Origin of the sequence: Labilibaculum sp., assembly GCF_041595635.1 — a bacterium.
GTDB lineage: Bacteria > Bacteroidota > Bacteroidia > Bacteroidales > Marinifilaceae > Labilibaculum.
On the sequence record NZ_JBFHJW010000014.1, the window covers coordinates 1 to 57,671 of the forward strand.

Annotated in this window: 51 protein-coding genes and 1 pseudogene (1 of these 52 running past the window's edge); 22 read left to right on the forward strand and 30 right to left on the reverse strand. The window is 35.7% G+C overall.

What is annotated here, in order from left to right; all coding sequences use genetic code 11:
• Window positions 1-129, forward strand: a pseudogene (locus ABYT26_RS06035) (hypothetical protein); the annotation flags it as partial.
• A gap of 97 nt (window positions 130-226) precedes the next feature.
• Here the strand turns inward: ABYT26_RS06035 and ABYT26_RS06040 are convergent.
• The 3 genes from ABYT26_RS06040 to ABYT26_RS06050 form a co-directional block, all read right to left on the reverse strand.
• Entirely contained in the window at window positions 227-631 is a 405-nt protein-coding gene (locus ABYT26_RS06040; protein WP_372751994.1) for a hypothetical protein, read from the reverse strand.
• Window positions 632-692: 61 nt separating this feature from the next.
• Entirely contained in the window at window positions 693-983 is a 291-nt protein-coding gene (locus ABYT26_RS06045) for a YciI family protein (protein WP_372751995.1), read from the reverse strand.
• A gap of 12 nt (window positions 984-995) precedes the next feature.
• The gene (locus tag ABYT26_RS06050) at window positions 996-1,649 is read right to left on the reverse strand and encodes a hypothetical protein (RefSeq protein WP_372751996.1); all 654 of its coding nucleotides are present in this window, start codon (window positions 1,647-1,649) and stop codon (window positions 996-998) included.
• 218 nt (window positions 1,650-1,867) lie between these two features.
• Between ABYT26_RS06050 and mfd the strand changes: the two genes are divergently transcribed.
• Window positions 1,868-5,218: a transcription-repair coupling factor gene (mfd, locus tag ABYT26_RS06055; RefSeq protein WP_372751997.1), complete on the forward strand. Its 3,351-nt coding sequence runs from the start codon at window positions 1,868-1,870 to the stop codon at window positions 5,216-5,218.
• A gap of 36 nt (window positions 5,219-5,254) precedes the next feature.
• Here the strand turns inward: mfd and ABYT26_RS06060 are convergent, their stop codons facing one another.
• Complete coding sequence (locus ABYT26_RS06060) at window positions 5,255-6,361, reverse strand: PAS domain S-box protein (RefSeq protein WP_372751998.1); 1,107 nt, start codon at window positions 6,359-6,361, stop codon at window positions 5,255-5,257.
• A 196-nt stretch (window positions 6,362-6,557) separates the two neighbouring features.
• On the opposite strand from ABYT26_RS06060, the gene ABYT26_RS06065 reads away from it, so the two are divergent.
• The 6 genes from ABYT26_RS06065 to ABYT26_RS06090 all read left to right on the forward strand — a co-directional run bounded on the left by ABYT26_RS06065 (window position 6,558) and on the right by ABYT26_RS06090 (window position 13,332).
• A complete protein-coding gene (locus ABYT26_RS06065; protein ID WP_372751999.1) occupies window positions 6,558-7,295 on the forward strand; it encodes a type III pantothenate kinase in 738 nt (245 codons plus the stop codon).
• 248 nt (window positions 7,296-7,543) lie between these two features.
• Window positions 7,544-8,881, forward strand: coding sequence for a tetratricopeptide repeat protein (locus tag ABYT26_RS06070; RefSeq protein WP_372752000.1), 1,338 nt, complete (start codon window positions 7,544-7,546; stop codon window positions 8,879-8,881).
• Between the two features lie 4 nt (window positions 8,882-8,885).
• Entirely contained in the window at window positions 8,886-9,455 is a 570-nt protein-coding gene (gene lptC / locus ABYT26_RS06075; protein WP_372752001.1) for an LPS export ABC transporter periplasmic protein LptC, read from the forward strand.
• 41 nt (window positions 9,456-9,496) lie between these two features.
• Window positions 9,497-9,700: a hypothetical protein gene (locus ABYT26_RS06080; RefSeq protein WP_372752002.1), complete on the forward strand. Its 204-nt coding sequence runs from the start codon at window positions 9,497-9,499 to the stop codon at window positions 9,698-9,700.
• A complete protein-coding gene (locus ABYT26_RS06085) occupies window positions 9,701-10,957 on the forward strand; it encodes a hemolysin family protein (protein ID WP_372752003.1) in 1,257 nt (418 codons plus the stop codon).
• A 251-nt stretch (window positions 10,958-11,208) separates the two neighbouring features.
• Window positions 11,209-13,332 (forward strand): SurA N-terminal domain-containing protein, encoded by a 2,124-nt coding sequence (locus ABYT26_RS06090; RefSeq protein WP_372752004.1) that lies wholly within the window; start codon window positions 11,209-11,211, stop codon window positions 13,330-13,332.
• 151 nt (window positions 13,333-13,483) lie between these two features.
• On the opposite strand, the gene ABYT26_RS06095 is transcribed toward ABYT26_RS06090, so the two are convergent.
• From ABYT26_RS06095 to ABYT26_RS06165, 15 genes are read right to left on the reverse strand one after another with little or no spacing between them, the layout of a single operon-like run.
• Window positions 13,484-13,930, reverse strand: coding sequence for a GatB/YqeY domain-containing protein (locus ABYT26_RS06095; protein ID WP_372752005.1), 447 nt, complete (start codon window positions 13,928-13,930; stop codon window positions 13,484-13,486).
• Between the two features lie 43 nt (window positions 13,931-13,973).
• Window positions 13,974-15,209, reverse strand: a complete 1,236-nt coding sequence (ftsZ, locus tag ABYT26_RS06100) for a cell division protein FtsZ (protein ID WP_372752006.1) — start codon at window positions 15,207-15,209, stop codon at window positions 13,974-13,976.
• A 41-nt stretch (window positions 15,210-15,250) separates the two neighbouring features.
• Entirely contained in the window at window positions 15,251-16,564 is a 1,314-nt protein-coding gene (gene ftsZ, locus ABYT26_RS06105) for a cell division protein FtsZ (protein WP_372752007.1), read from the reverse strand.
• A gap of 44 nt (window positions 16,565-16,608) precedes the next feature.
• Window positions 16,609-17,862 (reverse strand): cell division protein FtsA, encoded by a 1,254-nt coding sequence (ftsA, locus tag ABYT26_RS06110; protein ID WP_372752008.1) that lies wholly within the window; start codon window positions 17,860-17,862, stop codon window positions 16,609-16,611.
• 1 nt (window position 17,863) lies between these two features.
• Window positions 17,864-18,595 (reverse strand): cell division protein FtsQ/DivIB, encoded by a 732-nt coding sequence (locus ABYT26_RS06115; protein WP_372752009.1) that lies wholly within the window; start codon window positions 18,593-18,595, stop codon window positions 17,864-17,866.
• A complete protein-coding gene (murC, locus tag ABYT26_RS06120; protein ID WP_372752010.1) occupies window positions 18,589-19,962 on the reverse strand; it encodes a UDP-N-acetylmuramate--L-alanine ligase in 1,374 nt (457 codons plus the stop codon). Before murC ends, ABYT26_RS06115 begins: the two co-directional genes overlap by 7 nt.
• Window positions 19,963-19,965: 3 nt before the next feature.
• Window positions 19,966-21,063 carry an undecaprenyldiphospho-muramoylpentapeptide beta-N-acetylglucosaminyltransferase gene (gene murG / locus ABYT26_RS06125; protein ID WP_372752011.1) on the reverse strand — a complete coding sequence of 366 codons (1,098 nt, stop codon included), beginning with the start codon at window positions 21,061-21,063 and terminating at the stop codon, window positions 19,966-19,968.
• Entirely contained in the window at window positions 21,047-22,234 is a 1,188-nt protein-coding gene (locus ABYT26_RS06130) for an FtsW/RodA/SpoVE family cell cycle protein (RefSeq protein WP_372752012.1), read from the reverse strand. Before ABYT26_RS06130 ends, murG begins: the two co-directional genes overlap by 17 nt.
• Before the next feature lie 9 nt (window positions 22,235-22,243).
• Entirely contained in the window at window positions 22,244-23,581 is a 1,338-nt protein-coding gene (murD, locus tag ABYT26_RS06135; RefSeq protein WP_372752013.1) for a UDP-N-acetylmuramoyl-L-alanine--D-glutamate ligase, read from the reverse strand.
• Window positions 23,582-23,587: 6 nt separating this feature from the next.
• Window positions 23,588-24,841 (reverse strand): phospho-N-acetylmuramoyl-pentapeptide-transferase, encoded by a 1,254-nt coding sequence (gene mraY, locus ABYT26_RS06140; RefSeq protein ID WP_372752014.1) that lies wholly within the window; start codon window positions 24,839-24,841, stop codon window positions 23,588-23,590.
• A 2-nt stretch (window positions 24,842-24,843) separates the two neighbouring features.
• Window positions 24,844-26,301: a UDP-N-acetylmuramoyl-L-alanyl-D-glutamate--2,6-diaminopimelate ligase gene (locus tag ABYT26_RS06145; protein WP_372752015.1), complete on the reverse strand. Its 1,458-nt coding sequence runs from the start codon at window positions 26,299-26,301 to the stop codon at window positions 24,844-24,846.
• A 10-nt stretch (window positions 26,302-26,311) separates the two neighbouring features.
• Window positions 26,312-28,429, reverse strand: coding sequence for a penicillin-binding protein (locus tag ABYT26_RS06150; protein WP_372752016.1), 2,118 nt, complete (start codon window positions 28,427-28,429; stop codon window positions 26,312-26,314).
• On the reverse strand, window positions 28,429-28,809 hold the full coding sequence (locus ABYT26_RS06155; RefSeq protein ID WP_372752017.1) for an FtsL-like putative cell division protein: 381 nt from the start codon (window positions 28,807-28,809) through the stop codon (window positions 28,429-28,431). Before ABYT26_RS06155 ends, ABYT26_RS06150 begins: the two co-directional genes overlap by 1 nt.
• Before the next feature lie 3 nt (window positions 28,810-28,812).
• Complete coding sequence (gene rsmH / locus ABYT26_RS06160) at window positions 28,813-29,718, reverse strand: 16S rRNA (cytosine(1402)-N(4))-methyltransferase RsmH (protein WP_372752018.1); 906 nt, start codon at window positions 29,716-29,718, stop codon at window positions 28,813-28,815.
• A 57-nt stretch (window positions 29,719-29,775) separates the two neighbouring features.
• Window positions 29,776-30,237 (reverse strand): division/cell wall cluster transcriptional repressor MraZ, encoded by a 462-nt coding sequence (locus tag ABYT26_RS06165; protein ID WP_372752019.1) that lies wholly within the window; start codon window positions 30,235-30,237, stop codon window positions 29,776-29,778.
• Between the two features lie 208 nt (window positions 30,238-30,445).
• Between ABYT26_RS06165 and ABYT26_RS06170 the strand changes: the two genes are divergently transcribed.
• Together ABYT26_RS06170 and ABYT26_RS06175 are read left to right on the forward strand one after the other, a co-directional pair.
• The gene (locus ABYT26_RS06170; protein ID WP_372752020.1) at window positions 30,446-31,282 is read left to right on the forward strand and encodes a 1-acyl-sn-glycerol-3-phosphate acyltransferase; all 837 of its coding nucleotides are present in this window, start codon (window positions 30,446-30,448) and stop codon (window positions 31,280-31,282) included.
• A gap of 147 nt (window positions 31,283-31,429) precedes the next feature.
• The gene (locus tag ABYT26_RS06175) at window positions 31,430-32,410 is read left to right on the forward strand and encodes a GNAT family N-acetyltransferase (protein ID WP_372752021.1); all 981 of its coding nucleotides are present in this window, start codon (window positions 31,430-31,432) and stop codon (window positions 32,408-32,410) included.
• A 90-nt stretch (window positions 32,411-32,500) separates the two neighbouring features.
• Here the strand turns inward: ABYT26_RS06175 and ABYT26_RS06180 are convergent, their stop codons facing one another.
• From ABYT26_RS06180 to ABYT26_RS06190, 3 genes are all read right to left on the reverse strand, one after another.
• The gene (locus ABYT26_RS06180) at window positions 32,501-34,402 is read right to left on the reverse strand and encodes an amidophosphoribosyltransferase (RefSeq protein ID WP_372752022.1); all 1,902 of its coding nucleotides are present in this window, start codon (window positions 34,400-34,402) and stop codon (window positions 32,501-32,503) included.
• A 38-nt stretch (window positions 34,403-34,440) separates the two neighbouring features.
• Entirely contained in the window at window positions 34,441-34,938 is a 498-nt protein-coding gene (locus ABYT26_RS06185) for a hypothetical protein (protein ID WP_372752023.1), read from the reverse strand.
• 74 nt (window positions 34,939-35,012) lie between these two features.
• Window positions 35,013-35,846 carry a universal stress protein gene (locus ABYT26_RS06190; RefSeq protein WP_372752024.1) on the reverse strand — a complete coding sequence of 278 codons (834 nt, stop codon included), beginning with the start codon at window positions 35,844-35,846 and terminating at the stop codon, window positions 35,013-35,015.
• A gap of 429 nt (window positions 35,847-36,275) precedes the next feature.
• Here ABYT26_RS06190 and miaB point away from each other — a divergent pair, with 429 nt between their 5' ends.
• The 5 genes from miaB (at window position 36,276) to ABYT26_RS06215 (ending at window position 44,386) form a co-directional block, all read left to right on the forward strand.
• Window positions 36,276-37,607 (forward strand): tRNA (N6-isopentenyl adenosine(37)-C2)-methylthiotransferase MiaB, encoded by a 1,332-nt coding sequence (gene miaB, locus ABYT26_RS06195; RefSeq protein WP_372752025.1) that lies wholly within the window; start codon window positions 36,276-36,278, stop codon window positions 37,605-37,607.
• A 121-nt stretch (window positions 37,608-37,728) separates the two neighbouring features.
• Window positions 37,729-38,247 carry a GNAT family N-acetyltransferase gene (locus ABYT26_RS06200; RefSeq protein WP_372752026.1) on the forward strand — a complete coding sequence of 173 codons (519 nt, stop codon included), beginning with the start codon at window positions 37,729-37,731 and terminating at the stop codon, window positions 38,245-38,247.
• 201 nt (window positions 38,248-38,448) lie between these two features.
• Complete coding sequence (locus ABYT26_RS06205; protein WP_372752027.1) at window positions 38,449-41,691, forward strand: S41 family peptidase; 3,243 nt, start codon at window positions 38,449-38,451, stop codon at window positions 41,689-41,691.
• Between the two features lie 275 nt (window positions 41,692-41,966).
• A complete protein-coding gene (locus ABYT26_RS06210; RefSeq protein WP_372752028.1) occupies window positions 41,967-42,977 on the forward strand; it encodes a hypothetical protein in 1,011 nt (336 codons plus the stop codon).
• 95 nt (window positions 42,978-43,072) lie between these two features.
• Window positions 43,073-44,386 carry an alpha/beta hydrolase family protein gene (locus ABYT26_RS06215; protein ID WP_372752029.1) on the forward strand — a complete coding sequence of 438 codons (1,314 nt, stop codon included), beginning with the start codon at window positions 43,073-43,075 and terminating at the stop codon, window positions 44,384-44,386.
• A gap of 539 nt (window positions 44,387-44,925) precedes the next feature.
• Here the strand turns inward: ABYT26_RS06215 and ABYT26_RS06220 are convergent.
• Window positions 44,926-45,357 (reverse strand): hypothetical protein, encoded by a 432-nt coding sequence (locus tag ABYT26_RS06220; RefSeq protein ID WP_372752030.1) that lies wholly within the window; start codon window positions 45,355-45,357, stop codon window positions 44,926-44,928.
• 141 nt (window positions 45,358-45,498) lie between these two features.
• On the opposite strand from ABYT26_RS06220, the gene ABYT26_RS06225 reads away from it, so the two are divergent.
• The gene (locus tag ABYT26_RS06225; protein WP_372752031.1) at window positions 45,499-47,103 is read left to right on the forward strand and encodes an ArnT family glycosyltransferase; all 1,605 of its coding nucleotides are present in this window, start codon (window positions 45,499-45,501) and stop codon (window positions 47,101-47,103) included.
• A gap of 10 nt (window positions 47,104-47,113) precedes the next feature.
• The gene (locus ABYT26_RS06230) at window positions 47,114-47,836 is read left to right on the forward strand and encodes a glycosyltransferase family 2 protein (RefSeq protein ID WP_372752032.1); all 723 of its coding nucleotides are present in this window, start codon (window positions 47,114-47,116) and stop codon (window positions 47,834-47,836) included.
• 77 nt (window positions 47,837-47,913) lie between these two features.
• On the opposite strand, the gene ABYT26_RS06235 is transcribed toward ABYT26_RS06230, so the two are convergent.
• Window positions 47,914-48,594, reverse strand: coding sequence for a zinc metallopeptidase (locus tag ABYT26_RS06235; RefSeq protein ID WP_372752033.1), 681 nt, complete (start codon window positions 48,592-48,594; stop codon window positions 47,914-47,916).
• Window positions 48,595-48,891: 297 nt separating this feature from the next.
• Between ABYT26_RS06235 and ABYT26_RS06240 the strand changes: the two genes are divergently transcribed.
• The 4 genes from ABYT26_RS06240 (at window position 48,892) to ABYT26_RS06255 (ending at window position 51,132) form a co-directional block, all read left to right on the forward strand.
• Window positions 48,892-50,055, forward strand: a complete 1,164-nt coding sequence (locus ABYT26_RS06240) for a 1-acyl-sn-glycerol-3-phosphate acyltransferase (RefSeq protein WP_372752034.1) — start codon at window positions 48,892-48,894, stop codon at window positions 50,053-50,055.
• Window positions 50,056-50,134: 79 nt separating this feature from the next.
• The gene (locus ABYT26_RS06245; protein ID WP_372752035.1) at window positions 50,135-50,350 is read left to right on the forward strand and encodes a hypothetical protein; all 216 of its coding nucleotides are present in this window, start codon (window positions 50,135-50,137) and stop codon (window positions 50,348-50,350) included.
• Window positions 50,351-50,520: 170 nt separating this feature from the next.
• Complete coding sequence (locus ABYT26_RS06250; protein WP_372752036.1) at window positions 50,521-50,715, forward strand: hypothetical protein; 195 nt, start codon at window positions 50,521-50,523, stop codon at window positions 50,713-50,715.
• 123 nt (window positions 50,716-50,838) lie between these two features.
• Complete coding sequence (locus tag ABYT26_RS06255; RefSeq protein WP_372752037.1) at window positions 50,839-51,132, forward strand: hypothetical protein; 294 nt, start codon at window positions 50,839-50,841, stop codon at window positions 51,130-51,132.
• Between the two features lie 77 nt (window positions 51,133-51,209).
• On the opposite strand, the gene ABYT26_RS06260 is transcribed toward ABYT26_RS06255, so the two are convergent.
• From ABYT26_RS06260 to ABYT26_RS06280, 5 genes are all read right to left on the reverse strand, one after another.
• Entirely contained in the window at window positions 51,210-51,896 is a 687-nt protein-coding gene (locus ABYT26_RS06260) for a response regulator transcription factor (RefSeq protein ID WP_372752038.1), read from the reverse strand.
• A 6-nt stretch (window positions 51,897-51,902) separates the two neighbouring features.
• The gene (locus ABYT26_RS06265) at window positions 51,903-53,399 is read right to left on the reverse strand and encodes a sensor histidine kinase (RefSeq protein WP_372752039.1); all 1,497 of its coding nucleotides are present in this window, start codon (window positions 53,397-53,399) and stop codon (window positions 51,903-51,905) included.
• A gap of 413 nt (window positions 53,400-53,812) precedes the next feature.
• Window positions 53,813-54,553, reverse strand: coding sequence for a ribonuclease III (gene rnc / locus ABYT26_RS06270; protein ID WP_372752040.1), 741 nt, complete (start codon window positions 54,551-54,553; stop codon window positions 53,813-53,815).
• A gap of 3 nt (window positions 54,554-54,556) precedes the next feature.
• Window positions 54,557-55,810 (reverse strand): beta-ketoacyl-ACP synthase II, encoded by a 1,254-nt coding sequence (gene fabF, locus ABYT26_RS06275; RefSeq protein ID WP_372752041.1) that lies wholly within the window; start codon window positions 55,808-55,810, stop codon window positions 54,557-54,559.
• A gap of 21 nt (window positions 55,811-55,831) precedes the next feature.
• Window positions 55,832-56,068 (reverse strand): acyl carrier protein, encoded by a 237-nt coding sequence (locus ABYT26_RS06280; protein ID WP_096429419.1) that lies wholly within the window; start codon window positions 56,066-56,068, stop codon window positions 55,832-55,834.
• Between the two features lie 201 nt (window positions 56,069-56,269).
• Between ABYT26_RS06280 and ABYT26_RS06285 the strand changes: the two genes are divergently transcribed.
• Entirely contained in the window at window positions 56,270-56,830 is a 561-nt protein-coding gene (locus ABYT26_RS06285) for a phosphoribosylglycinamide formyltransferase (RefSeq protein WP_372752042.1), read from the forward strand.
• Here ABYT26_RS06285 and ABYT26_RS06290 read toward each other — a convergent pair.
• Window positions 56,822-57,671, reverse strand: partial view of a peptidoglycan DD-metalloendopeptidase family protein gene (locus ABYT26_RS06290; protein ID WP_372752043.1) — the 3' portion only. The gene runs 422 nt beyond the window's last position; the window shows 850 of its 1,272 coding nt (coding positions 423-1,272); its start codon lies off the right edge, out of view — the gene reads right to left on this strand; it ends in the stop codon at window positions 56,822-56,824. The genes ABYT26_RS06285 and ABYT26_RS06290 overlap by 9 nt on opposite strands.

Below are 57,671 nucleotides of genomic sequence, written 5' to 3' on the forward strand. Positions count from 1 at the left end.
ACCGATGGCAATGTCCGAATCCTAGAAATCAAACCAGACTCGCTACACCAGCGTGTTCCTTTCTATACAGGATCGACCAATATGGTGAAGAAAACCGAGGAGTTTTTACACTTCTTCAACAACATCTGATATCGGATTAAAAAAGAAAAAAGATCTAACACACTACTAAAACAAAAGCCACTTCAATCGTGAAGTGGCTTTATTTTCTATATCAGGTCAACTCGTGTCAGGCAAAAATACTTTTCCCCGGCTCTAAATCGAGCTGACTAAGAATCCTATTCAATTCGAGCAAGGAGGATTCATCAATTAAACCCACCTCTATTTTCATTTCCCGTCCCTCTGTCTTTAGAATGTAATTTCCGGCAACAGAACTTATCGACTCTATTTTAGATAAATCCATTGCTTTGGAAAACAAAGATTTCTTGTAAATTTTTTCCGCTTCGATCACCAAATACTGATTTCTCGATTCATAAATATAACGCCCCACATAAAGCAAGCTAATAAGCAAATATCCATAATCAATCCATCGCAATTCATCAGTACTAAGTAAACTCAAAAAGCCTAAAAAAGCCCAGGCTAAACCAAAATACAGCTCGTATCTCAATCTTTTCTTTTTGTATTGTATCTTCATTTGTTCTTAATTAAATTCTGTTGGTCATGACTTCCCTTTTTTTCAATTTAGATCCTCGCAATCACAGCTCCAGCAAACAGCTTAATTCTTTACTCGTCATGCTGGGAATAAATTCGGTAATGCTGTAATCGGCCAACTCATTTTTGTGAAAGGGATCTTGAGCCAATATTTTCTCTAGTTGTTTTTTATCCTTTAGTTGAGAGAGGATCACTCCGCCTGTACGTGGCACTTTTCGTCCCGAAGCCTGAAAATTTCCAAGAGCATATTGTTCCTTCAAATATTCAACATGATTGTTCAATTCTACTTCTACCCGTTCCATGGGCACTTTGTAAGTTAATGATATAATAAACATTCTTTTTCTGTATTAATTTTTCTCTAAGTCTCCTTGCTGTTCAACATCAATATCATGAAGAGTAAGAAGATAAATTGCAGCCCACAGCCGATTCTTCACAATTCCAGAATTAAATCCTTCATGAACAAAAATAAAAGCACCTAAACCGATCGCGCCACCTGAACTTAGAATAAAATCATGCAAATCTTTATACCGACTATCCTTTTCTCCCAACTGACTTAAATAATCCATATACAAACCGGAAATATTCAGTTGAGAATCTTTTATCTGATCTATCTCAGTTAACTTTTCATCACAAATGCCTTCTCCATTTTTAATCCAACACCAAATACTATTGTAAACATCCTGATCAACAGTTTTCAAAAATTGATACTTTTCCACATCAGTAAACGGAGCATGCCATACTATATTTTTCTTCAAGCTATTGTTTAATGAATCAAAATACTCATGATAAGCTTCCTCAATGTTCTCAGAATTAGTTTTCGATACAAGCCTATCATCTACATAAGCAACAATTGATTGTAAGGATTCAATCTGCTTTGCATTAAAAGTGGCTATTAGTAAAGGATCATTGTTCAGTTTAATCCTCTCATTCGAATTATCCTGACAGGCTATCAACATCAGTAACAATGGCAACATAAAAACCCAAATGAACTTTCTCATCATTTATAAAATTTATATTCCGAATAAACAAGGCAATAATCATAACTCAATTATTAAATATAAACATTATTTCCGATCTCATAATTAACTATAAACAACAAAACATAAATCTGCGTTCCAATGCTCAAAATAATTTTGATCAATCCTTATCCACAGCTCTTTTAATTTGTTCCAAGAATATTTTCCCTAAATTTGCGGATCAATAATAAAAGCACAAGGATTTGGAACTAAAGGAACTTATACAACTATTCTCTGAGCATCCTGCTCGATACAGCATCGAAAAATACCTGGAACAAAAGTCGAAGTTTCAGCTTCACCTAAAAGGTTTGGTGGGCTCTTCTCTTCCGATGTTAGTTTCCGCTTTAAAGCCGAGTAATCAGGCTCACATTTTCCTTTTTAACGACAAAGAAGAAGCGGCCTATTTTTACAATGATTTGTGCAATTTGTTGGATGAAAAAACTGTTTTGTTCTTTCCTTCCACCTACAAGCGTTCGGTTCAATACGAAAAAACAGACAATTCGAACATTATTCTTCGTGCCGAATGTTTGAACCACTTAAACGCCAAGAATCAATCCATTTTCCTCATTACTTTTCCCGAAGCTATTATCGAAAAAGTAATCAGCGAAACGCAATTGAAAGAAAATACCCTCACCATTAAGGTAGGAGAGAAATTATCGCCCGAATTTGTGGAAGAAGTACTAGTCGACTACGAATTTGAACGATGCGATTTTGTGGTAGAGCCCGGACAATACTCCATCCGCGGAAGTATTATAGATATTTTTTCCTTTTCGGATAAGCAGCCTTTTCGAATTGATTTTTTTGGCGAAGAAGTGGATTCCATTCGATTGTTTAATGTAGAGAATCAACTGTCCATCGAAAAATTAAATTCGGTAAACATCATTCCTAACATTCAAGATAATTTGCTGAAAGATTCCCGAATCTCCTTTCTTTCTTTTGTACCAAAGAATACAACTTTTTGGTGTAAAAACCTGCAGTTTTCTTCCGATCGAATTCAATCGATGTACGAAAGCACCATCGAAAAACTACCCGTTATGCAATTGGGTGAAGATTCGGTTGCCACAAAAGATTACCTTATAAACAGCAAAGAATTCATGGATCAGCTGGCTGATTTTTCCACTTTGGAATTCGGACAGAAATTCTTTTTCAATGCTCAGGAAGAAATTCTTTTTCAACAGAAACCTCAAACCTCTTTCAATAAAAACTTTGAACTGCTAGGTGAGCATTTGCTTTCTAACAATTCAAAAGCGGAAACAAATTACATTCTTTCCGATAATCCAAAACAGATTGAAAGAATCCGTTCGATTTTTACCGACAAAGGAATTGAAGTTGAATTCCAAGATGTAAATCAAACATTGCACGAAGGTTTTTCCGACAGTGATTTGAGAGTTTCTTTCTTCACTGATCATCAGATCTTCGATCGATACCACAAATTTCAACTAAAAAACGCCAGTGTTCACAAAGCCAAAGAGACGGTTAGCCTAAAAGAAATTAACCGACTACATCCTGGCGATTACATTGTTCATTCCGATCATGGAATTGGTCGATTTGGTGGCTTGCAACGAATTGATGTAAACGGTAAATCGCAAGAGGTAATCCGTTTAGTCTACAAAGACAACGACATTTTGTTTGTCAGTTTGCAATCGCTTCATAAAATTTCAAAATACAAAGGAAAAGATGGCTCTTCGCCAAAAATATACAAACTAGGAACTGGTGCCTGGCAAAAATTAAAAGACAAAACCAAAGGCAAAGTAAAAGACATTGCCAAAGATCTAATTGCTCTTTATGCACAACGAAAATCCGAAAAAGGATTCTCGTTTAGTCCCGACACCTATATGCAGCAGGAATTGGAAGCCTCCTTTATTTATGAGGATACGCCCGATCAGGTAAAGGCAACCATTGCTACCAAAGAAGGCATGGAATCGCCCTATCCTATGGATAGATTGGTATGTGGTGATGTTGGCTTCGGAAAAACCGAGATTGCCATTCGTGCCGCCTTTAAAGCCGTTGCCGACAACAAACAGGTAGCAATTCTGGTTCCAACCACGATTCTTGCTTTTCAGCATTTCAAAACATTTCACGATCGATTGAAAAACTTTCCTTGTAAAATCGATTACATCAGTCGTATGCGAAAAGCAAAGGATCAAAAACAGATTCTGAAAGAACTTAAAGCCGGACAGATAGATATCATCATCGGAACACACCGAATTATTGGGAAAGACGTTCAATTTAAAGATTTAGGTCTGCTCATTATCGATGAAGAGCAGAAATTTGGCGTATCCGTAAAGGAAAAACTGAAACAATTTAAGGTGAATGTGGATACCTTAACTTTAACAGCTACACCAATTCCCCGTACTCTTCAATTTTCCTTGTTGGGAGCCCGCGATTTGTCCATCATCAATACGCCACCACCAAATCGTTACCCAATTATGACCGAGATTCATAATTTTAACGAGGATATTATTCGTGAAGCTATCAGCTACGAAGTGGAACGAAACGGACAAGTTTTCTTCATTCACAATCGAGTTCAAAACATCAAGGATGTGGAAGCGATGATTCAAAGAACAGTTCCTGGCGTATCAACAGTAGTTGCTCACGGCCAAATGGATGGTCCGAAATTGGAAAAAATTATGCTTGAATTTATCCGTGGCGATTATGACGTTTTAATTGCCACAACTATTATTGAATCGGGCCTCGATATACCAAATGCCAATACCATTATTATTAATAACGGGCAAAATTTTGGCTTAAGTGAACTACACCAGTTACGAGGTCGTGTTGGCCGATCGAATAAAAAAGCATTTTGTTACCTGCTAACTCCTCCTCATGATTCCATGACTCAGGAAGCCAGACAGAGATTACAAGCCATCGAAAGTTTCTCTGATTTGGGAAGTGGTTTTAATATTGCCATGCAAGATTTAGATATTCGTGGAGCCGGTAACTTGCTCGGCGGCGAGCAAAGTGGTTTTATTGCTGATATTGGTTACGAAACCTATCATCGAATTCTTAACGAAGCCTTGTTGGAATTAAAAGAAAACGAATTTAGACACGTTTTTGAAGATGAAAAAAAAGAAGAACAGAAAGAAACCATCCGTTTTATTTCAGAATGCCAAATTGATACTGATTTAGAAATTCTTTTCCCCGAAAGTTATGTAGAAAGCATTTCGGAACGAATTCGCTTGTACCGAGAATTAGATAATATTGAAACAGAAGAAGAAATTGAAAAATTCACCCTTCAGTTAAAAGACCGCTTTGGCGAACTTCCAGAAGCATGTGTAGAATTACTAAATGTGGTTCGCTTGCGTTGGATTTCTTTAGATTTAGGAATTGAGAAACTCATTCTGAAAAGTGGCAAATTAGTTCTCTACTTTATTTCCGATCAGGAGTCAGCCTTTTACAAATCGGCTCAGTTTAGTAAGGTCTTGCAATTTCTGCAAGCACAAACCGTTCCCTGTAAAATGAAAGAAGCCAAAAATCGCTTAAGTCTTCGCTTCGATAAAGTAAAAAACATAAAAAAAGCCAGCGAAATACTGGCATTAATGAATCAGATATAATTTCAAACTCCTATCCTACACGATAGGAGTTTATTTTTAATGACATATATGATCGCGAATGTAACAAACAACTCCTGTTTCTTCTCCTTTTTCATTGCGGAGCAGACTAGATCTCATCTTCACTTCCTGCATTTTTCCTTTTAGCTTAAGCCTAAACTTAGTGTCGTACTTTTCATTTTCACGCACAGGAAACAATATATCATTACTAAAAGATGTTTCCTTATCAGTGACAAATAAATTTTCGTATTGCATACCGAGTGCCTTACTTTCAGTTATATCAAATATTCTTTCACAGGCCCGATTTGCAGATTTCACTCTTCCATCTAGATCAAAAGTCAAAACTCCATCAACAAAATTATTAATGATATTTGCTTTCTCGGCAAGTAATTGACGGTAAGCAAACTCTTGAGTAATATCGCGAACAATCAACTGTAAATTTTTCTTGCCATTAAATTCAATTTGAGCTCCAGTTAATCCAACATCAAATAATTGGCCGTGAATGGTTTTTAGCTTTAAATGAGTATAGGATATTCCCGATCCCATAGCAATAGAATTTTCAAGTCCTTCTTTAAAAACTGCAGCATATTCATCGGCTACAAAAGATAATAAAGGCAAGCCCATTAAATCCTCTATGTAAGCGGTCTTAAATAATTTCAAGCCCAAACAGTTCAGATATTCTATCAAACCATTTTCATTAATTACAATAATGGCTTCAGGCGAATCGGTAATAAAATTTCGGAAACGCTTCTCTCGCATCTTCTGATCCAAATCAAATTGATGCTTATAAAATGCAAGCTCAATGGAAATTCCCAACTCCTTTTTATCAATTGGTTTTACCAGATATCCATAAGAATGAATATTGATTACCCTCTGAATGGTGCTTTCTTCAGTATCACTAGAAAGGAAAATAACAGGAATATCAAACTTGGTTTTTATTAACTCTGTTGTTTGAATTCCATCCAAACCACCATCCAAATGAACATCCATCAGAATAATATCTGGTTTTACTTTCTCACACAAACGAATGGCTTGTTTTCCATCTTCGACAATTCCAATCAAATCGTAACCGAGCTCTTTCAAAAACATCTCGAAGATTGTCGAAATTAAGCTGTCATCCTCTACAATTAAAATTTTTTTCATCATCAATTTACAATTGAATATATTGGTACCAATCCAACACAAGGGGTGAACAATCACATAAAATTTTAAGCTTGAATAATATAGAAATTAAATTCCAATTTATAATGAATATAAAAAACTTAAAAATCACATGATTAATATGCCTAAAGTTTACTATTTTTAGCCGATTTTACAAGCTATTTACAATAATTTACTGATTTTGAATTTAATCATCGACATAGGGAACACACAAATAAAGGCTGCCTTTTTTGAGAACAATAAAATCCTTAGGCTTAAAAACTCGAAGACAGGGGAAATGGAATTTATTACTGATCTTGTTTCCAAATACGAGAACATTCAACACATTATTATATCTTCAGTTCGAGAGTATCCAGAAAAATTGGTCAATAGTCTTCAAGAAAAAAATCGACTTGTCTTGTTTTTTAATGGTGAAATTGAAACTCCCCTCGAAAATTTATACGAATCGAAAAGTACACTTGGCTACGATAGATTAGCCGCTTGTGCAGGAGCTAATAGCTTGTATTCAAACAAAAACTGCCTAGTAATAGATGCTGGTACGGCAATTACTTTCGACTTTGTAACAGAAAAGAACCAATACCTGGGAGGTTGCATTTCTCCAGGCTTACAAATGCGATTTAAAGCCTTACACCACTACACTAAAAAATTGCCAGAACTTATGCCAGACGAGGATTTTCATCTAATTGGCAAAAATACCAAGGAAGCAATTGTATCTGGTGTTCAGAATGGATTGATTTTCGAAATCGATTCGTACATCGATAACTTGCAAAAAAAGCATTCCGATTTGCAAGTTATTATTACGGGAGGCGATGCAAATTTCTTAAGCAAACATCTAACAAACATGGTTGATTTACAACCACAAATTGTAGCAATAGGTTTGAACAAGATACTGGAATATAATTTGTTAATTCGCTATTAAATTAAGAATTATTTTTTTGCTGCTTTGTATTTTATTTATAGTTTTGCAAAGTACTATAAAATGTAGATTTACTATACTATTTCAAAACTTGTACTAATTTTTGGTATGAGTTTTGCAGTTTTAGTCCTGATAAAACTAAAACTTTCGTTATATTTACCCCCTTAGTTGTTAAAAAAAGGTATTTTAAAAAACATAGGTGAGATTTTAGTTTGATAAAAAAAGCAACTTGATTATAAAAAAATAATAACATGAAGACAAAACTTTTAATCGTAACAATGGTTCTTTTGTTTTCAAATCTGTTCACAGTAAAAGCGCAGACTTTGGAATCAAAATATGGGTTGGATAGTGCTCAAACAATTTTAAATGCTTCTCTATACATCGAGATGGTAAAGCAGGGAAATTTTAAAGATGCACTCAAAGGGTGGAGATACGTTTATAATAATGCACCAGCTTACCAGAAATCAACCTATATTAATGGGGTGAAAATAATGGAAGGATTGTATCGCTCTTCTAAAAATGAAAAATACATCGATACCTTAATGATGGTGTACGATAAACGAATTAAATATTTTGGTGCGAATGGTAAATATTCCAAAGGTTGGATTTTAGGTCGTAAGGGAGGAGATTTGTTCGCTTACAAGAAAAAAGATATTGCCTCTGTAAAGGAAGCTTATTCTATTATGAAAGAATCCATCGAAATTCAAGGTTTAAAATCGGAAGCTAAAGTTATAGCCAATACAATGGAAGCATCGAAAGTTCTAGTTCAAAACAGTGAAATAGAACCTGAAGAAGTTATCGACAACTATCTGCTTTTTATGGATATCGCGAAAAAGCAAATGGATTTAGAGAAGAATGCTGCTAAAAAAGACAACATTAACAACGCAAGATTAAATGTTGAGCAAATCTTCTTTGCTGCAGGAGTTGCTGATTGTGAAACTTTGAGCAATATCTTCACACCTAAATTTCAGGCCAACAATAGCGACATGGTTTTAATCGACAAAATCTTGAGAATGTTGAATCGTCAGGAATGTGAAGATGGAGCATTGTATGCTGCGGTTGCTGAAAGAAAATATGAGTTGGAGCCAAACGCAGATGCTGCACACAACTTGGCTAAAATGTTCATCAAGAAAAAAGAATTTGATAAAAGTAAACAATACTTAGTTAAAGCGATTGAACTGGAAACAGATGCAGAAATCAAAGCTGACTTGCATTTCAAATTAGCAAATATTCATTTCTACGACAAAGAATATAGCAGTGCTAAATCTCAAGCGTTAAAGGCAGCTAGTTTAAAATCAAATTGGGGACTACCTTACTTATTAATTGGTAAAGCTTATGCTGCATACAGCAAAAACTATGGATCAACTCCTCTTGAAAAACAATCTGTTTATTGGGTAGCTGTTGATAAGTTCTTAAAAGCAAAAGCTATCGATCCTGAGTGCGCAACTGAAGCTCGTGAATTAATTAATACTTACGCAAAATATTTTCCACGTAAAGAAGAAGCTTTCTTTGAAGGTATTAAAGAAGGTGACACTTATAAAGTTGGAGATTGGATTAACGAATCAACCAAAGCAAGGTTAACAGAATAAGACATTGAGAAATATCAAGAATATTAGTAAAAGCATTGTAGTCCTTTTGGGGATTACAATGCTTTTGTCTTGTGAAAACAGTATCAAGGAGGTACAAAATATCACAAAAACAGATCAAAGTCCCATACTCTCAGGCGAGGATGTTGAATTCATTTTTACCGATTCAACCCGAATTAAGTATCGTGCATTTGCGGTTGAATTCACCCAAATAAAAACAGAGGATACTCAATACGACGAATTTCAAAAAGGAGGCAAAATAATTTCCTACGAAAAAGATGGTTCGATTGCTGGAGAAATTAAAGCGAACTACGCTAAACATTTTGTAAAAGATGAATTGTGGGAACTTCGAAATAATGTAGTAGCTGTAAGCGATGATGGCAAAACAATCAATACTGAATTGATGTATTGGAATCAAGGAAAAGGCCTCATTTACTCCGATCAATATGTAAGAATTACCACTGATGACGGACAAGTTTTAGAGGGGAATAGTTTTTCTTCAGATGACAAAATGAATAGAATTGTTCTTAAAAAAGTACAAGGTGAAGTATATTTAAATGACGAAACAGAACAATAAGAGGAAAATCATACTATATTGCAGGTAAAATCAATATGAAAATGAAACAAAAACTACCTTTTATCCTAGAGCTAATCTGGTTACTTGTAATGATAACAGGTTTATTAGCTGCCATAAGTAAAACTTTAACGGTAGGATTTTCCGATAGCATTTTACTGTATGTAATTTCAGGAATTGCAGCTTTAATGTATGGGTGGAGAAGATATTTACGAAAATCACAAGAGAAAAACCAAGCTGAAAAGTAAATGAGTGAGCTGATCATCATTGTAATCATGTTAACCTTATCCGCATTTTTCTCGGGAATGGAAATTGCATTTATCGCAGCCAATAAGTTGCGTATGGAACTTGACCGAAGTAAAAATACGATTTCGGCAAAGGTTATTTCTATTTTCTCGCGTTTTCCGGGTCATTTCATAAGTACATTACTTGTTGGGAACAATATCGCTCTTGTGGTATATGGAATTCTTATGGCCAAGCTTTTAGAACCAAGCATAGCTATATGGGTTCATACCGAATCGCTCATTTTAGCGATACAAACTGTCGTTTCGACCCTACTAATTTTAGTCACAGCCGAATTTATTCCCAAAACACTTTTCAGAATTAATCCCAATTTAGCATTAAACTTATTTGCCCTTCCGGTGATGTTTTTCTACATCCTTTTTTACCCAATTACTTCGTTCACAATATTTTTATCGAAAAATATTATTCGCAAAGTTTTTAAAACCAACATCAGCGAAGACGAAGAAACTCAAGCCTTCGGAAAAGTAGATTTGGATCATCTGGTTCAGGAGGGACAAGAGACACAAACTATTGCCGAAGATGATCTTCATGATATTAAATTATTCCGAAATGCCCTCGATTTTTCGAAAGTAAAACTGCGTGAATGCATCGTTCCCAGAAACGAAATTCAAGCCTTAGATATCAATGGCAGCATTGAAGATGTTACTCAAAAATTTATCGAAACAGGCTTTTCACGAATTTTAATTTACAAAGAATCTATCGATAACATTATCGGTTACATTCACTCATCGGTTATTTTTCGAAATCCGCAAAGTATCAAGTCAGGTCTAACAAATATTATTATTGTTCCTGATACCATGCCAGCCCACAAATTATTGAACCTATTTACTCGCGAACATAGAAGTGTGGCCGTAGTTGTTGATGAATTTGGTGGAACAGCCGGTATGGTGACCATAGAAGATATCATGGAAGAAATTTTTGGTGAGATAGAAGATGAACACGATGAAATTGACCTGGAAGAGCAAAAAATTTCCGATACAGAATATATTTTTGCAGGTAGATTAGAAATTGACTATCTAAACGACAAATACGAACTTAACCTACCTGTATCTGAAGACTTTGAAACCTTAAATGGATTCCTTTTGTTTACTCAGGAAAGCATACCCGATTTTAATGAAACCATTCGCATCGAAAATTTTCACTTTAAAATTCTGGAAGTAAGCAATACCAGAGTAATAAAAATAAGACTTACCATTCACTAATCGCCACCTATTTTTACACTTCAATTCAGAAGAAAAAAAGATCCATTTAAGCGAATACAAACAACTTAAAGAGAGTATAATTTATCGTTTACCACTAGGCAATCGACTCTATTTATGCAGATTAAATTAACTACTTCACAGTCTCTTTTTATTTTACTATAAAACCCCGAAAAGCTATTGGAATAAAAGGCTATGATTTCTCATTTTTTTGTATATTCGTAGCCTAATTAAGAATATTTAAATCTTTTTCGATGGCAACATTACAAAAAATAAGAAATCGTGGTGTTTTTATAGGGATCATTATTGGTGGTGCTCTTCTCGCATTTATTGCAGGAGATGCTCTAAAATCAGGTGGTTCGCTAATAGCAAACTCACGAAATGAGATGGCAGAAATTGCAGGGGAGTCAATCAACATTCGTGATTTCCAAAACCGATTCAATCATAGTTTAGAGGTTAGTAAACTAATGTCAGGACAGAGTTCGATTCCATCGGAAGAAACAGAACGTTTAAGAGAACAAGTATGGCAACAAATGGTTCAGGAATTTGTGATGAACCAAGAGTATGATGAGTTAGGAATCTCAATTTCTTCGGAAGAATTATTTGATATGGTTCAAGGTCGTAATATTGATCCTACAATACGCCAGTTGTTTCAGAACGAAAATGGATTGGTTGACAAAGATCAAGTTATTGCAACTTTAAAGCAATTAATCTCGGCGCCTAACGGAACTCCTCAAAAAGCCTACTGGTTAAACATCGAAGAAGCAATCACAACACAAAGAGCTCTTACCAAGTACAATACTTTAGTTCAAAAAGGTCTTTATATGCCAAATGCACTAGCTAAAGACATGGTGGCTAAAGCGAGTAAAAAAGTTGATTTCAACTATGTGGTAAAAAGTTACAATTTAATTTCTGACAGTACAATTACAGTTTCAGACTCAGAAATTAAAGAATACTACAACAATCACCAGGAACTTTTTAAACAAACAGAATCAAGAAAAATTGATTACGTATCGTTTGATGTTGAGCCTTCAACAGAAGATTACAAAGACACAGAAAAGTGGATTTCTGATTTAAAAGCTGATTTTATTAAAGAAAACAATAACATTCAATTCGTAGAATTGAATGGAGATACCGATTTTAACTCTTTCTACTTTAAAGCAGGAGAAATTAGCAATTCTGAACTTGGTGCGTTCACAACTTCAGCCAAAAAAGGTGATATATACGGTCCTTATTTTGAAAATGAGACTTATAAAATGGCCAAAGTTAATGAAGTAAAAATGCTTCCTGATTCGGTAAAAGCACGTCATATTTTAATTCGCCCTATAAATGGTGACTTTAATAGTGCTGAAGCTAAAGCTGATAGCATTAAAGATTTACTCAATAAAGGATCTCAGTTTGCCAAGTTGGCCAAAGAGAATTCTGCAGATCAAAATTCCGCAGTAAATGGTGGTGATCTAGGATGGTTTACACAAGGTAAAATGGTTCAAGCCTTTAATGACGCTGCATTTTCTTCATCAAAGAATGAAGTAAAAGTAGTTATGACTCAATTTGGAGCTCACGTAATTCAGGTTACTAACATGAGTAAATTGGAACGTAAAGTTCAACTTGCTATTGTTGACCGTAAAGTAGAAGCCAGTCAAAAAACCATTCAGCTTGCCTATGCAAAAGCTCGTACTTTTGCCGGAAATAATATTGAAAGAACTTCATTCTTGAAAGCCATCACAAGTGAGAATCTAAGTCGTAGAAGTGCAAACCTTAAAAGGGATACTAAATTAATTCCAGGACTAGAAAACTCTAGAGAATTGGTTAGAGCTGCATACCAAACCGAAGACATGGAAACTATCCTTTTAAATAGTGATAATTCTGCTGTTTTTGAATTTGGAGACAAATTTGTTATTGCCATCTTATCGGACATTAAAGAAGAAGGAATTGCATCTGTTCAAGATAAAGCTGCTGAAATAAAAAGAGCTGTGAGAAGAGATAAAAAAGCTGATCTTATTATTGCTGAAATGACAAAAAGCAGTGTTGGCGCTCAAAGTTTACTTTCGGTAGCACAAAAAGAAAACTTGGAAGTAAAAACAGCTACTGGCATTAGTTTTCAGTCGTTCCAGATTCCTGGAGCAGGAATAGAACCATCTGTAATTAGTACTGCATCAATGCTTGAAAAAGATAAAATCTCGACTCCAATAAAAGGAAATCAAGGTGTTTACATGCTTTCATTAACCAACGAAAATGTTGATGAAGTTTCGGATTTGAGTGTTGAAACTTTTAAATCAAGATTAGAGCAAGGTTACCAATACCGCACCAATTATCAAGCGTACCAAGCATTAAAAGAAAATGCGAATGTTATCGATAAAAGATACAAGTTTTACTAGAAAGTAGAACCAAAAAAAAAGTGGGATGATCATGATCATCCCATTTTTTTTTGCCTAATAATTTACTATTCCTACATAATCGTTACAGATTTTTAAACAAAAAAAAAGGTTTAGTTTTTAGCTAAACCGCTCTTTTTTAGATGTAAAAACACTAAGACAAAAGCTCTTTCACTTTATCGGCAATGGCTTTTCCATCAGCTTTTCCATTTAGTTCTTTGGAAGCCATACCCATTACTTTTCCCATTTCCTTCATAGAGGTAGCTCCTGTTTTATTCACTATTTCCTGAACTGCAAGAGTCAAGTCTTCATTACTCAATTGAGCAGGAAGGTATTGCTCCAGAAAGCCCAGTTCTAACAATTCTTTTTCAGCTAAATCTTCACGCCCTCCCTCAGAATAAGTCTTGGCAGAATCTTTACGTTGTTTTACCAATTTCTGAATAATCTTAAGAGCTGAATCGTTATCAAGCTCATGTGTTCCTGTTTTAGTCATTTCTAAGGTAAATCCAGTTTTCACGGCCCGAAGCGCTTCTAAACGTGCTCTTTCTTTTGCCTTCATGGCAGTTTTAATATCTGAATTAATCTGTTCTAATAAATTCATTACTATATGTATTAAATATGATTAAGTTTCATTTTGTCACCAACTACTCTTCATCGAGAGTAAAACGGACTATATTGCCCGATTTGAATTCTTGCTCTCCTATGTTCTTTTGTCTGCGTTTATAAGCGGGAATGTTTTCCATTTCATCAATCTCGTTGTCCTTTAGGTTGGTTAAAATCACCTTCTTTTCTTCTGTTTTCTTTTGTTCTTCTTCCAATTTAATTTTCATTTGCTCACTAGTCGTATTGTTACTTCTAGCTGCCTGAAAAGAATTTGGTTTAGAGGCAAGTTTTTCTTCAGGAATCAAACCGTTATCGAATCCTGTTGCAATAATTGTTACTGACACTTTATTTTCCAAGGCAGAATCGTGGCCAGTCCCCCAAATAATGGAAGCACTATCACCAACTGCCTCCTGAACATAGTCAGTAATTTGTCCCACTTCGTCCATAGTAACTTCTTCCTCACCTGAACTAATGTTCAAAAGAATATTTCGAGCCCCTCTAACATCATTACTATTCAACAATGGGGAAGTAAGCGCTTCGCGGATAGCCATTACTGCGCGGTCTTCTCCCTCGGCCGAAGCAGATCCCATAACGGCAACACCACTATCAGTCATTACCGTTTTAACATCTTCAAAATCAACATTGATATAGCCATGAAGAGTAATGATCTCGGCAATTCCCTTAGCAGCTGTTGCCAACACATCATCGGCTTTCGAAAAGGCTGTTGAAAGTTTCAGATCGCCATAAATCTCACTTAATTTTTCATTGTTAATCACCAAAAGGGAATCCACATTCTCTTTCAGCTTATTAATTCCGGCAATGGCTTGATGCAATCGCTGACGACCTTCAAAACGAAATGGAATCGTAACAATTCCTACTGTTAAAATACCCATTTCTTTAGCTGCCTTGGCAATAACAGGAGCGGCTCCGGTTCCTGTTCCTCCCCCCATACCTGCGGTAATAAAAACCATTTTGGTATTATCGGCAAGAACTTCATTCACATCGTCTAAATTCTCGATAGCAGATTGCTCTCCTCTTTCTGGTTTATTTCCAGCACCGCGGCCTTCGGTTAGCGATTCTCCCAACTGAATTTTCACTGGAATCTCACTCGTTTCTAAAGCTTGAGCATCGGTATTGCAAATAATAAAATCTACATCCTTTATGCCTTGCTTGTACATGTAATTTACAGCGTTACCACCTCCACCACCAACACCAATTACTTTTATAATTGATGATTCATTTTGGGCCAAGCTAAAATCAATTAAATCCTCAGTCATTACTCTAAAAATATCTATTCCAATTTTTCATCGCAGTCACACTACATCGATGAATCATTATTATCAAAAATCTGTGTTAACTTACCCTTCAACCAATTATCAAGGCTTTCTTTTTTGTGTTCTACATCCGGTTTCTCTTTACTCGCCACTTTTTCATCGGTTTTATTCACTACAATCAATTCTTTTTCCTCGGAAGGTTCAAAAGAATCGTTGCGAAATTCTTCAGAACGCTTTCTCATCATTTCTTCTCTTCTGAATTTTTCTTCTCGTTTTTTTGCAGCTGCAATTTCTTCTGCTTCGGCAGGATTCTCAATAATCAATTCGAGTTTTGGTCTCACTTTCGCAGGCTCATTTCTAGGTCCAATAGTTAGTTCGGGAATGGGACTCTCAGAAAAGCCAGTGGCAATAATTGTCACACTCAACTCGTCTTCCAGTTTATCGCTATTTCCATTTCCCCAAATAATACTCACTTCATCCCCTACTACATCGTGAACATAGTCGGTAATCATACTAACCTCTTGCATGGTGACCTCATCCTTACCTGAGATGATATTCAATAAAATATTCCTGGCTCCACAAATATTATTACTATTCAATAAAGGAGAATTAAGCGCCTCCTCAATGGCTTTTATGGCACGGTCTTCGCCTGAAGCTGATGACGATCCCATAACGGCCACACCACTATTTCTCATAACAGTTTCCACATCGGCAAAATCGACGTTTACATATCCATGCACTGTAATTATTTCGGCAATACTTTTAGCTGCAATCGATAAAACATCATCGGCCTTTGCAAAGGCATCCGAGAGTTTCAAATCGCCATACATCATGCGCAACTTTTCGTTGTTGATTATCAGGAGGGCATCAACATGTTTTTCTAGATTGGCGATTCCTTCCATAGCCTGTTCAATTCGTCTTTTTCCCTCGAACCGAAAAGGAATGGTAACAATCCCAACAGTTAGTACGCCCTGTTTTCTGGCTGTTTCAGCAATAATAGGAGCGGCCCCTGTTCCGGTTCCTCCACCCATTCCTGCTGTAACAAATATCATTTTTGTTTTTTGACTTAAAACCTTATTAATTTCATCTATACTTTCTTTAGCAGACTCTCTACCTTTTTCTGGTTTATTTCCAGCCCCTCTTCCTTCGGTGAGTGATCTACCCAATTGTACTTTTATGGGCACAGGGCTGTTTTCCAGAGCCTGAGCATCCGTATTACAAATCACAAAATCCACCCCAGTGATTCCTTCTTTAAGCATGTGATTGACAGCATTACTTCCACCGCCACCCACTCCAATCACTTTTATAATGGATTTTTCTTTTGGTTCAAAATCAACTGGTAACAATTCATCAATCATGGTGTCACAAGTATTAGGGTTAGAAATTTTTATTATATATTTTTTTAATCTTCGGTATCAAACATAGCGCCAAAAAATCGTTTAAATAGATTCATTTTAGATCCTGTATCCTTATCGTTTCCTAAATCTTTTTCGTTTTCAATAGGTTTGTTTAACCCATTTAAAATAAGTCCTATTCCGGTAGCATAAATTGGCTGATTTAAAGCCTCATCCAATATAATTTTTGAGGTAGAATCAGGATATCCAATGCGAACATCTATTCCTGTTTTGCGTTGAGTTAGCACATCGAGATTTCTTAAAAGAGCACCACCTCCAGTCAAAACAATACCAGCACCAATTTTATCATGTAATCCGGTTAGTTCGATCTGGAACTTCACACTTTCAATGATCTCTTCCATTCGACATTGAATAATTTGGGCCAAAGTTTTAAAGGATATCTCTTTGGGATCCCATCCTCCAACACTTGGAATAGTAACCACTTTCTCTTCATCAACCAAATCAGCGACAGCCTCGCCAAATTGAATTTTTAAGGCTTCGGCTTGTTTTATTAGTACCGAACAACCTTCCTTAATATCGCGGGTAACAATATCGCCTCCAAAAGGAATAACAGCTGTATGTCTCAAAATTCCATCGAAATAAACTGTGATATCGGTAGTACCGCCGCCAATATCAACCAAAACAACTCCTGCTTCTTTTTCCTCTTCGCTCAATACTGCCAATGATGAAGCCAATGGTTCCAATACCAATTCTTCGATCTCCAAACCAACTTCCTTAACACACTTTTCGATATTTCGAGCCGAAGCAGTTCTTCCAATTATGATGTTAAAATTACCATCTAACCGACGACCAGCCATTCCCACTGGATTACGAATTCCAGCTTCCTTATCAACCACAAAATCTTGCGGAATTACATGCAATATTTGCTCTCCTACCTCGATAGGTATTCTGAAATTTTCATTCAATATCTCTTCAACATCCAGTTTTGAAATTTCACCAACTCCGTTCTGAATGTATTTAAACTGTCTATTTTTAATGCTACGAATGTGCTGACCTGCAATCCCAACATAAACTTTCGAAATGTTTTTATTTGATTTCGCTTGTAAACGGTCAACCACTTCGCGGATAGCTCCAATGGTATCCTCGATACTATGGATTACGCCCCTTTTTACACCTCTCGATACAGTTTTTTCCATGCCGATGATCCTCAATCGGCCATCTGAATCGATTTCCCCCATAATGGCAACAATTTTAGTTGTGCCTATGTCGATAGCTGCGATTATATTATTTTTTACTCCCATTCTAATTCTTTTTTGTGCAAACTACCTGATTCGTAAACCTTAAGTTGATGTTCTTATAAATATTCCAACCTTTTTTTGAAAAGCCTTTGGCATACAAAGCCCTCAATTTTTCAAATTTTTGTTGGTAATCTTCTATGCTTCCCAATTCTATTCTTTGGTCTCCAACCCGAGGAATAAGAATATACTCCTTATTCCTGTCTACATATATTTGGTTAATTTGGAACTTCCAAAATTCATCATTTACTATAAATTTTACCAGCTCAAACAGCTCTTCTTTTATCAATTGATCGTTTACAGCCCCCGAAACGACTAAAACTCTTGATGTAAAATTGGTCGACAATGGCATTTTCTGACCTTCGGCATCAATATAATATCCATTGTGCGCTAAAACTCGAACAATGGGTTTTCGTTGTTGAATCTCAACAATTAATTTTCCAGACAAAGAATTAAACACCTCTGAATTTTTAACAAATGGAATTTTATCAATGGATTCTTCCAAAATTTCCTTATTAATTTGAGATAGTTCCGTTCCTTCTATTTTCGGATACTTCTTATGAATGAGCTTTATCACATCAGAATGGTGTACAAAAGATCTCTCGAGACTATCCATCACTTTCACCTGTATTCCCGAGGACACAAGCTTTCCTGATTTTTCATTCGCAAATGAAAAAACGACAATTAAGTATCCTAATAATACTACCCAGATCAATATGTTGGTGACTTTTTTTAGCATTCCAAACGCTTGCTTATTAAATTTTTAATAGGCTGAACCAATTTATCAATATCACCTGCTCCTAAAGTTAATAAAACTTCAAATTCTTTTTCCTCTAACAAGTGTAACAAATCCTCTTTTTGGCATAATTTAGAAGGATTAGTTAAGTTTTTAAAAATTAAGTCGGAACTTACCCCTTCAATTGAAGCTTCGCGAGCAGGATAAATATCCAAGAGAATCACTTCATCTAAAAGGTTTAAACTATGAGCAAATTCATCTGCAAAATCTCTCGTTCTTGAATAGAGGTGTGGTTGAAAAATGCCAGTTATTTTCTTATTAGGATACAATTCCTTAACCGAAGAAATGCTTTCCCACAGTTCCTTGGGGTGATGAGCATAATCATCAATAAAAACCATTTTTTCATTTCTAATTTGATAATCGAACCTTCTGCGAACCCCTTTAAAAGTAGATAAGGCTTTTTTCAATTCCTGTTCTTCCACCCCACAAACAAGAGCTACAGCAGAAGCAGCAATTGCATTTTCCACATTAATTTTTCCTGGATACGAAAACAAAAGATCCTTAATTATTCCCTGTGGATGAACCAAATCAAATTGGTAAAAACCTTCAATCAATTTGAGATTTTCGGCATAATAATCAGCTTTTTCTGCTAATGAATAAGTGAAGCTTTTATTGCTATTATGACGCAATTCTAATCCTTTTTTACGGATCAAAATTCCTTCTTTTTTTATTTGATCAACAAAGGACTGAAAACTCTTTTCCAATTCGCCTTTATCGCCATAAATATCCAAATGATCGGCATCCATCGAAGTGACTACAGCAACCATTGGATGCAATTGCAGAAAAGAACGATCGAATTCGTCTGCTTCAAGAATTACCCAAGGACTATCCTTCGAAAGAAGTAAATTGGAATGATAATTTTGAGAAATTCCACCCAAAAAAGCATTACAATCCAATACCGAGGTTTTAAATATATGAGCCGTAATTGTGGTTACGGTGGTCTTTCCGTGAGTACCAGCAATACCAATCCCATGCAAACAATCAGAAAGAAAGCCAAGTACCTGCGATCGTTTTTTACATGTAAATTGCTGTTCCTGAAAATAGGTTAATTGAGGATGATTTGCAGGAATAGCAGGCGTATAAACAACTAAAGTATTGGCTTTGGAGTGGTAAATTTCTGGAATTTTATCCACTTCCTGTTGAAAAGTAATCCCGATTCCTTCCGCCAATAACTCATTCGTTAATTGAGTTTGTGTACGATCGTAACCAAACACATTTTTCCCTATAGACTGAAAATAGCGCGCAATTGCACTCATTCCAATTCCCCCAATTCCTACGAAATAAACATTATCAAAATCCCTAATCCTCATAATCTATATCAAAGCAATAATTTGTTTTGCAATATCATCGGCTGCATTCGGTTTTGCCAAAGCTTTGCAACTTGCCGAAAGTTGAGCTAAATGTTCATCATCCTTTATCAAATTCAATGCCGTGGCAAGTAAATTCTGCTCTGCATCGATATCTTTTACCATTATAGCCGCATTTTTATTCACCAAAGCCATAGCATTCTTCGTTTGATGATCTTCAGAAACATTAGGCGAAGGAACCAGTATACATGGTTTTTCGACCAAACAAAGCTCCGAGATAGTGCCTGCACCTGCTCGTGAAATCACAAGATCCGCTGCTGCATAAGCCAAATCCATTCGTGCTAAAAAGTCGAAAACTTTTACATTGGGAATGGTCCAATTCTTAACTTCTTCGCGAATCTTATCAATGTAAAATTTTCCCGTTTGCCAAATCACCTGCACATCAGAATCGGCCAAAAGAGAAAGAGTATTCAGAACACTGTTATTTATGGTTCTGGCTCCCAAACTTCCTCCCACTATCAGTATGGTTTTCTTTTCCGGATTCAGTTGAAAATGATCCATGGCTTCCTGCTTTTTTCTCGCGATTCCCATTAAATCTTTTCGAACTGGATTCCCTGTCAGTATAATTTTATCTGCAGGAAAAAAGCGATGCATATTTTCATAGGCAACACAAATTTTCCTAGCTTTTTTACCCAAAATTTTATTCGTAATCCCTGCATAAGAATTCTGTTCCTGAATTAAGGTAGGGACACCTAATTTGGCCGCCGCATACAAAAGAGGGCCACTAGCATAACCGCCAACACCAACAACTGCATCGGGCTGAAAATCCTTAACAATAGCTTTTGCTTGCTTTAAACTTTTTATCAAAAGAGGAAAAAATTTCAAATTTTCTTTTGAAAAACTTCTCTGCAATCCACGAATGGGCAAACCCACAATTTTATATCCTGCAGCAGGAACTTTTTCCATTTCCATTTTCCCTTCGGCACCTACAAATAAAATTTCGCAATCGCTGCAATTTTGTAGCGCATTTGCTATTGAAATGGCAGGAAAAATATGTCCTCCAGTTCCACCTCCACTAACGATTATTTTAATTTTCTGCTTCATTCAAGTTCTCTTGTTCATTCAATTTTTCTTCTTCATTTACCCACTTGCTTACACCAAGAATCATTCCGAATGCAGCACTGGTAAAAATAAGAGAAGTACCTCCCATACTTACCAAAGGCAAAGGTTGTCCGGTTACAGGAATTAGATTCACCGAAACAGCCATATTAGTTAACGCCTGAAAAACGATACTTAGCGCAAGACCAATGACTAAAAGTGCTGGAAAAGTCCGATTGCACTTCCTCACTATTAAGCCAGCTCGATACATTAATATTAAATAACAAGACAGTATAAAGAAGCCTCCTATCCAACCCATTTCTTCCAAAATAATCGCATAAATAAAATCGGAATATGGATGCGGCAGGAAGTTGCGTTGTGTGCTATTTCCTGGAGCCTTGCCAAATATACCGCCCGAAACAACGGCTATTTTTGCCTGTTCTACCTGATAATTCTGACTATTATTCGGATTGTTTTCATCCTTATCGATAAAATTAACAATTCTACTTCGCACAGTTTGCACACGCCCAAAACTAGGGATAAAAGGTGCCAAAACAATAAGCATAATGACCAAACCCAAAACAACACCTACCGACCCGAGCAAATATTTTTTGGCAACACGACCAATAAACATCAGTAAATAACATACACCTCCTAATAGTACCGAAGTTGAAAAATCATCTAGAAAGATCAGCAAACAGACTATTCCAACAGGGATAATAATGTGCAAGAAGGCTTCCTTTTTACACGAGTCTTCGGCTTGATATCTGGATAAAGTTCTAGAGACATGGAGTATTAAAGCCAACTTTGCTAATTCTGATGGTTGAAAATTGAACCCAATTCCAGGTATGGTGATCCATCGAGAAGCATCATTTAAATTGGTTCCCACTAGTTTTGCCAGTATTAGCAGGCCAATAGACACAATCAAAACCAGATTAGCAGAGCTGGAATATACCTTAAAATTAATTCGATGAATAACATATATAATCATGTAGCAAACTCCCAGAAGAATCAGTTGCTTGATAAAGAAATAGGATGTATTTCCTCCCTTTACCTTATAGGCAAGTGTTCCGGTGGAACTATAAACCACCAGCAAAGAAATCATGGACAAAAAGAAGATGACGATCCAAATTACCCTGTCTCCTTTTAGGTTAAAATTCTTAAATAAGCTTGCCATATGATTGATTTACAAATTTCTAACTTCTTCCTTAAACTGATTGCCGCGATCCTCGTAACTTTTAAAAAGGTCAAAACTAGCACAAGCTGGAGACAGCAAAACGATCTCCTCTTTTTTGGCAATTTGATAAGCTTTTTGAACCGCTTCTTTCATGGATGTAGCATCAACAATACACTCAACCTTAGCATCGAAAGCAGCATGTATTTTTGAATTATCAACACCTAAACAAATGATTCCTTTTACCTTTTGTTTCACCAATTCATCCAACTGCGAGTAATCATTTCCTTTATCAACTCCGCCCACAATCCAAACAACAGGTTCTTCCATACTCTCCAAAGCATACCAAGTTGAGTTGATATTTGTAGCTTTAGAATCGTTGATAAATTGAATTCCACGCACTCGAACCACTTTTTCCAAGCGATGATCGACCCCCTGAAAATCGCTTAAACTTTCGCGAATAACTTCTTTACGAATGTGCAATACACTGCCAGCAATACCTGATGCCAATGAATTATACACATTGTGAATTCCATGTAATGACAAATCTTTTTTATCCATAGAAAAGAGACTTTCGTTGTATTGAATTTTTAAAAGTTCATTCTCAATCCATCCACACATTTCCTTCTCTTGTTGAACTGAAAAAGGGAGTAATTGAGCCAAAATATCACAATTCATTAATTCTTTCTTAATGATTTCATCATCAGTGCAAAACACAAAAGAATCTTCACTTTTCATGTTTTGCAATATTCTAAATTTTGAATTGATATAATTCTCCATTTTATAATCGTACCGATCTAAATGATCAGGCGTAATATTCAATATTATGGCAATATTTGCTCTAAAATCATACATTCCATCTAACTGAAAGCTGCTCAATTCCACCACATAATGCGTAAAATCTTTTTCGGCAACCTGCCAGGCCAGACTGCTTCCAACATTGCCTGCTAAGCCCACCTTTAAACCCGCCTTTGTTAACATATGATATAAAAGCAGTGTCGTGGTTGTTTTCCCGTTACTCCCTGTAATGCATATCATCTTTGCATCAGAAAATCGTCCAGCAAATTCAATTTCAGAAATCACAGGAATATTTTTTTCCTTTAACTTCACAATCATTGGAGCCGTATCGGGAATTCCCGGACTCTTTATTACCTCATCGGCTGATAGTATTAAAGATTCACTGTGTTGCTTCTCCTCATAATCGAGATGATAGCTGTTCAGTGCTTCTTTATATTTCAGACTAATTTCCCCAAAATCTGAGACAAAAACCTCGAAGCCCTTTGATTTGGCCAAGACTGCTGCTCCCACTCCACTTTCTCCTGCACCGAGTATGACGATTCGTTTTGCCATTTCTTATTATCTGATTTTAAGAGTTACAATTGTAATTATGGCCAAAAATATTCCAATGATCCAGAATCTGGTTACAATCTTAGGTTCTGGGTATCCTTTCATCTGATAATGATGATGAAGAGGAGCCATCCGAAATATTCGCCTTCCTTCTCCAAATTTCTTTTTAGTGTACTTGAACCACGATACTTGCATCATTACCGAAATATTTTCCACAAGGAAAATTCCGCATAAGATAGGAATCAAGAGCTCTTTGTGAATAATAATCGCAAACACAGCTATAATTCCACCAAGAGAAAGGCTACCCGTATCGCCCATAAAAACCTGAGCAGGATAGGAGTTGTACCACATAAATCCGATGGTAGCACCAATAAAGGCTGAAATAAAAACAACCAGTTCACCCGAATTTGGAATGTACATGATGTTCAAATAATCGGCATATACAACGTGTCCCGAGACGTATGCCAATATCCCCAATGTGGCACCAATAATAGCGGAAGAACCAGTTGCTAAACCATCCAATCCATCGGTAATATTTGCCCCATTAGAAACAGCCGTTACAATAAATATGGTAATAATTATAAAGACCAACCAAGCCAATTGAGGTGCATATTTACCTCCAAAGGCAACCAAATATTCATAATCGAATTCATTGTTCTTAAAAAATGGGATGGTAGTTTTTGTTGATTTAACATCCTTTGTTAAACGTGTTATTCCCGTATCGCTTGGCATAAATCCCTGATCGACCATTTCAGTTTGGGTACCAATTTCGTCGATGCTTGTTTTTTCACGAATAACTACATCATCATTCATGTAAAGTGTTAGTCCAATAATTAAGCCCAAACCAACTTGGCCTGCCACTTTAAATTTACCACTTAAACCTTCCTTATCTTTTTTAAATACTTTAATATAATCATCAACAAAACCAATGAATCCCAACCAAATAGTAGTAATGATCATCAGTAAAATGTAGATATTATCTAATTTTGCAAAAAGCAGAACGGGAATTAATATGGAAAGAATAATAATTACACCACCCATTGTTGGTGTTCCTTTTTTTTCCATTTGTCCGGCCAATCCTAAATCGCGAACAATTTCCCCTATTTGTTGTTTTTGCAACAAAAGAATAATCTTTTTTCCGAACACCGTTGCTATAAACAAAGAAGTCATTATTGCAAAAGCAGCTCGAAAGGAGATGTATTCAAACATTCCAGCTCCTGGAAAATCGAATTGATTTAAGTACCTAAATAAATAGTATAACATAACTACAGTTTAAAAATTTCTTTGATAATTTCCTTATCATCAAAATGATGTTTCACCCCTTTAATTTCCTGGTAATCTTCGTGCCCTTTTCCTGCCACCAAAATAATATCGCCTTTTTGTGCCAACATATAAGCGGTTCGAATGGCTTCCTTTCTATCGGTAATAGCCAGTACTTTTCGAAGATGATTGGCTGGCACACCTTCTCTTATCTCCTGAATAATCTGATCTGGATCTTCCGACCTAGGATTATCGGATGTTAAGATTAGTTTATCACTTAATTCAGCACTAATTTTCCCCATTAAAGGACGTTTTGTTTTATCTCTATCGCCACCAGCACCAACAATAGTGATTACCTGTTCGTTTCCGGTTCTTAAAACAGCGATTGATTCCAAAACATTTTTCAATGCGTCTGGCGTATGAGCATAATCTACAATTGCCATAATACCTCCATCGGAAATCAAACTTTCGAATCGTCCATCAACCGATTTTAATTCACTAATTGCCTTAAGCACTTCCTCTTTGTTTTGATTTAACAAACGAGCAGCCCCATAAACGGCAAGTAAATTATGAGCATTAAAATCACCAATAAACTTGGTCCAAATTTCTACCCCATCCATTTCCAGAAGCATACCTGTAAAGTGTTTTTCCAGGATCTGGCAACGGAAATCGGCAAAAGAGCGAGTAGAATAGGAAAATTTATGTCCCTTCATATTCTGAAGCATTAACTTTCCATTTTTATCGTCGGCATTTGTAATGGCAAAGGATCTTTTCCCTAATTGATCGAAAAAAGACTTTTTCACCTTTAAATATGCACCGAATGTTTTGTGATAATCGAGATGATCGTGAGTAATATTTGTAAATATGCCGCCCTTATAATTTAGAGCTCCAATTCTTTTTTGATCGATTGCATGCGAACTTACTTCCATGAAACAATATTCACATCCAGCCTTAACCATATCAGCCAGCAAAGCATTTAATTGCAATGAATCGGGCGTTGTATGTGTTGCTTTTACCTCTTTTTCATCTACATAATTGCAAACTGTAGACAGTAAACCAACTTTATATCCTAATTTTTTAAACAGATGATAAAGAAGAGTTGCAATGGTTGTTTTTCCATTGGTACCGGTAACCCCTACCAATTGAATATTCTCTGTCGGTTTATTGTAAAAATTATGCGCAATTTCTGATAGAGCTACAGAAGAATCCTTAACCAAAATAAAACTTGTTTCCGAAGTGCTATTTAGAGGTAATTCTTCGCAAACAACCACCTTGGCACCATTTTCAACCGCTTTTTCTATATAATCATGTCCATCAGAAACAGTTCCTCTGCATGCCACAAACAGATCTCCATCCTTTATTTTTCGTGAATCAAAATGAATTGCATTCACCTCAACGTCACGAGCTCCTTTTTTAGTTTCGATTTGAACAGAACTCAATAGTTCATTTATATTTTTTCCCATTAGTCACTTTTTAAGATAAATCAATCCTAATCTGATCTCCCTTTTTAAAATAAGATCCTGGTCGAAGTGATTGTTTTGCTACAGATCCAAGGCCACTCGCTTTCACCTTGAGTCCTACATTTTCAAGTATATACAAAGCATCCTGAATTCCCATTCCTTTTACATTGGGAACCATAAACTTCTTTACTGTTCTGTATTTGTATTCTATAATTGAATCTTTTCGAGAAGTTATTACCCAATCGGAATCAATATCTTTATTGGCTACTTTAATATTTAAATTGTCGAAAACCTCATCAAGATCTTTTTTATATCCATTTAATGAAACCGGAACTTTAGGTTCCAAACTAGCTTCGTCTACCTTAATGGGATGCATGGAATAACTCATTGCATACACTTTATCGGCAATTGTTTTAAAAACGGGTCCTGCCACTTGATTTCCGTAAAACCCTTTGGTTTTATTGGGACGATTGATAACTACAATACATGAATACATGGGATCATCAGCAGGAAAATAGCCCACAAATGAAGCTTGGTAAACCTTTTCCTTATATCCCTTGTTCTTATCTGCAATTTGTGCTGTCCCTGTTTTCCCTGCAATGGTATAATTGTGATTACGCAGATTTCTAGCCGTTCCTCGTAACACAACACCTTCCAACATATTCCTCACATTCTTAAGTGTTTCACTCGAGCAAATTCTAGATTTCAAAACCTCTTTATCAAAAGTTTGAATCACATCTCCGTGATACCTCAATTCCTTTACAAACAAAGGCTTCATCATTTTACCATTATTCGCAATTGCATTATAAAATGTAAGTGTTTGTAATGGTGTTTGCTTCACAGCATACCCAATCGACATCCAGGGCAAAGAAACTCCCGACCATGATGGATCATCAGGATACCGTATACTAGGAACTCCTTCCCCTTTTATGGAGATTCCCAGTGGTTCGTTTAATCGAAATTCATAAAGACGATTAATAAAATATCTTGGCTTGTTCTTATAGTGATCGTTTACCAATTTTGATATCCCAACATTGGAAGACTTTTCAAAAGCTTCCTGTACGCTAATTTTTCCAAAGCCGCCTACATGAGAATCGCGCATTTTTTCCTTGTAGTAACTATACACACCATTTCCTGTATCCACCGAGTCCATTGGTCCCACATAACCATCCTCAAACAAGGCCATGATGGATGCCAATTTAAAAGTTGAACCCGGTTCAGTTGCTTCTCCAACAGCATAATTATAATCTTCTTTATAGGATTGTGATGACTTATCGAAACCCAAGTTAGCAATTGCTTTTATCGCACCAGTGTTCACTTCCATCAGCACAACCGAACCATGATCAGCATTATATTTTATCAACTGCTGCTCTAAAGCAGATTCAGCCACATCCTGATAGTTCACATCAATTGTTGTGATTAAGTCATTCCCATCCTTAGGTTCAACCAAATTAACAGGCAACCATCTGCCAGATAATTTTTGAATGATACTAATTCCATCAACACCTTTCAAATCACTTTCAAAAGCCCCTTCGATACCAACTTTTCCAACCTGTTCTCCTTGTTCCCCTTCCAATAAATAACCAATAGTTCTATTGGCTAGATTTAAATGAGGTTGAATCCTTCTGTTTTCCTGCAAACAGATCAATCCTCCTTTATTTTGTCCCAAACGAAAAATTGGAAAGGTCTTTATTTTTTTAAGTCCATTGTAGTTGATTTTTCTTCGATTGATCAAGAAATATCGATTTGATTTGGTTCTATATTTAGCTTTCCAAAGCATGTTCCGATATTCATATTCCGATTTATCCTTAAAAAATCGCGACAAACAAAGTGCTAAGGAGTCTACATCAGAACGAAACAAAGAATCGGTTAAACCGGCGGCACGAAAATCCATCCTGAGTTCATAGTAAGGCAATGAGCTCGCCAAAAGTCGTCCATCATCGGCACAAATATCTCCGCGGTTAGCTTGTACAATCACATCACGTTGCGAAAGAGATTGTGCTTTACTTCGCCACTTATCTCCTTCGAACAATTGCAGGGCAACAACTCTTCCAACAATGAGTATTGCAACAATCATTACCAAGGTATAGATTGCTCCAACCCGCCATATGATATCTTTTTTTATCTGCACTACTTTTTTAAATATATTTTAATTGGAGGCTCGGTAGATTCAACTAAATCGAGTCCTTCACTTTTCACACGTTTTACTACTTCCGATTGTTTACTCATGTACATTAAATCAGAGGCTGTTGTTATTGATTCAAATCGCAATTCTTTCAACTCTTTCTCCAAGCCAACCATATCACGATAAACCCGCTCGGAATGATAACGATTACTGATGTAAAAAATACCAAGAACCACTAAGAAAATAATAAAAGGCAATTGTTGAACCACCTCTGTCTTCGTTAAAATACTCCCATCAATAACATCCTTGATTGAACCTGAAGAAATCTCTTTCAGCTCCTCACTAGGCTTGATAAATTCGTTGTATTTTTTTCGAAATTTAAACATCAATTATTTTACTTTAGGTTGAGCAATTCGAAGCTTTGCGCTCCGAGCTCGTCCATTTAACTCTATTTCATTTTCATCTGGAAGAATTACCTTTCGGTTTACAGCTAAAAGTGGTGTTTGAACATTTCCAAAGAAATCTTTCTCTGCACTCCCCTCAAATTTTCCATCGCGAATAAAATTCTTCACCAATCTATCTTCTAAAGAATGGTAAGTAATCACCACCAATCTACCATCAGGTTTCAAAACATCCGCAGATTGCATTAGCATTTCTTTCAAAACATCCATTTCCTGATTTACCTCGATTCGGATAGCCTGAAACACCTGCGCCAAATATTTATGCTCTTTAAACTTTGGGGTACAGGGAGCAATAACTTCTTTAAAATCCTGAATTGTAGAGAACTGATTTTCTTTTCGATGATTCTCGATTAAACGAACTAGTTTTCCTGGATTTTTAACTTCTCCATAATATTTAAAGATCCGAAACAAATCCTCTGCGGAATATTCATTCAATAAATCAGCAGCTGTAAAACCCGAATCCTGATTCATTCTCATATCCAATTCGCCATCAAAACGAAAAGAGAACCCTCGTTCAGCAACATCAAATTCGTGAGAAGAAACCCCAAGATCGGCCAAAATCCCATCAACTTTAGGGTAGCCTAAATATTTTATGAAATTTTTAAAATATCTGAAATTATGCCGAACAAAAATAAATCGATCGTCCTTAGGTACATTATTTTCCGCATCAACATCCTGATCAAAACCAATTAACTTCCCTGTTGTAAGGTGTTTTAAAATTTCTCTTGAATGTCCTCCTCCTCCAAAAGTAAGATCCACATAGATCCCATCTGGCTTAATATTCAACCCATCAATACTCTCTCCAAGCAAAACTGGAACATGATATGTACTCATTTTTTTATCTTTTAATTGTAGCACAAAGAAACAACAATCAATACTCCTATTCAACAATTACTCATCATTTGAATCGCCACCTAAGATCTCATCCGCCATATTGCTAAATCCCTCTTGTCCCAGAGCAGATTTTTCGTATGCTTCGGTATCCCAAATTTCTATTTTCCCATCTTGTCCTGCTAAGGTCAGATCTTTTGAAAAACCAGCAAACTCATAAAATTTTTTAGGAATCAGAATTCGTCCATTTCCATCGATTAAAACTTCAGCTGTGCCTCTGAAAAACTCACGTAAGAATCCCGCATGTTTCTTATTAAATGGATTTACCTTTGCTCTCACAAGTTCAGTTTGCTTTTCCCATTCTGAAATAGAGTAGAGATCTAAGCATTTTTCGTACAAATTTTTCCGCAAAACACAGCGACTCTCCGAACCTCCATTTAGGAGTTTCCGAAAGGAAGAAGGCAGTAAAACCCGCCCTTTAGCATCCATTCTACAAGGATAATCGCCTATAAATGTTATCATTGGAAAAATTAATTTACAATTGTAAAATTAGAGAAAATTTTACCCACTTTCAACCACATCCTCCCACTTTTATGGTTTTGTTAATAACTTTTCCCACTTTATTCAACTAATTATTATTCAAGCATATCGATATTGATGAAAAAAGGAAGGATATGAATGCGAGAAAATTGCGATATTTGCAAGCAGGATTAACCCATTTTAGAATTTTATGCAAAAAGAAAACACAAGCGAAGACTATTTAAAAATTGACATCGAAAAAGTTTTTGCAAGCAAAAGTGAGAAGGTTTCAAAGCTACTTCCTGGATTTATCATCCGCTACCTAAAAGGAATCATTCATCAAGAAGAGCTCAACGAATTTTTATCGAAAAACTACCAAAAACAAGGTATAGAATTCGCTGATAGTGTTCTACAGGAACTTGACATTACTTTTGAAATTAAAGGACTTGAAAACATCGAGCAAGACGGACGATACATATTTGCATCCAATCATCCTCTGGGTGGTCCTGATGGCATTATACTAATCAGTATTTTTGGAAAATATTTTCCAAGAATCAGATTCTTCGTAAACGACATTCTGATGAATATAAAGAATTTATCAGATGTGTTTGTTCCAATCAACAAGCATGGAGGGCAGGCCAAAGAAGCTGCCATAATAATTGAAGCAGCCTACCAATCGGACGCAACAATACTTACTTTCCCAGCAGGACTAGTCTCTCGCAAACAAAAAGGCATCATTAAAGATTTGGATTGGAAAAAAAGTTTTATCGCGAAAGCTAAAAAACATAAACGCGATATTGTTCCCATTCATATCGATGGTCGAAACTCTAATTTTTTCTACAACCTTGCGAATCTTAGGAAGTTTCTTCGAATAAAATCTAATTTGGAAATGTTATATTTGCCTAATGAATTATTCAAACAGCGAGGAAAAAAATTCACTGTTACCATTGGCAAACCTATCCCATATCAAACCTTTGACAAAAGTCTCTCGTACGATAAATGGGCTGAAAAAATAAAAAAGGAAACTTACAAATTGACGGATCAATAATATTCTCAATATGAAAATTCTATGCATTTCATCAAATTTTTAATGCTAAGTTTGTCATTATTACCCATAATGTAAGTATTTTTGCTCTTCGATTTTAGTAAAAAACCAAGTAATTTAATAACCCTCACAAAAGGACCAATAAACTTAATGATGAAAGAAATTATTCCCCCTGTATCGCGAGAGGAACTTGAAAAGGAGCTTACAGAAGAAAGATTTGTACGCAAAACCAACAAGGGATCGAATGAAATCTACTGCTTTACTCATCAAGATTCTCCGAATTTAATGAGAGAAGTTGGCCGATTACGTGAAATAACCTTCCGTAAAGCTGGTGGAGGTACAGGTAAAGAAATTGACATTGATGATTTTGATTTGGATGAAAAACCTTACCATCAATTAATTGTTTGGGATCCTAAAGCAAAAGAAATCCTTGGAGGATACCGTTATATTTTATGCAAAGATGCTCCTCGTGATGCGAATGGAGATATTTATTTGGCAACTTCCCGATTATTTAACTTTTCTGATAAATTCAAAAAAGAATACATGCCACATATGATTGAACTTGGCCGTTCTTTTGTTCAGCCAGAATATCAATCAATCAGAAAAGGTCGTAAAAGTTTGTACGCATTAGATAATTTATGGGATGGACTAGGAGCCTTGATTGTTGACTATCCTGAAATTAAATATTTCTTTGGCAAGGTAACAATGTATCCCGATTACAATCGTGATGCTCGTAATCACATTCTATATTTCATGAACAAGATGTTTAGCGATCCAGAAAAGCTAGCCACTCCAACAATACCTTTGATCACGAATATGGACACAGAGCAATTGAGTAAAGACTTCTGCAAAGATAGCTTCGAGGAAAACTATAAAGTTTTATCGCAGAACGTTCGTAAAAATGGAGAAAATGTTCCTCCTCTTATCAATGCTTACATGGGACTATCGCCTACAATGAAATGCTTTGGAACGGCTATAAACACTCACTTTGGAGATGTTGAGGAAACAGGAATCATGATTACCATTGCAGATGTTTACGAAAACAAGAAAGACAGACACATATCCTCTTATCTTTCTTTGCTACACATCAAATTCCCTAAAAGAAAGTTAAATATTTTCAAAAAGAAATAAATTCAAAAGCATCCCACACTGGATGCTTTTTTCAAAAAAAAAGAAACCCGTCTTTTGCAAGACGGGTTTTTAACTTATATAAAATTCTTATTAGTAAGACCTCTTATCCTTTCCTTCGCAATAGTTAATGAATGAAGTATTAACCACTTTATTTCCCCCTGGCGTTGGATAATTTCCTGTAAAATACCAATCACCTGTATTCTCAGGACAAGCTGAATGAAGATTATCAACAGTTTGATAAACAATATTCACCTCAGCATCCATCACTTCTGGAGTTAGTAAAACAGCAATTTTATCTGAAATTTCCTCTGGCGTAAACGGCTTATAAATCTCTTTCACATAGTTTACAACCTCTTCCTTAGGCAAATTTTCCTGCGCTTTACACTTCCTATAGGTCTCCTCGATAATACTCTCCATACCCTGTTCCTTTAACATGGCAATTGCAGCATTAAACGCAATAAATTCTCCCATACGAGTCATATCAATTCCATAACAATCGGGGTAACGAATTTGAGGCGCAGAAGACACAATAACAATTTTTTTAGGATGAAGGCGATCTAAAATTCGCAGAATACTTTGTTTTAGAGTTGTTCCCCTCACAATTGAATCATCAATAACAACCAAATTATCCTCTTGATTTTTAACAATTCCATAAGTAACATCATAAACATGCCCCACTAAATCATCACGCCCTTCATCATTCGATATGAAAGTTCTCATTTTCACATCCTTAATAGCAATTTTCTCAACCCTTGGCTCAACCGAGATAATTTCCTGAAGTTTTTCCTCAGTCCAGCTTCCATTCAGTTCATGAATTTGTTGTTTTTTAAGCTCCGTCAGATGCTTTCTCACCCCTTCCATCATTCCATAAAATGCAGTCTCGGCAGTATTAGGAATAAATGAAAATACCGTATTCTTAACATCATGACCAACAGATTCTAAAATGGCAGGAGTCAACAATTCGCCCAATTTTTTTCTTTCTTTATAGATATCCTTATCACTTCCTCTGGAAAAATAAATTCTCTCAAACGAACATGATCTTCTCTTCTGAGCAACCCTTACTGGCACCTCTGCAACCTCGCCATCTTTCTTTACAATCACGGCATTTCCAGGAGCTATCTCTTTAATCGTATTGGCACGAACATTTAAAGCCGTTTGAATAACTGGTCGCTCCGAGGCTACTACTACAATTTCATCATCCTGATAATAGTATGCCGGGCGAATTCCCCAAGGGTCTCGCATCACGAAAGAGTCTCCATGACCAAACATTCCTGCAATAGAATATCCTCCATCCCAATCTCTACTGGCGCCAGAAAGAATTTTCTGAATATCAATATTTTTTTCTATTTGTGGCGAAATTTCCCGATTCGATAAACCATCATTTTTATATTGGCGAAACAACATCTGATTTTCCTCATCTAAATAATGGCCCACTTTTTCGAGTATTGTAACAGTATCAGTATAATTTTTGGGATGTTGACCTAAACCTACTAACAAATCAAAAAGCTCATCAACATTGGTCAGGTTAAAATTTCCCGCCAATACTAAATTTCTCGATTTCCAGTTATTTTCTCTCATTACAGGATGAACAAAATCAATACTATTTCGTCCAAAGGTTCCATAACGAAGATGACCTAGATATACTTCACCAGCATATGGCAGATTTTCTTTCGCCCAAACTGGATCATTAAATTTTTCTGGATATTTTGCCTCAGCATCTGCAAGCTCCTTATAAACATTCTCAAAAACCTCCTTTATTGGCTGATCACTACATGAGCGCTCTCTATAAATGTATTTATTTCCAGGAGGCACATCCAATTTTAATCCAACAACTCCAGCTCCTTCCTGTCCTCGATTGTGTTGTTTTTCCATCAATAGATAGAGCTTTTGAATACCATATCTCCAAGATCCATATTTTTCCTGATAGTACTCAAGAGGCTTTAGCAATCGAATCATTGCTATCCCGCACTCGTGCTTTAGTTGGTCACTCATTCCTTAACTGCTTAAATGGTTATTTAGTTTGTATCATTTTAATTATCATCTTCCTCCAAAACAACATTCTCAAACTCCCGCTCGATGGGTTCTAATTCAGAAAATAAAATATAAGTTTTCACCGGATAAGAATTCGGAAAAAACTGTAAACAAGCTTTATCAAGCTCGATGGACTCAATCTTACTACGGAAGTTTCCAACATAGACTCTAAAATCGGGTGCTTTATAAACAACATAAGCCCTTTCTTCGGGAAACAACTCATTAAATTCTCCTTTAATCTGAAATGCTTTTTCCCTATCAGTACTTCCTCCTGAAAAAATCTGAATTCTATATCCTGAAAACCCCGCATTACTAGTATTAATCATTTTATCCGTTTCAAGTAATTCTTTGATTCGAACATCCTGAATAATATTAACTTTTCCTGGGGAATTGATATTTTTCCCTTGACTCAATACTTCATTCTGCCCAACCTGAGCATTTGATGAGACTATTGATAGAATAAAAAAAGATAAAATTACTAATTTAACGTACTGCATTTTTTAAATTTATCAACACCTTTAAAAAAGCTATGCTTTTATGATGTCTGTTTTTATTGATACTTTATTCCAATTTACTTATTAGGAACACATAAAATCGGAATTTCGGAACTATTAACCATTTGTTGAGCATAAGAACCAAAAAACATACTAATTGGACTCTCAGCTTGCTGTGTCATAACTGCTATTAAATTCGCTTCTACTTCGCGTGCATATTCTAAAGATGAAAGCGTATTATTCTCTCCTTTCCGAAGGCTTTTCACACAACTTATATTTCCTTCTATGAAGAAATCTTCAGCTTGCTTCATGTAATGTTCAATTTTACCAATCACATTGGCATCTGCGCTTTCATGAACCCCCAAAATATGAACTTTCGCGTTACATTTATTGGCAATTTCAGCAACAAAAGGAATTTTTTTCCTTGTTTCAGCACTTGCGTCAATTGGCATCACAATTGTTTTCAATTGTTTCTGAGACAATTCATTTTGCACAGTAATAACAGGACAACTAGCATTGTTCACTACTTTAAAAGCATTGCTTCCAATAAAAAACTCTTCAAATCCAGAAGCTCCATAAGCTCCCATTACAATCATATAGGCATCGCCATATTTTGCTTGATTAACGATCTCTCTGTAAACACTTCCTGTTCTTATTTTAAAATCAAAAACTCCATTCTTGACATAATAATCAGAAGAATGAAGTTCAATTAATTTCTCAAAATATTCCTGAACAGTATGAATGATTTCATTTTTCAACTCTTCGAAATGAAAGGGAATTTGAAACTTTTCGGATTTTTGCACGTGAATCATCCTCAAATGGCAACCTAATTTATTTGCCAAAAAAATACCAAAGCTCAATGCTTTGAGTGAATCACCAGAAAAATCTACTGGAACTAAAATACGCTTCATGATGTCTACTTTTAGATTAACACTTTACAACCGTAATACAAGAACTATTCCTGATTTGCCACAATCAATCGTTAAAACAGGATATTAAAAGAGGTTATATTTCACAAACACACTCTTTATCAAGCTCTTCTCAGACCCCTTATTTGCGGGGTAAAAATACACAAAATTATTTAGCAACAAACAGAATTTACAGACCAATATTAACTTATAGCTCCAATCATTAAATATTATTAAAACAGAGTTACTACTCCTCTAAAAGTACGAATTAATCCTCTAAACACCACCCCATTAGCAATCCTAAAAAGTAAGCTTAAACAAAATAATACCAATTCATTCTGCATACCAATTCTAAATCATCCATACGATATCTTGCCAATCAGTTTAGATAATATAACTTTGCAGCAAATTTAAAATAAGGGAAATACAAAAATGAGCACTAATAACAAAAAATTATTTTTGGAAACTTATGGTTGCCAAATGAATGTTGCTGATAGTGAAGTTGTAGCCTCGATTATGGAGCACGATGGTTTTGCAATTACTAAAACCCGCGAAGAAGCTGATTTAATTTTGGTTAATACTTGCTCGATTCGCGAAAATGCAGAAACCCGAGTTCGAGGTAGAGTGCAAGGATTTAGCGAACTAAAGAAAAAAAATCCTAAACTTTTAGTTGGCGTTATTGGCTGTATGGCCGAACGACTGGGAGAAAAGTTATTTGAAGAAGAAAAAAATGTAAATCTTGTTGTTGGTCCCGATGCTTATATGGATCTTCCTCTTTTGGTTCGAAAAGCCGAAAATGGAGAAAATGCCATCAATATAGAACTTTCATTAACCGAAACATACAAAGATATTTGCCCTTCAAGAATTGATGAAACTTCTATTTCTGGTTTTGTTTCAATAATGCGCGGCTGCAATAATTTTTGCACCTACTGTATAGTTCCCTATACCCGAGGAAGAGAAAGAAGCAGAAATCCTGAAAGCATTTTAAAAGAGGTAAAAGATTTGGCGGATAAAGGGTACAAAGAGGTAACTCTTCTCGGTCAAAACGTCAATTCCTTCTCCTATAAAAATTCAGTGAATCAGGTTTCATTCCCTGAGCTCCTAGAGATGGTTGCCGTATCGGTTCCTAACATGCGAATTCGATTTGCAACTTCGCATCCTAAAGACATGAGTGATGACACCTTACATGTGATTGCCCGAAATAAAAACATCTGTAACTTCATTCACTTACCTGTGCAATCGGGAAGCGATTCTGTTCTTAAAAATATGCGCCGGAAATATACTCAGGAATGGTACAAAAGTAAAATTGAAGCCATCCGAAAAATCATTCCAGACTGTGGCCTTTCTTCAGATATTTTTTGTGGATTCTACAACGAAAGTGATGAAGATTTCAACGAAACCATTGAGCTAATGAAATGGGCAAAATACGACTTGGCTTACATGTTTAAATATTCGGAACGTCCGGGAACATATGCATATAAAAACATGAAGGACAATATTCCTGAAACTGTCAAGCAAAAACGTTTAGAACAAATGATCGAATTACAAAACCAAATTTCTCTGGAAAACAACCAAGGTGATCTTGGAAAAGTTTTTGAAGTTTTGGTGGAAGGCATCTCGAAAAAATCCGATCAGGAAGTATATGGCAGAACCCAACAAAACAAGGTTGCAGTATTCCCTAAAAAAGATTATAAAGTTGGCGATTTTGTAAATGTTTTAATTAAAAGTTGCACCAAAGCAACCCTTATCGGAGAGGCAGTATAAACTACCAAATAGCATTGCAATCCAGAAAATATTGAATCAATTTTTCCCGTTCAATTGATTCAGCATTTTCTGGACTTTTTTATCTCTTTTTCATTAACTTTATTTCTTTAAAAAGAGAAGCATGAAAATTACGATTCGCCCAGAAAATAAAAATGACTATAAAAACATCTCCCTAATTAACGACATGGCTTTCGGGCAAGAAAATGAAGGTTTGTTCGTTGAGAAAATCCGAAGCAATAAAAAATTTCAGTCCAACCTTTCTTTAGTCGCCTGCATGGGAAATGAGATTGTTGGGCACATTTTATTCTTCCCAATCGAGATTATTTCCGAAACAAATCAATTTGAAACTCTAGCATTAGCCCCAATGTCGGTAATTCCAGAATTACAAGAATTAGGAATTGGCTCCCAATTGGTGGAAAAAGGATTGGCAAAAGCAAAAAAAATGGGCTACACTTCTGTGATTGTCCTTGGACATGCTAAGTTCTACACGAAATTTGGTTTTACTCCGGCTTCTCAATTCAATATTTCCTCTTCTTTTAAGGTCCCTGATGAAAATTTTATGGCATTAGAATTGAAAAAAGAAGCTCTCCAAAAACTTTCAGGATGTGTTTCATATCCTAAAGAATTTGATGAACTATAAGTAAAAATATCAAGTCCGAAAACGAACATCATACTGTTCACTTGTGAACAGTGGTAATTTCTTAAAAATTAGCCGCCAAAAGCAAAACATCAACATTTCAAGTGCTTACTAATTTTGGTATAAATTATGTTACAACACTCGAATTGTTAGTATCTTTCAAAGAAATTGTAGCACCTAAATTTTAACGCAATTCAATAAAACATGATTAAAAAGTTATTTTTCATCACCACATTTTTAATTGCCCTCGCACAAAGTCTTCTAGCTATAAATAATCCTTTGTGGCTTCGCTATCCTGCGATTTCACCAGATGGACAAAGTATAGTATTTGAATACGACGGCGATTTATTCACAATCCCTTCTGAAGGAGGAGATGCAATTGCCTTAACTAGCAATCAATCCTACGATTATCAGCCCATATGGTCACCAGATAGCAAGATGATTGCATTTGCCTCGGATCGATACGGTAATTTTGATATTTTCACCATGCCTGCCGCAGGAGGAGCTCCCAATAGAATTACCTTTAATTCAAATACAGAGACTCCCTCTAGTTTCAGCCCTGACGGACAAAATATTTTATTTTCATCGAACTTGAGTGATGATTATCAAAATGCGATGTTTCCCTCGAGTATATTACCAGAACTTTACAGCGTTTCTGTAAAAGGAGGAAAAGTATCTCAGATTTTGACTTCACCAGCTTTGGATGCAAGCTACAGCAAAAACATGGACTACATCCTTTATCGCGACAGCAAAGGATATGAAAATCATTGGCGCAAACACCACACTTCGTCGGTAACACGCGACATTTGGCTCTACGATGTAAAAAACAAAAAACACAGCATGTTTTCAACTTATGAAGGCGAAGATTTGTATCCTGTTTTCAATTCTGCCAATAATGAGATCTACTATTTATCCGAGAAATCGGGAAGTTTTAATGTATGGAAAGCACCAATCAACAACAAAACTCAACTCACGCAAATTAGTTCCTTTGAAAAGCATCCTGTTCGTTTTTTAAGCATCTCGAATGAGAATAAACTCTGCTATTCATGGAACGGTGAAATTTACACTCAGGAAGAAGGGAAAGAGCCAACAAAACTTGATGTTAAAATTACAAGCGATCGCAAAGAAAATGAAGTTAGCTACGAACAACTACGAAGTGGTGCTACTGAAATGAGTGTTTCGCCTAATGGAAAGGAAATTGCTTTTATTGTTCGAGGAGAAGTTTATGTAACATCAGTTGACTATGGAACAACCAAACGAATTACTAATACTCCTGAGCAAGAGCGTTCGGTAAGCTACAGTCCCGACGGAAAACATTTGCTTTACGCTTCGGAACGAAATGGCAGCTGGAACCTGTATCAAAGTTCAATAATTCGAGAAGAAGAAAGTCAATTCTCCAATTCAACTCTTTTAAAAGAGGAAGCTATATTAGAAGTACCGGCAGAAAGTTTTCAACCTAAATATTCGCCTGATGGCAAAGAAATTGCCTTTCTTGAAGATCGGGTCATTCTTAAAGTAATCAATTTAGAATCGAAAAAAGTACGAACCATTCTAGGAAAAAAATGGAACTACTCCTATTCCGATGGAGATCAGCATTACGATTGGTCGCCCGACGGAAAATGGTTTTTAGTAAACATCTATCCTCATACTCTTTTCATGACAGATGTTGCCTTGGTAGATGCTCAGGGAAATGAGAATGTAATTAATCTTAGCGAAAGCGGTTATAGTGATTCAGATCCAAAATGGTCGTTAAAAGGGAATGCTATGATTTGGTTCACCGACAAACGAGGATATCGTAGCCATGGAAGCTGGGGCTCTCAATCGGATGTGTACATTCAATTTTTTAACCAAAAAGCATTTGATGATTTTAAACTTACAAAAGAAGAAAGAGAGCTGAAAGAAGAGGCCGAAGAAGCTGCGAAAGAAGAGGAATCAGAAAAAAACAAGAAAAAAGACAAGAAAGACAAAAAGGATGAAGATAAAACAGAAGATTTGAAGATTGAATTTCCAGGAATGGAAGATCGTCAAATTTGCCTAACCATTAATCCTTCGAAACTTTCCGATGCTATTTTAACTCCTGATGGAAAAAAATTATTCTACTTAAGCAGATTTGAAGATGGATATGACCTTTGGGTAAATAATTTGGAAGAAAATGAAACAAAAAAAATACTTGATCTAAAAGGTGGAGGTGGTGCAATGCAATTCGATAAGGATGCTAAAAACCTATTTTTAATGTCGGGAAATAGCATTATTAAAGTAGAAGTTGCCTCGAACAAACGAAAAGATATTAGCTACACAGCCGAAATGTATTTAGACAAAGCCAAAGAGAGAGAATATCTTTTTGAACACGTTTGGCGTACCATGTTGAAGAAATTCTACGATCCTGAGATGCATCATATCAATTGGGAGTTTTACAAAGCAGAATACAAAAGATTTTTACCATACATAAACAACAATTACGACTTTGCCGAAATGCTCAGCGAATTGTTAGGAGAACTTAATGCATCTCATACTGGTTCTGGTTATCGTCCTAAACCTGAAAATTCAGATAAAACTGCACTTTTAGGAGCATTTTTCGATTGGAACTTTCAAGGTGATGGTTTACGTATAGCCGAAATTTTAGAAAAAGGACCTCTTCAACAAGCTGATTCAAAAATAAAAGTTGGAAGCATCATTGAAAAAATAGATGGACAAACAATTTCTAAAGATGAAAGCTATTACTCTTTACTCAATCATAAAGCTGGTAAAAAGGTACTACTTAGTTTGTATAACCCGTACACCAAGGAGAGATGGGAAGAAAGTATAAAACCAGTGTCGAGCATTTCCAACCTACTATATGAACGTTGGGTAAAAAAACGCCAGCAAGATTGTGAACGATTATCGAACGGAAGAGTTGGATATGTTCATGTGAGAGGAATGGATTCGCCAAGTTACCGTAAAGTCTATTCGGAAATGCTTGGAAAATATGGCGATTACGAAGCCATTATTGTCGACACTCGATTTAATGGTGGCGGTTGGCTTCACGATGATTTAGCCACTCTTTTAAGTGGAAACATCTACTCAACTCTTTCGCCCCGAGGTCAGGATTTTGGAACCGAACCTCGCACCAAATGGAAAAAGCCTTCGGCTGTTTTGGTGAGTGAAAGTAACTACTCTGACGCTTGTGCTTTCCCTTACGTTTATCAAACCTTACAACTAGGCAAACTTGTTGGAATGCCTGTTCCTGGAACCATGACTGCTGTTTGGTGGGAAACACTTCAAGACCAGTCCTTATATTTTGGTATGCCAATGGTCGGCGTGAAAGATACAAAAGGAAATTACATCGAAAATCAGCAAATTGAACCAGATATAAAAGTTCGCAACGACTACGAAAAAATCACCAAAGGTGAAGATCAGCAACTTGAAAAAGCTGTAGAATCTCTCCTAAATGAATTGAACAATAAATAGTCTTTCTAGTGAAAACCTATACCGAACGACTCTTAATTCAGAGAAGGTGTTTGGTAAGAGGTTCCATTGCTTTTTGAAATTAATGGCTGAAACCAATAAATATAAATGAAAGCTTTGATTCGCTTCAAACTTATAAGCTCGTTGGGTATTTACATCCTGTATTTAAACCCAACGGTTTTTTTATCATTTTTAAAAGTTTAAATTTTACTAACTTGATGGGCATTCAGCCAAAATCACCTTAATTAATAAAAGAGTCACAAAATAATAATTAACTTATGAAACGATGTATTTATCTGCTCCTACTCTTGATCATTTCGAAGGCAAATGCACAGGAGAATATCAATTACCAAAAACCATCATCAGAAATACTAGAACTTGTCGACGTTAGTCTTGCTCCTTCGGTGCTGATTGATGAAAATAAAGATTTTCTTATTCTCCGCTACCGGGATGCCTTTAAAACCATCGCTGAGCTTTCGGAAGAAGAATTACGTTTAGGTGGATTGCGAATCAATCCGAAAACGAATATTGGCAGCCGAACCAACTACTACAACAATCTAAAACTAATCAAACTAAAAAGTAAGAATTTAGTAGCTCAACAAATAGCAGGATTACCCGAAAATCCACGTTTAGCCAATTTCTCTTGGTCTCCAGATCAAAAGAAAATTGCATTTACGAACACCACAAACAAAGGAGTAGAGCTTTGGGTTCTCAATTTGCAAAACCTAAGCTCCAAAAAAATAAGTAATGCCAAAGTAAATGCCAATATGCACGACGTAATCAATTGGTTTGAAGATAGCAAATCATTATTGGTGAAAATGGTTTCTGAAGACAGAAGAGAACTAATCGACACCGAAAATTCAATTCCTACAGGCCCAACCATATCGATAAACGAAGGCAGTAAAGCCCAAAACAGAACCTATCAGGATTTGCTAAAAAATAAAAATGACGAATACAATTTTGAGCAATTGGCACTCTCCGATCTGTACAAGATATCCATAGATGGCAGTCAGGAAAAATGGTTAGATGGAGCAATGTACGAAGGAATTAGTTTCTCTCCCGATGGCAATTATGTAATGATAACAACTATCGAAAAACCATTTTCCTACCTAGTCCCTTACGGTCGATTTCCATCCAAAACTAACATTTATTCAAGTACTGGAAAAATGATTCAAACCGTACTGGAAGTTCCCTTAATTGAAGAATTACCAAAAGGTTTTATGGCCGAAAGAACAGGTCGCCGAGATTTATCCTGGCGCGATGACAAGCCAGCCTCACTTATTTTGTAGAAGCTTTAGATGGTGGCGATCCGGAAAACGAGGTTGATTTCCGAGATGAAATATTTGAACTGCAAGCTCCTTTCAATGGGACTCCGAAAAGCATAATGAAAACCATTAACCGTTTCTACACCATTAATTGGGGAACAGATGATATAGCTATTGCAATGGATTATTGGAGGAATGATCGAAATACAAAAACTTATCTCTTTAATCCTTCTGATGCCAGCCAGAAAGCTAAAATAATTTCAGACCGGAACTATCAAGATCGATATAACGATCCAGGGAATTTTGTTTTTCAAAGAAATAAATTTGGAAACAATGTACTGGCTTTAGATGGAGATAATGCTTTCCTAATCGGAGATGGATTTTCAGATAATGGTCAATACCCTTTTCTTGACAAACTGAATTTAAAGAATCAGAAAAAAGAACGTTTGTATCAATCGACCTATGAAAAAAAGCTTGAAGACTTACGAGATTTTAATCCTTCTAGTCAAAAATTATTGGTTCGTATTGAATCAAAAACGGATTATCCAAACTACTATTTTCGTGATCTGAAAAAGAATGATATTCAACAGCTCACCAAATTTGAAAATCCGTTTAAAAGCATTCAAAATGTGCACAAAGAAGTGTTGAATTACAAACGAAAAGATGGACTAGAACTTTCTGGCACTTTATATCTTCCTGTTGGATACGATATGAATAAAAAAGAAAAAATGCCCATGATTCTATGGGCTTATCCAAGAGAATTTAAAGACAAGACAAGCGCCTCTCAGAATACGCAGAATCCAAATGAATTCACCTATCCATTCTGGGCATCACCTATTTATTGGGTAACAAAAGGCTATGTTGTTTTAGACGATGCCTCCTTCCCCATTGTTGGTGAAGGAGATACGGAACCAAACGATTTATTTCGAAAACAATTGGTTTCAAATGCTAAAGCTGCCATTGATGCTGTTGATAGCCTAGGGTACATTGATAGAAACAAGGTTGCCGTTGGAGGACACAGCTATGGCGCTTTCATGGTTGCCAACCTACTTAGTCATTGCGATTTGTTTGCTGCAGGAATCGCTCGTAGTGGTGCTTATAACCGAACATTAACTCCTTTCGGATTTCAAAGCGAAGAACGTTCCTATTGGGATGCCCCTGAAGTTTACTACAAAATGTCGCCTTTTATGCATGCCGACAAAATGAAAACGCCCCTTCTTTTGATTCATGGAGAAGCAGATAACAATTCGGGAACCTATCCAATGCAAAGCGAACGTTACTTCAATGCCTTAAAAGGATTAGGAGCTAATGTACGATTAGTGATTTTCCCTAAAGAGAGTCATAGCTACCGAGCCAAAGAAAGTATTCTTCACATGTTGTGGGAACAAGATCAATGGCTGGAGAAATACGTAAAAAACCGAAAAGTAGAATAAGCTTATCACAATAAGCTAAAAAGGGAATCCATTACGAATGGATTCCCTTTTTTTTATAAAAGTTTTCCTTCTCCATTTGTAAATTTGAATTGCAAATAAACAGCACAATCCGTCAAATGAATATCGAAATTATTTTCGAAAATTATTGCCACAAAAACTCAATAAATTAGGCCCCAATAGCTTTGAAAAGGTGACCAAAACACCTCATCGATAAGAAGATGTATTGATTTTAACTGAATAACACTAGGCTACACTATAACAGAAATTTTGTCCCTTTCTCTGAAAAAATCAAATCGTAAATCTACCTTCTAAAGAAGAAAGAGAATTCCTTATTTTATATACTTTATTTAGAAAAATTAATTCCACTATCAATCAATAAAATTATCAATAACGGAAATTTACTCGCAATTAAAAAAATCAAAATCAGTTTAACTGCAGGTAAAAACTCTGAGTTGACACACTCAAAAACTACGAAATAAGATACTCTTTTAATCAAAGTTATTATTCAAAACAACAAAAAGTAGTTTTTCAAGCGATGCTTATTTAAATAATCGAAGTTGTCGGAAGCCCAAAACAAACAGGGCAAATAATTTCACGATTTCCATGAGCACATACATATGGTGAACCGAATTTTCTTCTGGCACCATTCCCTGCATAATCAACTGGGCATGTTCATTTAACTCTGGCAATAAATAACCAGACTGCGCCACAACAAAAGTAAAAATAGTTAAGCCTGTTACCACTACCACTTTATCGGCATAGTAGATGAAGATATAAACCAAAAGAGCCGCACTAAAAATACGTTCTACCATATTTAATGCACCAAACACATGTGTTCCCACATCCAATCCTGTTGGAAGATCCAAAGACACAGCCCGAAACTTAACCCAAGCTTCCATAAAACTAATTGCCAATAAAAAGCCGATCCAAATAAAGGTCAGCACAAATCCAAATTTTGCTATTCTACTCATAACTTTCTCTTATTTTGAAAGATTAAAAATAAGAAAAGCAATCCAATTTCCTTTTCTTTATCAATACATTATTCAAAAAAAAGAGAGACGAACAGCTAAATTCCAAGCAGAACATTAATTTTGCATAAAAGTACAAAGCCAATGAACAAGAACATCTTATCAATAACAAATTCTGAAAAGAGAAGTTTGATTATTTACCTACTCACTTTAACTTGTGTTTTTGCGTTCTCGTATTCAGCTATTTATGATTCCAAAGTAGATACGAACGGCGACAATGCTGGCTACTATATTCTTGCAAAATCCATTGCCACTGGCAAAGGCTACACAAACATACACAAGCCCAACGAAAGTGCCGCCAACCATCTTCCTCCGGGATATCCAGCCATAGTAAGTCTTGTATTCAAAACATTGGGTTACAAAATTGGTATGGTTAAAATAACCAACGGTATTCTTTTTCTACTCAGCATTTTTACACTATTCTTCCTTTTTAAAGACTTAAGCGGCAACAAACAACTTTCCTTTGCAGTAAGTTTGATTGTGCTTTTGAATACACATTTCCTTCGCTTTTCAACCATGATGATGAGCGAAATTCCCTTTCTGCTTTTTTCTAGCCTATGTTTATTGGTATTCATCCGATTAAACTTGAAAAAGTCACCCTTCTCGAATTCTCAATTCTACCTTTTTTTGCTTCTGTTAGGAGCTTCGTTCTATATTCGAACAGCAGGAATAGCCTTGGCAGTAGGATCTTGCGCCATTTTACTCTTCAATAAAAACTACAAATACCTAATTTCCACCATGGCTGGATTCATTCTCTTGGTTGCTCCCTGGCAGATTCGAAGTCATTTTCTGGGTGGAAATTCTTACCTGCAACAACTCGTCCAAAAAAACCCATATCGACCAGAATTAGGACAAATGGATCTGACAGATTGGGTGCAGCGATTTCTTATCAATACAAAACGCTACCTCATTCACGAAATTCCCAACGCCTGCTTTCCATTCAAAGAAATTAACTATCACAGCGAAATAAACAGTTTAAATTGGCTGATGGGAATTAGCATTCTTGCTCTTATTCTATTTGGTTTGTTTCAAATCAAAAAACACAGAATGCTTCTCATTATGTACTTGGCAGCCAATTTTGGCATTTTGTTGCTATGGCCAGAAGTGTGGTATGGTGTGCGATTCATTTTACCCATTGTTCCTATTTTGCTTCTGCTCGTTTGCCTTGGCTTACTAAATCTTTCTAAAAAACTACTCATTACGTTTTTTAAACGATCTGAAAAAACAGAAGCTCTTATTCCATATTTTTGGACGATTCTTATTGTTCTTTTGTGTTTTAATCAGTTACGTATGATTCACATACGAGCAAAAATGCCTTATCCTGTAAATTACAACAACTACCTTTTTATCGCTAAATGGAGCAAAAAAAACACACCTGAAGAAGCCATCTTCTGTTGTCGAAAAGAACAATTGTTCTATCTATTTTCTAATCGGAAAGTTGTTCGTTACAAAAGTAGCTTGCAGCCTAATGAAGTCATAGAGGATCTTATAAAAAATAAAGTTGATTACGTAGTTTTGGATCAACTGGGCTTTTTGTCTACTCGCAGATATTTATATCCTGCCATCCAAAAATACCCACAGAATTTCCAGTTAATCAATCACCAAGAAAATCCAGACACTTACCTATTCAAATTCGATCCTGAAGTAAAAATGCAAAGCGATTCCCTTCAAAAACAGGTTCTCATTTAAAAACAAAAGCATGAATATTTCTCAATTATCCATTATTATTCCTGCTTTTAACGAAGCTGATCACATCTTTGAAATTCTCCAACGGATTAATCAGGTACAGTTAATTAATCAACTAGGAAAAGAAATCATTATCATTGATGACAAATCGACCGACAATACTATTTCGGAGATTACACGCTTTCAAAAACTAAAGCCAAACCTCAATATCACAGTTTATCAACAACCTGTTAATAAAGGCAAAGGTGCAGCCATTCACAAAGGCATTGAATTGGCAAAAGGCGATTACATTATTATTCAGGATGCTGATTTAGAATACGATCCAGAAGAATACAACCTATTATTAAAACCTATTTTTAAAGCCAAGGCCGATGTTGTTTACGGATCGAGATTTATAGGAGGAAATCCGCATCGTATTCTGTTTTTCTGGCATTCCATTGGTAATAAATTCTTAACTATGCTTTCCAATGTCTTTTCGGATTTTAACCTTACCGATATGGAAACCTGTTACAAACTTTTTCGAACAGACCTACTTAAAAAAATCCCCTTACAGGAAAAAAGATTTGGTTTTGAACCAGAGGTTACTGCAAAAATATCTCGAATAGAGAAGATTAAACTCTACGAGGTGGGTATTTCTTACTATGGAAGAACCTACAATGAAGGAAAAAAAATCAACTGGCAAGATGGTTTACGGGCCATTTACTGCATTCTAAAGTATGGCATGCTTAAAATGTAAGACACATTAAAAAAACCTCTTACTTCTAATCTGCTAAAGACAGAAGCAAGAGGTTCACTATTTTTTTGAAACTCTACCTAATCTCGTCTTCCCATGTAAATCATCACGTAGTAGAGTAAGGTAGCCAAAGACGATAATGCGGCCACTACATAGGTATAAGCAGCCCATTTTAACGCATCGTAGGCACTCTTCTGAGTTTCGTAGCTTGTTATTCCTGATGTTTTAAGCCAGACCAATGCCCTTCTACTTGCATCTATCTCAACAGGTAAGGTAATAACACTGAACAAAGTGGTTCCGGCAAACAATACAATCCCTGCCAAAAGCAATTGAGGAAATGTATTCACCATCAGAATTCCTGCCAGAAGAACCCATTGCACCCATTTCGAGCTAAAGCTCACAATAGGAACCAAGGCCGATCGCATTTGCAACCAGGCGTATTCCTGAGCATGCTGGATGGCATGTCCTGTTTCGTGAGCAGCTACCGCTGCTGCTGCAATACTTCGTCCGTGATATACATCCTGACTAAGATTAATGGTTCTATCTGCCGGATTGTAATGATCCGATAACTGCCCACCAACCGAACCAATCCTAACTCCATTTATTCCATTGTCACGTAACATTTTCTCAGCAACCTCTCGTCCACTCATGCCATTGGCAGTAGGGATTTGTGAATATTTTTTAAATCTCGATTTTAGTTGACTACTCACCAACCAACTTAGCAAAGTAAATGCTATAAATATGATCCAAATTCCAGCCATTTTTAATATTCTATTAAATTGTTATTATTTGCAATATGTACAAACTACTCAATAAAATCAAATTCTTTGCCAAATATTATCCGAACTGTAAACCTGTCTAATTGACAGTAGTTTTATTTCTATCAAGTAGAGCCATTCTCCCCAACCCCAACAAGATAGGTCATGTATACACAAATGCAAATATTTGAAATTCAGAATATTTAAGACAGGCCATCGATAAAAAGCAAGCTATATCTCCTAGACAATCCATATTATTTACTTATTTTTGCAGTTCCTTAAAACAAAAAGAACCAAGCAATGTTCACTGACTCAGATTTTGATGCTATTCGCCCATATAACGATTCCGAAGTTGTTGAAACGATCGGACGTTTAATAAAAGAAGAAGCTTTCATTCGATTCTCACAACAATTATTTCCGGGATTTTCGAAAGAAATGATCGTAAAAGCCTTATGCCAGGTTAAAACCATAAAAGAATTTCAGAGTAACTTTATTGTAAGGCTTGCTCAACACATTATTGATCACACCACAAAAGGCATTACCATTAATGGATTAGAAAATCTTGATCCCAATGAAAGTTACCTGTTTATCTCGGATCACCGTGATATTATTCTCGATTCGGCCTTACTAAATGTAATGCTTCACAATAATGGTTTTGAGACAACAGAGATAGCCATTGGTAGTAATCTTTTGATTCAACCCTGGATTGCTGATTTAGTTAAACTGAACAAAAGCTTTGTTGTCAAACGAAATGTAACTGTTCGTGAAATGCTTACAAGTTCGAAACTTTTATCTTCTTATATTCAGTATGCTGTAAACACAAAAAAATCATCTGTTTGGATTGCCCAACGTGAAGGACGAACAAAAGATGGAGATGACAGAACCCAACAAAGTTTACTAAAAATGTTGCAAATGAGTGGTCATAACACCTTTGCTGAGCATTTTAAAAGCCTTCGCATTGTTCCGGTTGCCATTTCCTATGAATACGAACCTTGCGACGCACTAAAAACTATAGAAGTTTACAAAAAGGAAACAGAGGAAGGGTATAAAAAAACCCCTAAAGATGACCTGCGTAGCATGATTAAAGGAATGGTAAATGAAAAAGGACGCGTTAATTTTGTAATTGGAAAACCCATCTCTGAAATGCTTGATGTAATTGAAAAAATGGATGACAGCAAAGACAAATTTAAAGCTCTCGCCGATTTAATTGATTACAGAATTCATAAAAATTACAAGCTTTGGCCTGATAATTATATTGCTTACGACATTGTGAACAATACCAGTGAATTTGAACACAAATATACAGCCGAAGAAAAAGACCTTTTCCTAAAACACATGGAAAAGAAAATCACTTGCGACGAGGGAGATCAATTACGTTTGAATCAGATCTACCTTGAAATTTACGCAAATCCAGTAAAAAATAGATTGGAACTGAAAATACCAGATTTTATTTCTGAAAAATAAATACGATGGCTTTCTAAGAAAGCCATTTTTTTTTGAGCTTGATTTTTAATACTTTCAAACAACGAAAAAAACAATTGGCATGAGACTACTAAAATTCCTTTTGATCATGTCCACCTTTCTTATTATGGTGGCAGCTATCTTAAACCTTTTAACCTCCTCTTCGCCGAATCCAGACAGAACTGGAATTTACATCGAATTGGTTGTCATGTTTATTCTTACCGTATCTATGGTATTACTAAACAATCAGGAAAAGAAAATGAAAAAATTAGAAAAAACACAAAACGAGGAGCTTTAACAGCTCCTTTTTTATGTGCTCATAAATAATAACAAGCCGATTAAAACAAAGTAAAAATTCACCAGCTAAAGCTAAAAAAATGTTAAGTCTTGTTAAGGGATTCTTTAGACATCTCAGAAAATTGTAGCTTAGCAAAGCAAGTTTTAGTAAACCTATAAATTTGAATAATTATGCTTGAACAAACTAAAATCGTCCTGGCAAATGTAAGTTTTGATTTCACACTATTCAGGAAAGAATTACTAAAAGCAATTGATTGGCTCAGTCCAAACGATTTTGAAAAACTAAAAAACTGGTGTCTGGAAAATTATTCCGACCACTACCATGCGATCCAGGCTAATGCTGCAAATCTGCATTTTACTCTTTAAAATAAATCGCAATAACAATATGAGGATCTTTCAATAAAGATCCTCTTTTTTCTGCATCTATGGATTGGACATCTTCGATTTAAAAAAAATAAGGTATATTCGCAACAGAAAAAAAATCAGAAAATGATAAAATTTAAACGCCATATCAAAGTAGGAGATCAGGAATTTGAGACTTGGTTCGGAATGGAAATCAAAAAGAAAGGCAATCGCCCTAACGTAGGTATTTACTATTATACCGATGATCCGAATGAAGACTTGAGCATGCACCAATTAATTAAGGCTAATTTTGAAAGTAAAAAAGAAGCTTTGCAACATGGAATAAAATTTATGCGCAACATGTATCAGGACATGATAACGCGCGAAAAAGAAATTGCTGCAGAAGAAGAAAAAGCAAAACAAGCTGATTCAAAAGAATAAGCTTAGCTCACAGACTTAATTACCACACAAAAAAACGCCGATCAAATTGATCAGCGTTTTTTTGTGTGAGTTAAACATTACATGATCAACTTATATCCACGTCCATGAACATTAATGATTTCAATGCCTGGTTCTGGTTTTAAATGCTTTCTAAGCTTAGTAATGTAAACATCCATACTTCTGGCATTAAAATAATTATCGTCAGACCAGATCGTTCTAAGAGCCAAATTACGCTCAAGCACTTTATTTACATTATTACAAAGAAGTTTCAACAATTCCGATTCTTTGGTTGTTAATTTGATAGTATCATCACCATCTTTTAAAAACTGTTTCTTTGAATCGAATAAAAATCGACCCAGCTTGAATTCCTCTTGAGTATTTTCGCTTTTAACTCCTGAAGTTCTACGCAATACAGCTTCAATACGAACCAACAATTCTTCCATACTAAACGGTTTGGTCATATAATCGTCCGCACCTAGTTTGAAACCTTCTAAAACATCTTCTTTCATCGATTTTGCAGTCAAGAAAATGATAGGAATCTCGCTATTGATTAAACGAACATCTTTGGCTAAGGTAAATCCGTCCCTATGTGGCATCATGATATCAAAAATACCTAGATCATATGGGTTCTTTAAAAATTCATCGTAAGCTTTGTCACCATCTTCACAAAGAGTTGTATTGTATCCTTTGGCAACCAAATATTCTTTTAGTAAAAGCCCTAAATTAGCATCATCTTCTGCTAATAAAATTTTAACCTGTTCCATATGTATCTATTTTTTTAAGGGAAGATATATTTCGAATTTGGTTCCTTTTCCAGGTATACTATCTACGCTAACTTGTCCATTGTGGGCATCCGTAATTTTTTTCACGTAAGATAATCCCAAACCAAATCCTTTAACATCGTGAACATTTCCGGTATGTACCCGATAAAAACGTTCAAATATCATTTTTTGATCTTCTTTTGTGATTCCAATACCATTATCAGTAATAGCAATAACGATACCTTTATTTTTATTTCTTGTACTAATACTAATTTCAGGAATATCTTTACAATATTTAATGGCATTATCCAATAAATTGGCAAAAACATTACTTAAATGCACCTCATCAGCCATCACTAAATCATTCTCCGCATCAATATTTTGATACATATTCCCCTTTTTATCTTCCACACGTATGGTAAAGTTAGGCAATAAATTTTGAATTATTTTATGAACACTAACAGTCTTTAATTTCAGCTTCATTCTCACCTCATTAAAAACGGCCATTTGCAATACTTTTTCCACCTGATAAGTCAATCGTCTACTTTCATCATTAATTATCTTAGCAATATGATCGCGAGTAGAAGCCGTTGTGGTAACGGTATTATCTTTCAACATCTGCGAAGCTAGCGATATTGTTGCTATGGGTGTTTTAAATTCATGAGTCATATTATTAATGAAATCATTCTTAATATTCGATAATCTTTTCTGGCGAAAAATAATAAATATCGTAAATGCACTAGAAAGAATTAACACCAAAGTTAATATGAAAGATGGGAACAACATAGAATAGGACTGTACCATATATCTTTGTTGCCCTGGAAAATAAATATACAAAAAGTTTGAACTGGCAAAGAAATCATTTGGAAATAGCTGTTTGCTATATTTTTCGAAGGAGGGATTTCTAAAATAACGTTTTGATCGTTTCTCAAATTTATTGTTTGATTTTACAGCATATTCAAAATTCATTTTAATGCCATTATCACGCAATTTCTCTTGAATTAATTGTGGCAATTTATCCATTTTAATTCTTTCACTCAGTGAGAGACGAGAATTGGCTAATTGCCCTGCAATAGTAATAGCATATCGAGAATTTCCCGATTTTAATGTTTTATTAAACTGCGACTGCATTTTAGATAAACCCGATAATCCTTCTGGATTAAGATAACCTTCCCCTATATTGTATTCTTTGTTCTCTGAATAGAAGCTTAATTTTGCTTTTTCATGACTCGAATCCATAGGAATATTGATACTAAAACCAGAACTATTTGAGCTTATAGCTGTTCCATTGGTAAAGGTAGACAAATCACCTTCCAAAATAATTTGTTCTTTTTCGGCTCTTTCTAACTCTGAAACAACCTGATCTAATGCCTTACTTACAGTAAGCGCCAACTGCTCTTCCTTAATCTTAGATGCCGATTGAAAAAAGTTTATCTGCACCAAAATCAATCCAAATAAGGATGTACAGAGCACTATTGTTACAAGCCAAATATATTTTTGATTCATAACTACAAATATAGAAAAATCCATCCGTAGCCATAATGGCTTAACAATCTTTAACACAAGTTTAAACGAGAGTTCTAATAAAGATCAAGAAGTCAAACACAAACATGACTATCGACTCATTTGTATTTACAATATTTTAGGCAAAAAAGACCATTATTCGCTAATTATTTACTAAAGCGACTTTGAAATTAATAATTTGATACTATATTTGCCGTTGGAGAACGAATCTATAAGAAGCGGTCTCCTTGATTAAAAATTTTGGTTAATAGTTAGATAAAGGGCGGTTGTGGTTACCGTCCTTTTTTTATGCCCAAGAGAGAGCTAAATTATGAAATTCCTTTGTTCTCAAAAGTCCATCACAACTTAAATGATTTTAGATACCATTGTAAGTGATGCACAATTTAATTTGAATATTAGGAAGCAAGTTCTTCTTCTCTAATTCGAGTAAGAGCTTCCTGAGCAGCATTTTGCTGAGCCTCCTTTTTCGAGGTTCCTTTTCCTCTTCCCATTTTTACCTCCTCAACCTCAACTTCGGACATAAACAAAGGCAAACGCAATTCCTTATCAACTCCTCCATCGTGAGTATCAAAATAGATGTCTTTTTTATTTTTTTGAGCCCATTCAATCAATTTGCTCTTAAAGTTGGTTTCAACAGTAACCACTTCTTCCAAATTAATATAATCTCGAAAAATTTTATTCTCAATAAATTTTCGAGTTCTATCGTAGCCTTGATCAAGATAAATGGCACCAATAAAAGCCTCAAAAGCATCTCCATAAATGTGTTTGTTATTATTCAAGTTCACATTAGAAACAACTTGCTTATCAAGTTCTATTTTAACAGCTAATTTATTCAGAGATTCCCGGCTAACAATCTTGGATCTTATTTGGGTTAAGAATCCCTCATCTTGATTGGGAAAGTATTTGTAGAGGATATCAGCAATTACAGCACCCAAAATTGCATCTCCGAGGTATTCGAGACGTTCATTATTGAAGCCGTATCCTTTTTTTTTGATGGTAGCAGATTTATGTATGAAAGCCAATTCATACAAATCTGAATTTATAGGTTCAATTCCTAAGGAATCAAAAAACAATCCATAAAACTCCCTTTCAGGGTAGAAAAAAAGTTTTATGGATCGAAATATAGACTTTACCACAAATTATTCAGTAAATGGTTTGAAAATTACCGATGCATTGTGACCACCAAACCCAAATGTATTACTCAAAGCTGCACGAATTTCGCGCTTCTGGGCTTTGTGAAGTGTAAGGTTTAGTTTTTGATCAATGTTTGGATCTGGCTCACTAAAATTAATTGTAGGAGGAACTGTTTGATTTTGCATTGCCAAAATACAGGCAATTGCTTCTACAGATCCTGCTGCGCCAAGCAAGTGACCAGTCATTGACTTAGTAGAACTAATGTTCAATTTATAAGCATGTTCACCAAAAACAGTTTGAATTGCTTTTGTTTCTGGAATATCACCAATAGGTGTTGATGTTCCATGAACATTTACATAATCAATATCAGCTGGTGTTAATCCAGCATCTTCTAGTGCCATTTTCATAGCATTAATAGCTCCTCTTCCTTCCGGATGAGTTGCTGTTAGGTGGTAAGCATCACCAGACATTCCTCCACCAACAATTTCAGCATAAATTTTTGCTCCTCGTTTTTTAGCGTGCTCATATTCTTCTAGAATTAAGCTGCCACTTCCTTCACCCATAACAAAACCGTCACGAGTTTTACAGAAAGGACGAGATGCCGTTTTATACTCTGCGTTGTTTGTAGACAATGCCTGCATAGAATTAAATCCACCCAAGCCTGCTTCGTTAATCGCTGCTTCTGAACCTCCTGTGATAAAGATATTAGCTTTACCCAAACGGATATAGTTCATTGCATCAATCATAGCATGTGAAGCCGAAGCGCATGCCGAAACAGTACCGTAATTAGGTCCTTGGAATCCATATTTCATAGAAATATGACCAGCGGCAATGTCAGAAATCATCTTAGGAATGAAGAAAGGAGAGAAACGAGGAGTTCCATCCCCGTTTGCATATCCTGTTACTTCATCTAAGAAAGTTTTAATTCCGCCAATACCAGAACCCCAGATTACTCCAGCCTTTGTTAAATCTTCCGACTCAAGATCCAGATTTGAATCCTCAATAGCTTGTTTAGTCGCAACCAAAGCATACTGTGCGTACAAATCTAATTTTCGAACTTCCTTGCGATCGAAATGATCGGTAGGCACGAAATTTTTAACTTCGCAAGCAAACTGAGTTTTGAACTTTGAAGCATCAAAATGAGTGATCATTCCTGATCCTCCCACTCCGTTCTCCAAATTATCCCAAAATTCGGCAACAGAATTACCTATTGGGTTAATTGTTCCAAGCCCAGTTACTACTACTCTTCTAAATTCCATAAAAAAGGTTCTGGTTAATAATTACTTAGCGTTTTCTCCAATGTAAGAAATAGCGTCACCTACAGTACCAATGTTTTCTGCTTGATCATCAGGAATAGCGATATTGAATTCTTTTTCGAATTCCATGATTAGCTCAACTGTATCCAATGAATCAGCTCCAAGATCGTTAGTGAAACTAGCCTCAAGTGTTACCTCAGTTTCGTCCACACCCAACTTATCAACTATGATAGCTTTTACTCTAGATGCAATATCAGACATAACTTTAAAATTTTAAGTGATTAAATATTTAAACTAATTAATTTTCAACTGTGCAAAGAAATAAATTTACTCTAAAAAATTCAAATTTATTTCACAAAGTCGCGGTCAAAGGTAATTCTTTTTCCTTTTCTGCGAAATTATTTCCCTGCGAAATGCCTTTTGCATATATTTGTATGTTTTCGTTACACATGAACAAAAAAGATGAAAAGACTAGCCATATTTGCCTCAGGATCAGGCAGTAATGCCGAAAATATTGCCAATTATTTCAAGGGGAAACCAGAATTCGAAATTTCCGCAATTCTATCGAACAACCCCAGTGCCTTTGTACTTTCCAGAGCGAAACGCCTAAATATTCCCACTTTAGTATTTTCGAAATCAGAATTTAAAGAAACCGATGAAATTATTAATTTTTTAGCTGAAAAAAAGGTCGATTTTATCGTTTTAGCAGGATTTCTTTGGCTACTTCCACTTAATTTACTGCGTAAATATCCCAACTCCATTGTAAATATTCACCCTGCTCTTTTGCCAAAATATGGTGGAAAAGGCATGTACGGAATGAAAGTTCATGAAGCTGTAATTAAAAATAAGGAGAAAGAAAGCGGAATAACCATACACATGATTAATGAGAACTACGATGAAGGTAAAATTGTATTCCAGATAAAATGCAACATTGAAACCACTGATACTGCGATAGATGTGGCAGAAAAAATACACCAATTAGAATACGAATTCTACCCTAAAATAATTGAGCAATTACTCTAAGGTAATTGCTTCTGGTGGATTTAGTTCATTCATCAATTTTTCCATTTCAATTTTATACCTTGCCTCATTTTCCTCTTTTACAGGCGATACTGGAGGTGATTTTAAATTCAAAGGATTAATTGCAGTTCCATTTTTATACACTCTAAAATCGAGGTGAGGACCTGTAGCTAATCCTGTTGCTCCTACATATCCAATGGTTTCGCCTTGTTTTAATCTAACACCTGCTTTAATTCCTTTTGCAAACCTTGAAAGGTGCATATAGGTAGTTGAATAAACACTATTGTGTTTTACACTAATGTAGTTACCACCACCATTTTTCTGATAGCCCTTTTTTGTAACCACTCCATCGCCAATAGTATGAACAGGAGTTCCGGTAGGCGCGGCGTAATCGACACCATGGTGTGCCCGATATCTTTTTAAAACTGGATGATATCTATTATTAGAAAACTTAGAACTGATTCTCGAATAGCGAAGAGGAGCTTTTAAAAATGCCTTTTGCAAACTCTTTCCTAGCTCATCAAAATAGCCTTCTTTATCTCCCTCAACAAAGGTAAAAGCGTAATTATTTGTGTTGTGATGGATGAAATTAGCTGCAATTACTTTAATCTCATGAATCGGTTGATCATCAACATACGATTCTTCATATATAATATTAAACTGATCTCCTTTACCTATTCCGAAAAAATCAATAGTCCAAGCATAAATATCAGACAGCTCTATAGAGAGCAATGGATCTGAATTGGCCACAACCATAGCATTCCACAAAGAAGACTCAATACTCCCTTTCACCTGCTTACGACGAACTTCAATTTCTTTCTCGCCTTTAAAAACATTTAAAGTA

Bases quoted from the DNA above. Each gene is read 5' to 3' on its own strand.
- ABYT26_RS06040 (WP_372751994.1), bottom strand. From the start codon at position 631: ATGAAGATACAATACAAAAAGAAAAGATTGAGATACGAGCTGTATTTT.
- ABYT26_RS06045 (WP_372751995.1), bottom strand. From the start codon at position 983: ATGTTTATTATATCATTAACTTACAAAGTGCCCATGGAACGGGTAGAA.
- ABYT26_RS06050 (WP_372751996.1), bottom strand. From the start codon at position 1,649: ATGATGAGAAAGTTCATTTGGGTTTTTATGTTGCCATTGTTACTGATG.
- ABYT26_RS06060 (WP_372751998.1), bottom strand. From the start codon at position 6,361: ATGATGAAAAAAATTTTAATTGTAGAGGATGACAGCTTAATTTCGACA.
- ABYT26_RS06070 (WP_372752000.1), top strand. From the start codon at position 7,544: ATGAAGACAAAACTTTTAATCGTAACAATGGTTCTTTTGTTTTCAAAT.
- ABYT26_RS06080 (WP_372752002.1), top strand. From the start codon at position 9,497: ATGAAACAAAAACTACCTTTTATCCTAGAGCTAATCTGGTTACTTGTA.
- ABYT26_RS06085 (WP_372752003.1), top strand. From the start codon at position 9,701: ATGAGTGAGCTGATCATCATTGTAATCATGTTAACCTTATCCGCATTT.
- ABYT26_RS06090 (WP_372752004.1), top strand. From the start codon at position 11,209: ATGGCAACATTACAAAAAATAAGAAATCGTGGTGTTTTTATAGGGATC.
- ABYT26_RS06095 (WP_372752005.1), bottom strand. From the start codon at position 13,930: ATGAATTTATTAGAACAGATTAATTCAGATATTAAAACTGCCATGAAG.
- ftsZ (WP_372752006.1), bottom strand. From the start codon at position 15,209: ATGACTGAGGATTTAATTGATTTTAGCTTGGCCCAAAATGAATCATCA.
- ftsZ (WP_372752007.1), bottom strand. From the start codon at position 16,564: ATGATTGATGAATTGTTACCAGTTGATTTTGAACCAAAAGAAAAATCC.
- ftsA (WP_372752008.1), bottom strand. From the start codon at position 17,862: ATGGGAGTAAAAAATAATATAATCGCAGCTATCGACATAGGCACAACT.
- ABYT26_RS06115 (WP_372752009.1), bottom strand. From the start codon at position 18,595: ATGCTAAAAAAAGTCACCAACATATTGATCTGGGTAGTATTATTAGGA.
- murC (WP_372752010.1), bottom strand. From the start codon at position 19,962: ATGAGGATTAGGGATTTTGATAATGTTTATTTCGTAGGAATTGGGGGA.
- murG (WP_372752011.1), bottom strand. From the start codon at position 21,063: ATGAAGCAGAAAATTAAAATAATCGTTAGTGGAGGTGGAACTGGAGGA.
- ABYT26_RS06130 (WP_372752012.1), bottom strand. From the start codon at position 22,234: ATGGCAAGCTTATTTAAGAATTTTAACCTAAAAGGAGACAGGGTAATT.
- murD (WP_372752013.1), bottom strand. From the start codon at position 23,581: ATGGCAAAACGAATCGTCATACTCGGTGCAGGAGAAAGTGGAGTGGGA.
- mraY (WP_372752014.1), bottom strand. From the start codon at position 24,841: ATGTTATACTATTTATTTAGGTACTTAAATCAATTCGATTTTCCAGGA.
- ABYT26_RS06145 (WP_372752015.1), bottom strand. From the start codon at position 26,301: ATGGGAAAAAATATAAATGAACTATTGAGTTCTGTTCAAATCGAAACT.
- ABYT26_RS06155 (WP_372752017.1), bottom strand. From the start codon at position 28,809: ATGTTTAAATTTCGAAAAAAATACAACGAATTTATCAAGCCTAGTGAG.
- rsmH (WP_372752018.1), bottom strand. From the start codon at position 29,718: ATGAGTACATATCATGTTCCAGTTTTGCTTGGAGAGAGTATTGATGGG.
- ABYT26_RS06165 (WP_372752019.1), bottom strand. From the start codon at position 30,237: ATGATAACATTTATAGGCGATTATCCTTGTAGAATGGATGCTAAAGGG.
- ABYT26_RS06170 (WP_372752020.1), top strand. From the start codon at position 30,446: ATGCAAAAAGAAAACACAAGCGAAGACTATTTAAAAATTGACATCGAA.
- ABYT26_RS06175 (WP_372752021.1), top strand. From the start codon at position 31,430: ATGATGAAAGAAATTATTCCCCCTGTATCGCGAGAGGAACTTGAAAAG.
- ABYT26_RS06180 (WP_372752022.1), bottom strand. From the start codon at position 34,402: ATGAGTGACCAACTAAAGCACGAGTGCGGGATAGCAATGATTCGATTG.
- ABYT26_RS06185 (WP_372752023.1), bottom strand. From the start codon at position 34,938: ATGCAGTACGTTAAATTAGTAATTTTATCTTTTTTTATTCTATCAATA.
- ABYT26_RS06190 (WP_372752024.1), bottom strand. From the start codon at position 35,846: ATGAAGCGTATTTTAGTTCCAGTAGATTTTTCTGGTGATTCACTCAAA.
- miaB (WP_372752025.1), top strand. From the start codon at position 36,276: ATGAGCACTAATAACAAAAAATTATTTTTGGAAACTTATGGTTGCCAA.
- ABYT26_RS06200 (WP_372752026.1), top strand. From the start codon at position 37,729: ATGAAAATTACGATTCGCCCAGAAAATAAAAATGACTATAAAAACATC.
- ABYT26_RS06205 (WP_372752027.1), top strand. From the start codon at position 38,449: ATGATTAAAAAGTTATTTTTCATCACCACATTTTTAATTGCCCTCGCA.
- ABYT26_RS06210 (WP_372752028.1), top strand. From the start codon at position 41,967: ATGAAACGATGTATTTATCTGCTCCTACTCTTGATCATTTCGAAGGCA.
- ABYT26_RS06215 (WP_372752029.1), top strand. From the start codon at position 43,073: ATGAAAACCATTAACCGTTTCTACACCATTAATTGGGGAACAGATGAT.
- ABYT26_RS06220 (WP_372752030.1), bottom strand. From the start codon at position 45,357: ATGAGTAGAATAGCAAAATTTGGATTTGTGCTGACCTTTATTTGGATC.
- ABYT26_RS06225 (WP_372752031.1), top strand. From the start codon at position 45,499: ATGAACAAGAACATCTTATCAATAACAAATTCTGAAAAGAGAAGTTTG.
- ABYT26_RS06230 (WP_372752032.1), top strand. From the start codon at position 47,114: ATGAATATTTCTCAATTATCCATTATTATTCCTGCTTTTAACGAAGCT.
- ABYT26_RS06235 (WP_372752033.1), bottom strand. From the start codon at position 48,594: ATGGCTGGAATTTGGATCATATTTATAGCATTTACTTTGCTAAGTTGG.
- ABYT26_RS06240 (WP_372752034.1), top strand. From the start codon at position 48,892: ATGTTCACTGACTCAGATTTTGATGCTATTCGCCCATATAACGATTCC.
- ABYT26_RS06245 (WP_372752035.1), top strand. From the start codon at position 50,135: ATGAGACTACTAAAATTCCTTTTGATCATGTCCACCTTTCTTATTATG.
- ABYT26_RS06250 (WP_372752036.1), top strand. From the start codon at position 50,521: ATGCTTGAACAAACTAAAATCGTCCTGGCAAATGTAAGTTTTGATTTC.
- ABYT26_RS06255 (WP_372752037.1), top strand. From the start codon at position 50,839: ATGATAAAATTTAAACGCCATATCAAAGTAGGAGATCAGGAATTTGAG.
- ABYT26_RS06260 (WP_372752038.1), bottom strand. From the start codon at position 51,896: ATGGAACAGGTTAAAATTTTATTAGCAGAAGATGATGCTAATTTAGGG.
- ABYT26_RS06265 (WP_372752039.1), bottom strand. From the start codon at position 53,399: ATGAATCAAAAATATATTTGGCTTGTAACAATAGTGCTCTGTACATCC.
- fabF (WP_372752041.1), bottom strand. From the start codon at position 55,810: ATGGAATTTAGAAGAGTAGTAGTAACTGGGCTTGGAACAATTAACCCA.
- ABYT26_RS06280 (WP_096429419.1), bottom strand. From the start codon at position 56,068: ATGTCTGATATTGCATCTAGAGTAAAAGCTATCATAGTTGATAAGTTG.
- ABYT26_RS06285 (WP_372752042.1), top strand. From the start codon at position 56,270: ATGAAAAGACTAGCCATATTTGCCTCAGGATCAGGCAGTAATGCCGAA.